The sequence below is a fragment of the Micromonospora sp. NPDC049060 genome, assembly GCF_040649055.1.
Taxonomy (GTDB): domain Bacteria; phylum Actinomycetota; class Actinomycetes; order Mycobacteriales; family Micromonosporaceae; genus Micromonospora; species Micromonospora reichwaldensis.
This window is the reverse complement of sequence record NZ_JBEZEV010000018.1, coordinates 1-57671: the sequence shown is the minus strand read 5'-3', so window position 1 is coordinate 57671 and position 57671 is coordinate 1. Positions and strand designations below refer to the sequence as shown.

At 74.8% G+C, this 57671-nt stretch carries 49 protein-coding genes and 2 pseudogenes (1 of these 51 running past the window's edge); 27 read left to right on the top strand and 24 right to left on the bottom strand.

The annotated features are described in order from the left end of the window. The 7 genes and pseudogenes from AB0B83_RS10705 to AB0B83_RS10675 all read right to left on the bottom strand — a co-directional run. A protein-coding gene (locus AB0B83_RS10705; RefSeq protein WP_357577948.1) for a carboxyl transferase domain-containing protein crosses the window boundary here: on the bottom strand, nt 1–206 show its 5' end (the start). It extends 1396 nt beyond the left edge of the window; the window shows 206 of its 1602 coding nt (coding positions 1–206); its start codon is at nt 204–206; its stop codon lies off the left edge, out of view. Nucleotides 207–320: 114 nt separating this feature from the next. After that, nucleotides 321–1460, bottom strand: coding sequence for an acyl-CoA dehydrogenase family protein (locus tag AB0B83_RS10700; protein WP_357577947.1), 1140 nt, complete (start codon nt 1458–1460; stop codon nt 321–323). After that, complete coding sequence (locus AB0B83_RS10695) at nt 1457–3181, bottom strand: acyclic terpene utilization AtuA family protein (protein WP_357577946.1); 1725 nt, start codon at nt 3179–3181, stop codon at nt 1457–1459. The genes AB0B83_RS10700 and AB0B83_RS10695 overlap by 4 nt, the downstream gene beginning before the upstream one ends. Nucleotides 3182–3324: 143 nt before the next feature. Beyond that, a pseudogene (locus AB0B83_RS10690) lies at nt 3325–4086 on the bottom strand (TIGR03084 family metal-binding protein); the annotation flags it as partial. An 83-nt stretch (nt 4087–4169) separates the two neighbouring features. Beyond that, nucleotides 4170–4772 (bottom strand): TetR/AcrR family transcriptional regulator, encoded by a 603-nt coding sequence (locus tag AB0B83_RS10685; protein WP_357577945.1) that lies wholly within the window; start codon nt 4770–4772, stop codon nt 4170–4172. A 609-nt stretch (nt 4773–5381) separates the two neighbouring features. Then, nucleotides 5382–6125 (bottom strand): metallophosphoesterase family protein, encoded by a 744-nt coding sequence (locus AB0B83_RS10680; protein WP_357577944.1) that lies wholly within the window; start codon nt 6123–6125, stop codon nt 5382–5384. A gap of 85 nt (nt 6126–6210) precedes the next feature. Beyond that, nucleotides 6211–6888 carry a Crp/Fnr family transcriptional regulator gene (locus tag AB0B83_RS10675; protein WP_089003062.1) on the bottom strand — a complete coding sequence of 226 codons (678 nt, stop codon included), beginning with the start codon at nt 6886–6888 and terminating at the stop codon, nt 6211–6213. Between the two features lie 216 nt (nt 6889–7104). Here AB0B83_RS10675 and AB0B83_RS10670 point away from each other — a divergent pair, with 216 nt between their 5' ends. The 6 genes from AB0B83_RS10670 (at nt 7105) to AB0B83_RS10645 (ending at nt 12640) form a co-directional block, all read left to right on the top strand. Then, the gene (locus tag AB0B83_RS10670) at nt 7105–7767 is read left to right on the top strand and encodes an adenosylcobinamide amidohydrolase (protein WP_357577943.1); all 663 of its coding nucleotides are present in this window, start codon (nt 7105–7107) and stop codon (nt 7765–7767) included. 56 nt (nt 7768–7823) lie between these two features. Next, nucleotides 7824–8987 (top strand): CapA family protein, encoded by a 1164-nt coding sequence (locus tag AB0B83_RS10665; RefSeq protein ID WP_357577942.1) that lies wholly within the window; start codon nt 7824–7826, stop codon nt 8985–8987. 61 nt (nt 8988–9048) lie between these two features. Then, nucleotides 9049–9837 carry an endonuclease III gene (nth, locus tag AB0B83_RS10660; protein WP_357577941.1) on the top strand — a complete coding sequence of 263 codons (789 nt, stop codon included), beginning with the start codon at nt 9049–9051 and terminating at the stop codon, nt 9835–9837. A gap of 103 nt (nt 9838–9940) precedes the next feature. Next, complete coding sequence (locus tag AB0B83_RS10655; RefSeq protein ID WP_357577968.1) at nt 9941–10564, top strand: TlpA disulfide reductase family protein; 624 nt, start codon at nt 9941–9943, stop codon at nt 10562–10564. Nucleotides 10565–10705: 141 nt separating this feature from the next. Next, on the top strand, nt 10706–11398 hold the full coding sequence (locus AB0B83_RS10650; RefSeq protein ID WP_311413207.1) for a CoA pyrophosphatase: 693 nt from the start codon (nt 10706–10708) through the stop codon (nt 11396–11398). Nucleotides 11399–11461: 63 nt separating this feature from the next. Beyond that, complete coding sequence (locus AB0B83_RS10645) at nt 11462–12640, top strand: MarP family serine protease (protein WP_357577940.1); 1179 nt, start codon at nt 11462–11464, stop codon at nt 12638–12640. A gap of 4 nt (nt 12641–12644) precedes the next feature. On the opposite strand, the gene AB0B83_RS10640 is transcribed toward AB0B83_RS10645, so the two are convergent. The 3 genes from AB0B83_RS10640 to eccCa form a co-directional block, all read right to left on the bottom strand. Continuing rightward, complete coding sequence (locus tag AB0B83_RS10640) at nt 12645–13415, bottom strand: phosphatase PAP2 family protein (RefSeq protein WP_357577939.1); 771 nt, start codon at nt 13413–13415, stop codon at nt 12645–12647. 125 nt (nt 13416–13540) lie between these two features. Further along, a complete protein-coding gene (gene mycP, locus AB0B83_RS10635; protein ID WP_357577938.1) occupies nt 13541–14947 on the bottom strand; it encodes a type VII secretion-associated serine protease mycosin in 1407 nt (468 codons plus the stop codon). 74 nt (nt 14948–15021) lie between these two features. Further along, a complete protein-coding gene (eccCa, locus tag AB0B83_RS10630; RefSeq protein WP_357577937.1) occupies nt 15022–18990 on the bottom strand; it encodes a type VII secretion protein EccCa in 3969 nt (1322 codons plus the stop codon). Between the two features lie 101 nt (nt 18991–19091). Between eccCa and eccD the strand changes: the two genes are divergently transcribed. Beyond that, nucleotides 19092–20492, top strand: coding sequence for a type VII secretion integral membrane protein EccD (eccD, locus tag AB0B83_RS10625; RefSeq protein ID WP_357577936.1), 1401 nt, complete (start codon nt 19092–19094; stop codon nt 20490–20492). Between the two features lie 35 nt (nt 20493–20527). Here eccD and AB0B83_RS10620 read toward each other — a convergent pair whose 3' ends face one another. Continuing rightward, nucleotides 20528–21034, bottom strand: coding sequence for an inorganic diphosphatase (locus AB0B83_RS10620; protein WP_151455811.1), 507 nt, complete (start codon nt 21032–21034; stop codon nt 20528–20530). Nucleotides 21035–21499: 465 nt separating this feature from the next. Here AB0B83_RS10620 and dacB point away from each other — a divergent pair, with 465 nt between their 5' ends. The 4 genes from dacB to AB0B83_RS10600 all read left to right on the top strand — a co-directional run bounded on the left by dacB (nt 21500) and on the right by AB0B83_RS10600 (nt 26978). Next, nucleotides 21500–22948, top strand: a complete 1449-nt coding sequence (gene dacB, locus AB0B83_RS10615) for a D-alanyl-D-alanine carboxypeptidase/D-alanyl-D-alanine-endopeptidase (RefSeq protein ID WP_357577967.1) — start codon at nt 21500–21502, stop codon at nt 22946–22948. Between the two features lie 156 nt (nt 22949–23104). Next, nucleotides 23105–24175 carry a zinc-dependent metalloprotease gene (locus AB0B83_RS10610; RefSeq protein WP_357577935.1) on the top strand — a complete coding sequence of 357 codons (1071 nt, stop codon included), beginning with the start codon at nt 23105–23107 and terminating at the stop codon, nt 24173–24175. Nucleotides 24176–24185: 10 nt separating this feature from the next. Further along, nucleotides 24186–25178, top strand: coding sequence for a tRNA lysidine(34) synthetase TilS (gene tilS / locus AB0B83_RS10605; protein ID WP_357577934.1), 993 nt, complete (start codon nt 24186–24188; stop codon nt 25176–25178). A gap of 159 nt (nt 25179–25337) precedes the next feature. After that, nucleotides 25338–26978 carry a gamma-glutamyltransferase family protein gene (locus tag AB0B83_RS10600; protein ID WP_357577933.1) on the top strand — a complete coding sequence of 547 codons (1641 nt, stop codon included), beginning with the start codon at nt 25338–25340 and terminating at the stop codon, nt 26976–26978. A gap of 66 nt (nt 26979–27044) precedes the next feature. Here AB0B83_RS10600 and AB0B83_RS10595 read toward each other — a convergent pair whose 3' ends face one another. Then, entirely contained in the window at nt 27045–28001 is a 957-nt protein-coding gene (locus AB0B83_RS10595) for a helix-turn-helix domain-containing protein (protein WP_357577932.1), read from the bottom strand. Nucleotides 28002–28151: 150 nt separating this feature from the next. Between AB0B83_RS10595 and AB0B83_RS10590 the strand changes: the two genes are divergently transcribed. From AB0B83_RS10590 to folE, 4 genes are all read left to right on the top strand, one after another. Further along, nucleotides 28152–28289 carry a hypothetical protein gene (locus AB0B83_RS10590; protein ID WP_357577931.1) on the top strand — a complete coding sequence of 46 codons (138 nt, stop codon included), beginning with the start codon at nt 28152–28154 and terminating at the stop codon, nt 28287–28289. A 102-nt stretch (nt 28290–28391) separates the two neighbouring features. Continuing rightward, on the top strand, nt 28392–28967 hold the full coding sequence (hpt, locus tag AB0B83_RS10585) for a hypoxanthine phosphoribosyltransferase (protein WP_151455493.1): 576 nt from the start codon (nt 28392–28394) through the stop codon (nt 28965–28967). A 494-nt stretch (nt 28968–29461) separates the two neighbouring features. Beyond that, nucleotides 29462–31486 carry an ATP-dependent zinc metalloprotease FtsH gene (gene ftsH / locus AB0B83_RS10580; RefSeq protein ID WP_132238612.1) on the top strand — a complete coding sequence of 675 codons (2025 nt, stop codon included), beginning with the start codon at nt 29462–29464 and terminating at the stop codon, nt 31484–31486. A gap of 38 nt (nt 31487–31524) precedes the next feature. After that, nucleotides 31525–32190 carry a GTP cyclohydrolase I FolE gene (gene folE / locus AB0B83_RS10575; protein ID WP_121401600.1) on the top strand — a complete coding sequence of 222 codons (666 nt, stop codon included), beginning with the start codon at nt 31525–31527 and terminating at the stop codon, nt 32188–32190. Between the two features lie 150 nt (nt 32191–32340). Here the strand turns inward: folE and AB0B83_RS10570 are convergent, their stop codons facing one another. Continuing rightward, nucleotides 32341–33105: a hypothetical protein gene (locus AB0B83_RS10570; protein WP_357577930.1), complete on the bottom strand. Its 765-nt coding sequence runs from the start codon at nt 33103–33105 to the stop codon at nt 32341–32343. Beyond that, entirely contained in the window at nt 33102–35651 is a 2550-nt protein-coding gene (locus AB0B83_RS10565) for an FtsK/SpoIIIE domain-containing protein (RefSeq protein ID WP_357577929.1), read from the bottom strand. The genes AB0B83_RS10570 and AB0B83_RS10565 overlap by 4 nt, the downstream gene beginning before the upstream one ends. A 315-nt stretch (nt 35652–35966) precedes the next feature. Here AB0B83_RS10565 and AB0B83_RS10560 point away from each other — a divergent pair, with 315 nt between their 5' ends. Further along, the gene (locus AB0B83_RS10560; protein ID WP_357577928.1) at nt 35967–36401 is read left to right on the top strand and encodes a hypothetical protein; all 435 of its coding nucleotides are present in this window, start codon (nt 35967–35969) and stop codon (nt 36399–36401) included. Between the two features lie 4 nt (nt 36402–36405). On the opposite strand, the gene AB0B83_RS10555 is transcribed toward AB0B83_RS10560, so the two are convergent. The 7 genes from AB0B83_RS10555 to AB0B83_RS10525 are packed head-to-tail and all read right to left on the bottom strand — an operon-like array spanning nt 36406 to nt 44846. Beyond that, nucleotides 36406–37008, bottom strand: coding sequence for a hypothetical protein (locus tag AB0B83_RS10555; RefSeq protein WP_357577927.1), 603 nt, complete (start codon nt 37006–37008; stop codon nt 36406–36408). A 13-nt stretch (nt 37009–37021) separates the two neighbouring features. After that, nucleotides 37022–38191 (bottom strand): M23 family metallopeptidase, encoded by a 1170-nt coding sequence (locus AB0B83_RS10550; protein ID WP_357577926.1) that lies wholly within the window; start codon nt 38189–38191, stop codon nt 37022–37024. Continuing rightward, entirely contained in the window at nt 38188–38745 is a 558-nt protein-coding gene (locus AB0B83_RS10545; protein ID WP_357577925.1) for a hypothetical protein, read from the bottom strand. The genes AB0B83_RS10550 and AB0B83_RS10545 overlap by 4 nt, the downstream gene beginning before the upstream one ends. Further along, on the bottom strand, nt 38742–40700 hold the full coding sequence (locus AB0B83_RS10540; RefSeq protein ID WP_357577924.1) for an MFS transporter: 1959 nt from the start codon (nt 40698–40700) through the stop codon (nt 38742–38744). Before AB0B83_RS10540 ends, AB0B83_RS10545 begins: the two co-directional genes overlap by 4 nt. 1 nt (nt 40701) lies before the next feature. Beyond that, nucleotides 40702–44106 (bottom strand): ATP-binding protein, encoded by a 3405-nt coding sequence (locus AB0B83_RS10535; RefSeq protein ID WP_357577923.1) that lies wholly within the window; start codon nt 44104–44106, stop codon nt 40702–40704. Nucleotides 44107–44155: 49 nt separating this feature from the next. Then, a complete protein-coding gene (locus tag AB0B83_RS10530) occupies nt 44156–44518 on the bottom strand; it encodes a hypothetical protein (protein ID WP_089003089.1) in 363 nt (120 codons plus the stop codon). A gap of 13 nt (nt 44519–44531) precedes the next feature. Further along, nucleotides 44532–44846, bottom strand: coding sequence for a hypothetical protein (locus AB0B83_RS10525; RefSeq protein ID WP_121401588.1), 315 nt, complete (start codon nt 44844–44846; stop codon nt 44532–44534). Between the two features lie 343 nt (nt 44847–45189). Between AB0B83_RS10525 and folP the strand changes: the two genes are divergently transcribed. The 7 genes from folP (at nt 45190) to AB0B83_RS10490 (ending at nt 49821) form a co-directional block, all read left to right on the top strand. Continuing rightward, entirely contained in the window at nt 45190–46110 is a 921-nt protein-coding gene (gene folP / locus AB0B83_RS10520) for a dihydropteroate synthase (protein ID WP_357577922.1), read from the top strand. Further along, nucleotides 46107–46472, top strand: a complete 366-nt coding sequence (gene folB / locus AB0B83_RS10515; RefSeq protein ID WP_357577921.1) for a dihydroneopterin aldolase — start codon at nt 46107–46109, stop codon at nt 46470–46472. Before folP ends, folB begins: the two co-directional genes overlap by 4 nt. After that, nucleotides 46469–46996, top strand: coding sequence for a 2-amino-4-hydroxy-6-hydroxymethyldihydropteridine diphosphokinase (folK, locus tag AB0B83_RS10510; RefSeq protein WP_311413188.1), 528 nt, complete (start codon nt 46469–46471; stop codon nt 46994–46996). The genes folB and folK overlap by 4 nt, the downstream gene beginning before the upstream one ends. A 19-nt stretch (nt 46997–47015) precedes the next feature. Continuing rightward, entirely contained in the window at nt 47016–47558 is a 543-nt protein-coding gene (locus tag AB0B83_RS10505) for a DUF3180 domain-containing protein (RefSeq protein ID WP_132238636.1), read from the top strand. A gap of 106 nt (nt 47559–47664) precedes the next feature. Then, entirely contained in the window at nt 47665–48894 is a 1230-nt protein-coding gene (locus AB0B83_RS10500; protein WP_357577920.1) for an ABC transporter permease, read from the top strand. Between the two features lie 54 nt (nt 48895–48948). Then, nucleotides 48949–49263, top strand: a complete 315-nt coding sequence (locus tag AB0B83_RS10495) for a hypothetical protein (RefSeq protein ID WP_151456512.1) — start codon at nt 48949–48951, stop codon at nt 49261–49263. Between the two features lie 60 nt (nt 49264–49323). Then, nucleotides 49324–49821, top strand: coding sequence for a hypothetical protein (locus AB0B83_RS10490; RefSeq protein WP_311413186.1), 498 nt, complete (start codon nt 49324–49326; stop codon nt 49819–49821). Nucleotides 49822–49834: 13 nt separating this feature from the next. Here AB0B83_RS10490 and AB0B83_RS10485 read toward each other — a convergent pair whose 3' ends face one another. Continuing rightward, complete coding sequence (locus tag AB0B83_RS10485; RefSeq protein ID WP_357577919.1) at nt 49835–50836, bottom strand: ATP-binding cassette domain-containing protein; 1002 nt, start codon at nt 50834–50836, stop codon at nt 49835–49837. Between the two features lie 2 nt (nt 50837–50838). Here AB0B83_RS10485 and AB0B83_RS10480 point away from each other — a divergent pair, with 2 nt between their 5' ends. From AB0B83_RS10480 to AB0B83_RS10465, 4 genes and pseudogenes are all read left to right on the top strand, one after another. Then, nucleotides 50839–51522 (top strand): ABC transporter permease, encoded by a 684-nt coding sequence (locus tag AB0B83_RS10480; protein ID WP_357577918.1) that lies wholly within the window; start codon nt 50839–50841, stop codon nt 51520–51522. A 55-nt stretch (nt 51523–51577) separates the two neighbouring features. Continuing rightward, on the top strand, nt 51578–52300 hold the full coding sequence (locus AB0B83_RS10475; RefSeq protein WP_357577917.1) for an ABC transporter permease subunit: 723 nt from the start codon (nt 51578–51580) through the stop codon (nt 52298–52300). Between the two features lie 132 nt (nt 52301–52432). Next, nucleotides 52433–53649, top strand: a pseudogene (locus tag AB0B83_RS10470) (glycine betaine ABC transporter substrate-binding protein). Nucleotides 53650–53814: 165 nt separating this feature from the next. After that, nucleotides 53815–55383: a hypothetical protein gene (locus tag AB0B83_RS10465; protein WP_357577916.1), complete on the top strand. Its 1569-nt coding sequence runs from the start codon at nt 53815–53817 to the stop codon at nt 55381–55383. 70 nt (nt 55384–55453) lie between these two features. Here the strand turns inward: AB0B83_RS10465 and AB0B83_RS10460 are convergent, their stop codons facing one another. After that, entirely contained in the window at nt 55454–56623 is a 1170-nt protein-coding gene (locus AB0B83_RS10460) for an NADH-quinone oxidoreductase subunit D (protein ID WP_357577915.1), read from the bottom strand. Beyond that, nucleotides 56620–57564, bottom strand: coding sequence for an SAM-dependent methyltransferase (locus tag AB0B83_RS10455; protein WP_357577914.1), 945 nt, complete (start codon nt 57562–57564; stop codon nt 56620–56622). The genes AB0B83_RS10460 and AB0B83_RS10455 overlap by 4 nt, the downstream gene beginning before the upstream one ends. Nucleotides 57565–57671 lie beyond the last annotated feature (107 nt).

The following is a 57671-nucleotide window of genomic DNA, read 5'->3' as shown; positions in this document are numbered from 1 at the left end:
GGGCTGTCCGGGTCCAGCAGCAGCTCGATCCGCTCCCGGGGGAGCAGCTTGCCCCGCTTGTGGTGCCGGGCCACGTACTTCTCGCCGCCGCCGGCGCGGGCCTGGTCGAGGGCCGTCTCCAGCTCGGCGAGGCGCTCCAGCAGCGCCTCCCGGTTGGCGCGGTACCCCGGCGAGGACGCGTCGACCGCGCTGCGCAGTGTCGTCACAGGGCCTCCTTCGTTCGTGACTGCGGGGCTCGCAAACCCGGCTCACTCCTCGCACTCACAGGGCCTCCTTCGTTCGTGACTGCGGGGCTCGCAAACCCGGCTCACTCCTCGCACTCACAGGCCCATGCCTTTCGCGATGATCTCGTTCATGATCTCGGTGGTGCCGCCGCCGATGCCGAGGATCCGGGCGTCGCGGTAGTGCCGCTCCACCTCGGCGTCGCGCAGGTAGCCGTAGCCGCCGTGCAGTTGGAGCGCCTGGTCGACCACCTCGGCGCAGGCGGCCACCGCGACGTTCTTCGCCATCGCCACCTCGGTCACCACCGGCTCGCCCGCCGCCACCCGGGCCGCCACCTCGTGCACGTACGCGCGGGCCGCCTCGGCGCGGGTGTGCATCTCGGCCAGCCGGTGCCGGATCAGTTGTCGGCTCGCCAGGGGGCGGCCGAACGTGGACCGGTCCCGGCACCAGCGCACCGTCAGCTCGACGGAGCGCTGCGCGATGGCGTATGCCTGGGTGGCCAGCGAGAGCCGCTCCGCGGCGAAGTTCTGCATGATCGCCAGGAAGGCGGTGTCCTCCGCGCCGACCCGGTTCGTCACCGGCACCCGGACGTCGACGAAGGACAGCTCGGCGGTGTCGGAGCAGTGCCAGCCGAGCTTCTCCAGCCGACGTCCGACCGTGAAGCCCGGCGTACCCTTGTCGATCACCAGCAGGGTCAGGGCGCCGGTGCCCGGCGGCAGGGTGCAGACGGCGGTGGTCACGAAGTCGGCCCGGACGCCGCTGGTGATGTAGGTCTTCGACCCGTTGACCACGTAGTGGTCGCCGTCGCGCTGGGCGTGGCTGCGGATGCTCGCCACGTCCGAGCCGCCGTCCGGTTCGGTGATCGCCAACGCGCCGATCATGGTGCCGGCAAGCGTGGGCCGGACGTACCGGTCGATCAGCTCCGCGTCGCCGGAGGCGACGATGTGCGGCAGGGCGATGCCGTGGGTGAACAGCGCCGCGATCAGCCCGGACGAGCCGCCGGAGCGGATGATCTCCTCGGTGACGAGGATCGAGTCGAGCAGGTCCCCGCCGCTACCCCCGACCGCCTCTGGGAAGCCGATGCCGAGCAGGCCGAGCTTGGCGGCGGTGGCGTGCAGTTCCCGCGGAATCTCGCCGGCCCGCTCCCAGTCGTCCAGGTGCGGCAGCACCTCCCGGGTGACGAAGGCCCGGGTCAGCTCCCGCAGTTGCCGGCGCTCCGGCGTGTCCACGATGGTCATCGGTTCTCCCGGGGCGTCGCGCCGCCGGCCGGGGAGTCCGGGCCGGGCGTGAGCTCCGTTGGCAGGTCGACGAGCCGGGAGCGGAGCAGCTCGCCGAGCGCCTTGGCCTGCGGATCGAACCGGGTGGAGGCGGCCACCCCCTGCCCGAGCAGGCCCCGGACGACGAAGTTGACGGCCCGCAGGTTCGGCAGCTCGTACCGCTCCACGGTCAGCGGCGCGGTCTCCGGCAGCAGCTCGCGCAGCCGCGCGGTGGTCAGCCAGCCGCGCAGCCACGACCAGGTGGCGTCGGTGCGGGCCCAGACGCCCAGGTTGGCGTCGCCGCCCTTGTCGCCGGAGCGCGCCCCGACCAGCTCGCCGAGCGGCGCGCGCCGGGTGAGCCGGTCGGCCGGCGGGCCGTCCGCCTCCGGGGCGGTCGCCGGCCCGTCCGCCGGGGCGGCGGTGCGGGACGGCGGTGGGATCGACACCCGCTCGCCGGAGGGGAGCACCGCGACGTGCGGCACCGTGTCCTGCGGCACGGCGTCGGCGGTGAACACCCCGTAGGGCGTCGCGTCGCCCGGCAGCGTGGTCAGCGTGCAGCCGGGGTAGGAGGCCAGGGCCAGTTCCACCGCGGCGGCCGAGAAGGCCCGCCCGGCCCGCGCCTTGTCGCCGTCGCGCAGGTGTACGTGCAGCAGCGCGCTCGCCGCCTCGGTGTCGACCGCGTCGGCGTGGTCGGTACGGGCCAGGGTGAACTCCAGCCCCTCCGTACCGACCGCCGCCTCGACCTGGCTCCGCACCAGGGCCGCCTTGGCGGGGATGTCGAGCCCGCACAGGACGAAGGTCATCGAGTTGCGGAAGCCGCCGAGGTTGTTGACGCCCACCTTGAGGGTGCCCGGCGGGGGCGTACCCCGGACGCCGCTCACCCGTACCCGGTCCGGCCCGTCGGCGGCCAGCTCCACCGTGTCCAGCCGGGTCACCACGTCCGGCCCGAGGTAGGCCGGGCCGCCGACCTCGTAGAGCAGCTGGGCGGTGACCGTCTCCACGGTGACCGCGCCGCCCGTGCCCGGGTGCTTGGTGATCACGCAGGAGCCGTCGGGGTGCAGCTCGGCGACCGGGAAGCCGGGGCACCGCCCGCCGTCGGGCAGCTCCGTGAAGAAGCTGAAGTTGCCCCCCGTCACCTGCGCCCCGCACTCGACCAGGTGACCGGCGACGGTCGCCCCGGCCAGCGCGTCCAGGTCGTCGCGCCCCCAGCCGAACCGGGCGATCGCCGGCCCGACCACCAGGGACGCGTCGGTCACCCGGCCGGTGACCACCACGTCCGCCCCGCCGTCCAGGCAGGCCGCGATGCCGTACGCCCCCAGGTAGGCGTTCGCCGTCAGCGCGTCCGGGCGGGCGAGGGCGTCGCCCTCGACGTACCCGACCCGGACGGTCAGGCCGAGCCGGTCGGCGAGGGACCCGATGGCGGCGGCCAGACCGGCCGGGTTCAGCCCGCCGGCGTTTGTCACGATCCGTATGCCCCGGTCCAGCGCCGTGCCTAGGCAGCCCTCCAGTTGCCGGAGGAAGGTCTTCGCGTAGCCGAGGGAGGAGTCGCGCAGCCGGTCCCGGCCGAGGATCAGCATGGTCAGCTCGGCGAGGTAGTCCCCGGTCAGCACGTCCAGGTCGCCGCCGTCGAGCATCTCCCGCCACGCCGTGAACCGGTCGCCGTAGAAGCCGGAGGCGTTGCCCACCCGCAGTACGTCGCTCACGCCGGCACCCCGCCCGCCACGCCGGTCCGGCCGGCCGCCCCGGCAGCGGGGACCGCGTCGGTCGCGTCGGCCGCGTCGGCCGTGTCCGCCGTGTCGGTCGCGTCGGGTGCGTCGGCCGTGCCGGGTGCGGGGGCCGTCGGCGGGCGGCCGGGACCCGGCGGGCCGGCGAAGGCCTGCGCGACGTCCAGCCAGGCGTCGGCGACCGGGCCGGTCGCCGCCAGCGCCAGGTCCGCGCGGTGCCTCCGCTGGGTGACCAGCAGGCAGAAGTCGAGCGCGGGACCGGTGACCCGGTCGGCGGCGTCGGCCGGCCCGTACGTCCAGGTGTCCCCGTCCGGCGCCGCCAGCTCGACCCGCACCGGCGCCGTCGGCACCGGCCGGCCGTGGGCGGCGAAGCTGTGGCCGAGGGTACGGAAGCCGAGGTGCGCCACGTGCCGCAGTCGGGCCGTGCCGGGGCGGGTGACGCCGAGCGCGTCGGCCACGTCCGTGCCGTGCGCCCAGGTCTCCATGATCCGGGCGGTGGCCATCGAGGCGGCCGACATCCGGGTGCCGAACCAGGGCAGCTTCCCGCCCGCCGGCACGCGTGCCAACGCGTCGGTGAGCGCCGCCCGGCCGGCCCGCCAGCGGGGAAGCAACTCGCTCGGCGGGGCGAGGAACTCCGCCACTCCGACGTCGACGAGCCGGGCCGGGTCGGGGGCAGCGAGCACGACGGCGAGGAACGCCTCGGCGTCGGTGGCGGCGAGCAGTGCGACGTGGTCGGTCCAGGCGAGGTGGGCGATCTGGTGCCCGACGGTCCAGCCCGGGGACGGCGTGGCACGTCCCCAGTCGGTCGGCGGGCGGGTCACCAGGTCGTCGAGCTGCTGGGACTCGTCGGCCAGGTCCGCGAGCAGGTCCTTGAGGTCGACCATGGGGCCTCCGGGGGGCTGGGCGGGCGGCCAGGGCGGGCCGGTCGGGGCGGGGCGGTCAGGGCGGGGCGGTCAGGGCGGGGCGGTCAGGGGGTGAGCAGGGTGGCGAGCTGGCGCTTCCAGGTGTGCAGCAGGGCGGCGCGGCGGGCCGAGTCGTCGTTGAGCAGGTTGGCCACGCCGAGCCCGCGGAGCAGGTCGAGGGTCGCCTGCACCGCCTCGCGTACGCCCGGACGGCGTTCGTCCACGTCGAGCAGCGCGACGGTGAGCCGGTGCATCTCGCGGCCGACCCGGGCTTCGAGCGGCACCAGGGCCTCGCGCAGCTCCCGGTCGGTGCGCGCGGCGACCCACAGTTCGAGGGCGGCGACGAAGAGCGGGCCGGTGAAGGCCGCGCCGAGCAGGTCGATCACCCGGTCGAGCCGCTGCGGGCCGGGCGGCAGCGCCTCGGCCTCGGTGCGCAGCTCCTCCGCCCGCCGCTCCGCGAGGTGAGCGACGGCAGCCGTGACCAGCGCGGCCTTGGTGGGGTAGTGGTGCAACTGGGCGCCGCGCGAGACGCCGGCACGGGCCGCGACGACGGTGGTGGTGGTGCCGGACCAGCCGTGCTCGACCAGGCACTCGACGGTCGCCTCCAGCAGCCGCGCCTGGGTGGCGCGGCTGCGTTCCTGCTGAGGGACGCGGGTCGATGCGGACATGGGGACAGCGTGCCGCCACAGAAACAAACAGTCAAGACTGACTTTTTTAGTTGGAGGGGGCGGCGCGTGCCGGTGCCGAGGCGGCACACCGGTGCTGGCGATGGCGATGGCGGGTGGGGGTGGCGGTGGCGATGGGGGTGGCAGTGGTGGCGGTCAGGGACCGGCACGACCCTGTCGAGCTGCCCCCATGGATGGGGCAGGGCTCATGGGTGTGGGGTGGCGTGCCCGCCCCCGACGGATCGGCTGCGCCTCGACGGATCGGCTGCCCCCGGCGGACCGCTCGCTTCCGGCGGACCGCCCGCTCCCGGGCGTGGCGGTGGGCGTTCCTTCCGCGATCCGGGCCGGGCTCGGTGCCGGCTGGCTTGCACCGGCAGCGGGAGAGCAGAGGTAGACCGGCCGGTCCCGTGGACGGGGCAGCTCGACAGGGGCGTAACGAGTACTGCCCACCCCGGGCGGGTCGCGGTGTGGCGATCATCGGGAGCGACGATCATCGGGGGCGGGGGCAGCGGAGGCAGGCGAGTTTCGGGGCAGGGATCAGCGGAGCGGGCGAGCCTCGGGGCAGGCGAGCGTCAGGGCGGGATCAGCGGGGCGGCGAGCGCCAGCCGGTGCTCAGCGGCCGTCGCGCGGGGCGAAGACCGCGAGGGCTGCGGCGTCGCTGTGTCGGGAGCGCAGGTACTCGTCCGCCCAGTCGGCGGCGTCGGGAAAGCCCGACTCGGCCGCCACCCGGGCGCAGGCCGCGTCCACGTCGAAGGGGGTACGCCGCAGGTCCACGCCGGGACCGAGGAGCGCCCAGAAGGCGCCGGGGCCGCCGTAGGGCATCCCGATGCTGCCCGGGTTGACGATCAGCCGGCGGTCGGCCAGCCGGGTGAACGGCATGTGGGTGTGCCCGCAGACCACCGTTCCGACCTCGGCGGGGACGTCGGCGAGCACCTCCGCCCAGCGTTCCATCCGGGAGTCGACGAGCACGACCTCCTCGTCGTCGCGGGGGGTGGCGTGGCAGAACAACACCGGACCGAGTCCGGCGACCTCCAGGGTGACCGTCAGCGGCAGCGCCGCCAACCGGGCCACCTGGTCGTCGCGCAGCTGCTCCGCCGCCCAGTTGGAGACGTCGACCGGGGACGGGCGCCCGGCCCGGGTCTCCACCAGCTCGCGGTCCGCGTTGCCGCGCACCCAGCAGGCCCGGTCGCCCAGGCCGGCGAGCACGTCCAGCACCTCGACCGGCTGCGGGCCGGCCGCGATGTCGCCGGTGAGCACGATCAGGTCGGCGGCGGCGACGTCCGGCTCGGCCAGCACGGCCTCCAGCGCCGGCAGCGCACCGTGGATGTCGGAGAGAACGGCGACCCGGTTCAGCATCGCTCCACCGTGCCCACCGGCCCGTGCCGGAGTCCAGCGATTCTGCCCCGGGCAGACAGAGCCCGGGGCAGATCAGCCGGGTGCGTCAGACGCGGGCGCGGCGGGCCAGACGCTCCGGGTCGAGGATGATGATGCTCTTGCCGTCCAGGCGCAGCCACCCACGCGAGGCGAAGTCGGCCAGCGCCTTGTTGACGGTCTCCCGGGAGGCGCCGACGAGCTGGGCGATCTCCTCCTGGGTGAGGTCGTGGGTCACCCGCAGCACGCCGCCGTCGCGGGTGCCGAAGCGGCCGGCCATCTGGAGCAGGTTCTTGGCGACGCGGCCGGGCACGTCCGTGAAGATCAGGTCGGCCAGCGAGTCGTTCGTCCGCCGCAGCCGGCGGGCGAGCACGCGGAGCAGCTGCTCGGCGATCTCCGGCCGGTTGTTCAGCCACGGGCGCAGGGCCTGCTTGCGCAGCCGCACCAGCCGGGTGTCGGTCACCGCGGTGGCGGTCGCCGTGCGGGGGCCGGGGTCGAAGAGCGACAGCTCGCCCACCATGTCCGACGGGCCCATCACCGCGATCAGGTTCTGCCGGCCGTCGGCAGCCCGCCGACCGACCTTGATCTTGCCGGACAGCAGGATGTAGAGACTGTCGCCGGGCTCGCCCTCGTTGAAGACGATCTCGCCCTTGCGGACCTCGAGCGTCTCCATCTCCTTGGCGAGCGCCTCGGCAGCCTCCGGGTCGACGCCCTGGAAGATCCCGCTGCGGGCCAGTACCTCGTCCATCGCGCACCTCCGCCTGCGCGTGCCGTCCGTCGGCCGGGTCCGCCGTCCGCTGATCCCTCGCGCGTCGCCAGTCTAGGCGCACGTGAGCAGCAATCAGAGGTGCACCCCTGGAAACTTGATCGTTGGGCGTAACCTGCCGGGCCTGATCAAGCAGTAAAATCGCGCGCCCTCCGGACGCCGATCCCGCCCCCGACACCCGGGTCGTAGGGTCACCACGTGCTGAGTGAACCCGTGCTGACCGCCCGCCAGGAGGGCGGTCGGGACGTTCCGCTGCTGTTCTGGCGCGCCGACCGCCCGCTGCGCGCGGTCAGTTCCGCGCCGCTGGGCGGCGGGATCGGCGTCCGGCACTGGGTCGTCAACGCGACCGTGCCCATGTCGTACGACCGGGACGACCCCGCCGACCACCTGGCCGAACTGGCCGACCGGCTCGACCTCGACGGGCCCGGGGTGGGCCTGCTGACCGGGGTGGACGTCGCCGAGGTGGTCGCCCGGACGGACACCGGCGTGCGGGTCTGGGCGACGGTCGGCCTGGGCACCCCGGTCCGGGCGGCAGAGCCCGCCCCGGCGGCGCTGGCCCAGCGCGTCGGCACCGTCAACATCGTCGTGTACGTCCCGGCCCGGCTCGGCGACGCCGCCCTCGTCAACGCGGTGGCCACCGCCACCGAGGCGAAGGCGCAGGCGATCGCCGAGTTGGGCGTGCCGGGCACCGGCACCCCGACGGACGCGGTCACCGTGCTCTGCCCGGTCGACGGCCCCGAGTCGGCGTACGGCGGACCGCGCTCCACCTGGGGCGCCCCGCTGGCCCGGGCCGTGCACGCCGCCGTGACGGCCGGCGGGGCGGGCACCGTGGTCCCGTGGTCGGACCGACTGGTGGGCTGAGACTCCGTCCGATCGGCCCTCGTTTCGGCGTTGCCCACCCGATAAGGTCGCGCTCGATGTACGCTGCCGCCTCCTCTCCGCGTCGCCGGGCCGCACTCGCCCTCGGCGGACTGCTCGCCGTCCTGCTCACCGCCGGCTGCGGAGGTCCCGGGTCCGGGTCCGACGCGGTCTGGCAGCCCGGCGCGGGCGGCGGCAACACCGGCGCCCCGGTCCGCTCCGGCGAGCCCACGAGCACCACACCGCCCGCCGAGCAGGCGATCTCGCTCTCGGCGACCGGCGACATCATCATGGGCAACGCGCCGAACCGGCTGCCCCCCAACGGCGGGAAGGGCTTCTTCGACTCGGTCGAGAAGGCGCTCGCCGCCGACCTGGTGATGGGCAACCTGGAGGAGCCACTCACCGTCGACACCGGCACCGGCAAGTGCGGCCCGAACTCGACCCGCTGCTTCCAGTTCCGGGCCCCGCCGGAGTACGCCGCGCACCTGCGCGACGCGGGCTTCGACCTGCTCAACCAGGCCAACAACCACGGCTACGACTTCGGGCCGAAGGGCTACGAGAACACCCAGAAGGCACTGGAGAAGTACGACCTCGCGCACACCGGGGCGCCCGACCAGATCACCGTGGTCGACGTCAAGGGGGTCAAGGTCGCGGTCGCCGGCTTCTCGTCGTACGTCTGGTCCAACAGCCTCACCGACATCGCCGCCGCGAAGAAGGTGATCACCAAGGCGGCCGGCATGGCCGACATCGTGGTGGTGCAGGTGCACATGGGCGGCGAGGGCTCCGAGAAGACGCGGGTGCGGCCCGGCACCGAGATGTTCCTCGGCGAGAACCGGGGCGACCCGGTCAAGTTCTCGAAGGCGATGATCGACGCCGGGGCGGACCTGATCGTCGGGCACGGCCCGCACGTGCTGCGCGGCATGGAGTTCTACAAGGGCCGGCTGATCGCGTACAGCCTGGGCAACTTCGCCGGTGGGGGAAACTCGCTGAGCAACGCCGGCCGGCTCGGCTGGGGCGGGGTGCTGAAGGTCTCGCTGAAGCCGGACGGGAGCTGGGCCGGCGGCTCGTTCGTCTCGACGTACATGAACTCCATCGGCAAGCCGACCATGGACAAGGACGACCGCGGGCTGGGCCTGATGAAGCAGCTCACCAAGAGCGACTTCCCGGAGACCGGCGCCGGCTTCGACGACTCCGGCGAGATCAGCGCGCCGCAGGGCGGCTGACCGGGGCGGCGCGGCGCGTGGACCCGGCCGACCGTCGGCCGGGCGACGTAGGCTGGCCGGCGTGACCACGAGTTCCTCCGGCTTCACCGAGACCGACCTCGGGCGCACCCGTCGCGCCCGCCGGATCGGCCGGGCGCTGACCGACACCCACCCTGACGCGCACTGTGAACTGGACCACTCCAACGCCCTGGAGCTGGCCGTCGCGACGATCCTCTCCGCGCAGTGCACGGACAAGAAGGTCAACGAGGTCACCCCGAAGCTCTTCGCCCGCTACCCGAGCGCGGCCGACTACGCGGGGGCGGACCGGGCGGAGCTGGAGGAGCTGATCCGGCCCACCGGCTTCTACCGTAACAAGACCGACTCGCTGATCAAGCTCGGCCAGGCCCTCGTGGAGCGGTACGACGGCCGCGTCCCCGGCAAGCTCGCCGACCTGGTGACGCTGCCCGGCATCGGCCGCAAGACCGCCAACGTCATCCTCGGCAACGCCTTCGACGTCCCCGGGATCACCGTCGACACGCACTTCCAGCGGCTGGTCCAGCGCTGGCGGCTGACCGCCGAGACCGACCCCGTCAAGATCGAGCACGCGATCGGGGCGCTCTTCCCCCGGCGCGACTGGACCATGCTGTCGCACCGCATCATCTTCCACGGCCGGCGGGTCTGCCACGCCCGCAAGCCGGCCTGCGGCGCGTGCACGCTGACGAAGCTGTGCCCGTCGTACGGCACCGGTCCGACCGAGTCGGCGGCGGCCGCGAAGCTGCTCAAGGGCCCCCGGGCCCGGGACCTGGCGGTGGCGGCCGGGGTCGACCCGGAGCTGGTGCCGGTCCAGGCCGTCGTGGCGGAGGCACCGTGAGCGCGAGGAGTGAGCCGGTGTTGCGAGCCCCGCAGTCGCGAACCGAGGTATCGCTGTGAGCGCGAGGAGTGAGCCGGTGTTGCGAGCCCCGCAGTCGCGACCGGTGAAGCGCCGGCTCGCCGCCCTGCTCGTACCCGTGCTGCTGGCCGTCGCGGGGTGCACCGCCGGCGCCGAGGAGAAGGACCCGGGCCCCACCGACCGGCAGAAGGCCGCCGCCAGCCGGCCGTCTCCCTTCCAGGACTGCTCCGCCCTCGGTACGCCGCCCGCGTCCGCCGCACCCGCCGCCCCGTCCGGGGGCGGGGGCCAGGCGCTGCCCGAGCTGACCCTGAACTGCTTCACCGGCGGCGCCCCGGTCGCCCTGCGCGACCTGCGCGGTCCGGCGGTGATCAACGTCTGGGCCTCCTGGTGCCCGCCCTGCCGCAAGGAGCTGCCCGCCTTCCAGCGGCTCAGCCAGCGGGCCGCCGGCCAGCTCCAGGTGGTCGGGGTCAACAACCAGGACGGCCGCGAGGCGGCCCAGGCCATCGGCGAGGACTTCGGCGTCCGCTTCCCGGTGCTGGTCGACCAGGGTGAGCGCCTGAAGCGGGAGCTGAACCGCAAGGCCATCCCCCTGACCGTCTTCGTCGACGGGCAGGGCCGCATCCGGCACATCGACTCCAGCGGCGCCCTCGACGACGCCCGGCTGGCGGACCTGGTCCGCCAGCACCTCGGCGTGACGGTGCCGGCATGAGCCGTCCGGCACGCGCGACGGGGCGCGGGGGTGCGGGCACGGGCCACCGGCGGGGCGCGGGGGTGCGGGCGTGAGCCGCGCTGTGCGTTCGGGGCGCTGGCCCGCGGGCACGGGCCACCGGCGGGGCGCGGGGGTGCGGGCGTGAGCCGGCGTCCGCCGGGCTGGTTCGACCCGCTGCTGACCCGGCTCGGCAGCGCGCGCAGCGAGGACTTCACCCGGCTGGTCACCCCGGAGAGCGGGGGGCGGGAGAGCGCGGTGCTGGTGCTGCTCGGCGAGGAGCCCGGCGCCGGCCCGGACGTGCTGATCCTCCAGCGGGCGGCCACCCTGCGCAACCACGCCGGGCAGCCCGCCTTCCCCGGCGGCGCGGCCGACCCGGAGGACGCCGACGCCCGGGCGACCGCCCTGCGTGAGGCGAACGAGGAGGTCGGCCTCGACCCGACAAGCGTCACCGTCCTGGCGGAGCTGCCGAAGCTCTGGATCCCGGTCAGCGACTTCGTGGTCACCCCGGTGCTCGCCTGGTGGCACGCGCCGCACCCGGTGCACCCCCGGGAGCCGGCCGAGGTGGCGCACGTGGCCCGGCTGCCGGTCGCCGAGCTGGTCGACCCGGCGAACCGGATGCGGGTCCGCCACCCGAGCGGCTGGATCGGCCCGGCCTTCTCGGCGCGCGGGATGCTGGTCTGGGGCTTCACCGCCGGGGTGCTGGCCGCCCTGCTCGACATGGGCGGCTGGGCCCGGCCGTGGCCCCGCGACCGGGTCGTGGACCTGCCGCCGACCGGGGCCACCCCGGCGCCCTCGGCCGGCACCGACGCGGTCGACGAGACCCCGGTGCGCTGACCGGACGGTCACCTTCCGCAAGCGATGGTCATCTCGCGAGCCCGGTGCCCGTACGCTTGACGCGTGTCCGCCGTGGATCTCGTACTGCTGCTGCTCATGCTCGTGTTCGCGATCAGCGGATACCGCCAGGGCTTCGTCATCGGGGTGCTGTCGTTCTCCGGCTTCTTCCTGGGCGCGCTGGTGGGCCTCCAGCTGGGGCCGCTGCTGGCACAGCAGTTCGTCGACAGCGGCACCCGGGTGCTGATCTCCCTGGTGGCGATCTTCGGGCTGGCGGTGGTCGGCCAGGCGCTCGCCGGCTGGATCGGATCGCACCTGCGCAAGACGATCACCAATGACGTCGCCAAGCGGGTCGACGACGTCGGCGGGGCGTTCGTCTCGCTCTTCGCCGTCCTGCTGGTCGCCTGGCTCGTCGCGGTGCCGCTCGGCTCGTCGTCGCTGCCCTGGCTGGCCTCCTCGGTGCGCAACAGCGCGCTGCTCACCGTGGTCGACCGGGTCCTGCCCGACCAGGCGCAGCAGCTCTCCACGGCGCTGCGGGACACCGTCGACACCAACGGCTTCCCCGACGTCTTCGGCGACCTGGCACCCACCCGCGCCCGTCAGGTGTCCCCGCCGGATCCGGCGCTCGCCGGCTCGCAGGTGGTGGTCAACAGCCAGCGTTCGGTGGTCAAGGTGCTCGGCTCCGCCCCGAGCTGCTCGCGCCGGATCGAGGGCTCCGGCTTCGTCTACGCCGACGACCGGGTGATGACCAACGCGCACGTCGTCGCCGGCACCCGGTCCACCGTCGTCGAGCTGAACGGCGAGCGGTACGACAGCAAGGTGGTCGTCTACGACCCCGACCGGGACCTGGCCGTCCTGCACGTGCCCGGGCTGCCCGGCCCGTCGATGCGCTTCGCGGCCGGCAACGCGGGCAGCGGCGCCGACGCGATCGTGCTGGGCTTCCCGCTCGACGGGCCGTACAACGCCCAGTCGGCGCGGATCCGGGACGTCGACCGGATCACCGGGCCGGACATCTACTCCGGCGGCAACGTGACCCGGGAGGTCTACACGATCCGGGCGCTCGTGCAGAGCGGCAACTCCGGTGGCCCGCTGGTCTCGTCGAACGGGCTGGTGCTCGGGGTGATCTTCGCGGCGGCGGCCGACGATCCGAACACCGGCTTCGCGGTGACCGCGGCCGAGGCCCGTCCCGTCGCCCTCGCCGGCGCCGAGCGCACCCGCGCCGTCGGCACCGGCGAGTGCACCTGACCGGTCAGCTCCCCGTACCCGTCGGCCCGTGACCCGTGGGCGGCGCCGGGCGCCCGGGCGGGTCGGCCCGCCAGACGGTGAGGGCGGCGGCGGTCGCGGCCACCACGGCCGCGCCGAGCAGCCAGCCGGCCAGCACGTCGCTGGTCCAGTGCACGCCGAGGGCCACCCGGCTGAATCCGGTCACCAGGGCGAGCAGCAGGGCGGCCGTCCACACCACCCGGCGCCCGGCCGGCCGGGCGTACGGGAGGAACACCACCAGCAGCACCCCGGCGGCGAGGGCGGCGTTGAGCGCGTGCCCGGACGGGAAGGCCAGGCCGGGCGCCTCGGCCACCGGGTCCGGCAGGTCCGGCCGGGGCCGACCGACGAGCAGCTTGAGCAGCGGGCTGAGCAGGCCGCCGACAGTCATGGTGACGGCCACCCAGACCGCCAGCTGCCGGGCACCCCGGCGGGCCAGCCAGAGGACCAGGACGAGGGCGCCGACGCGTAGCGGCATCGGGGCGAACACGTCGGTCCAGAGGGTCATCAGGCGTACCCACGCCGGGTGGTCGGCGGCGTAGCCGACCAGCGCGTCGGTGACCGCCGTGTCCAGCCGGCGCAGCGGGGACCAGTCTCCCAGGACCAGGACGGCCAGCAGCGTGAACGGCACCGCGACCAGGAACGCGGCAGCCGCGGCGAGGGTCAGCCGCAGGCCCCGGGCGTGGTCCGGGTGCAGGCGGCGGCCCCGCCACGAGGAGCGCGGCGGGGCGGCGAGGGTACGTGGGCCGGACGGGCTCATGACAGTGGCCCTACCCGGGACGCGGCCCGCTCAGACCCGTTCGGGGGCGTCCACCCGGTGCCGGTCTGCCCGCGCGGGGCGACGGCGGCTCCTCCCGGCAGGGCGACGACGACCGGACCGGCCGTTCAGGGCGCCGGCGGGCGACGCCACGGCCCGGTGGTGCGCCGGGGCGAGGCCAGCGGGGTCCACTGGCGGAAGCGGCGCACCATCAACGCCGCCCCGGTCAGCAGCGCGACGAAGAACGCGGCCCCGGTCCACAGCTGCTCCGGCGTGGTCTCCTCCTGCGCGCCGGCCGGCTGCGCCGCCCACCGGGACTGCTGGCGGGGCACCGTGAAGCCGCGCGGGTCGCCGCCGACCCCCGCGACGTCGGGCTGCGCCGCCCCCGGGGCCGGGCCGAACCCGACCACGCCCGGCGAGGACTCGTCGTCCAGCGGGTTGCGGCCCACGGGACTCACCTCGGCGTCGAGCGCGGCGACCGGGTCGACCATGCCGTACCCGAAACGGTCGTCCCGGCCGGTGGGGCCGATGTCGCGGGCGGTGGCGAGCAGCCGGTTGACGACGTCGCCGGCGGACATCTCCGGGTAGCGGGCCCGCACCAGGGCGGCGGTGGCGGCGACCAGCGGCGCCGCGAAGCTGGTGCCCTGCACCCGCCAGTAGCCGCCCGGCCGGGCCCCGACCAGGCCGGTAGCGGGGGCGGTGAGCACGGTGGCCCGCCCGGTGATCGAACCGGACCAGAGGTTGTCGCTGTCGCGCTCCGACCCGGCGACCGCGATGACGCCCGGCTCGCGGGCCGGGTACCAGACCTTCGCGTTGGACGAGTTGCCCAGGTTGCCGGTGCAGGCGACCACGACGACGTCCCGGGCGAAGGCGTAGTCGAGCGCCGCCGCCAGGGCGGGGCTGTCGCCGCTGCCGCCGAGCGACAGGTTGATCACGCGGGCGCCGTTGTCGACGGCCCAGCGCACGCCCTTCGCGACGATCAGGGCGTCGTCGTAGCGGTTCTCGGCGTCGAGGACGCGCACCGGGAGGATCCGGGCGTCCGGCGCCAGGCCGACGGCCCCCCGCGCGTCGTCGTTGCGGCCGGCGATCAGCCCGGCCACGGTGGTGCCGTGGCCGACCGGATCGGGGTCGCCGGCGGCACCCCGGGGCGCGACCAGGTCGAGGCCGGGCAGCACCTGGCCGGCCAGGTCGGGATGGGCGGCGTCCACGCCGGAGTCGATCACCGCGACGGTGACCCCCCGCCCGGTCGAGCTGCGCCACGCGGTCTTCGCCTGCAACACGTCGAGCTGCCACTGCTCGTCGCGGACCTGGTCGGGGCGGTTCTTGCTGTCGGGCGCCGCGAGCGCCACCGGGACTACGACGGCCGGCGGGTCGAGGACCGGCCGGGCGGCGGGCTGCGGAGGGGCGGCGTCGGCCGCCGTGACCGGACCCGCGACCGACACGACGGCGGCCGCCAGACCGAGCAACGTACGTCCGGCGATCCGCCGAGCCGCTGGCGGACAGCTGTGCCGCACGGTCGTCACATCCTCAGGCATTCATCGCGACGCAAACATGACGATCGGAGATTACCGGTTCCTCGCCGCCTTGCGGGGCGTTCCCGGGACACCGGTCACGGCGGCGGCAGATGGGCCAACTGGACGAGGCGTACGCCCTCGCGCCGGGTGACCAGCCGGCCGCGCCCCGGGGGCAGCGGACCGGGCCGGACCGGGCCGACCAGCGCCCCCTCCTCCGGGCTGCCCGCCATCACCAGCCCCGAGGTGGACAGTTCGCGCAGGCGCTGAACGAGCGGCTCGTACTGGGCCCGGCCGGCACCGCCCGACCGGCGGGCGAGCACCAGGTGCAGCCCGACGTCCCGGGCGTGCGGCAGGTGCTCCTCCAGGGCGCGCAGCGGGTTGGACGGCCCGCCGGCGACCAGGTCGTAGTCGTCGACCAGCACGAACAGCTCCGGCCCGGACCACCACGACCGCTGCCGCAGCTGCGCGGGCGTGACGTCGGGCCCGGGCACCCGCCCCGCCATGTAGCCGGCGGCGGACTCGACCAGGTCGGTGGTGTGCGCCGCGGCGGAGCCGTAGCCGATCAGGTGCGGCGACGCCGACTCGGTCAGGTCCACCAGGCTGCGGCGGTAGTCGACCAGGATGACCCGGGCCTGCTCCGGGGTGAACCGGGTCATGATCGAGGTGGCCAGCGCGCGCAGGAACGACGACTTGCCGCACTCGGCGTCGCCGAAGACCACGAAGTGCGGCTCGGTGGCGAAGTCCAGCACCACCGGGCGCAGGTCCGCCTCGGCGATCCCCACCGGGATGCCCAGCCCGGTGGCCGCGGCCAGGTCCAGTTCGACGTACGGGAGCACCGGCGGGAGCAGCCGCACCGGGGGCGCGACCGGGCCGGCCCAGCCCCCGGCGGACTGCTTGACCAGATCCGTGGTGTCCCCGCCCGAGGCGGCGAGCTGCGGCAGCGCGGTGAGGAAGTGCAGGCTCTCCGCCGTGACGCCCCGGCCGGGGGTCTTCTCCGGCACGTTCGCCGCCGCCCGGCGGGCCACCAGCGAGTCGGCCGGGTCGCCGAGGCGCAGCTCCAGCCGGGAACCGAAGAGGTCCCGGATCGCCGGCCGGAAGTCCAGCCAACGCACCGCCGTCGCCACCACGTGCACCCCGTACGACAGCCCCCGGGTGGCCAGGTCGGTGATCAGGGGCTCCAGGTCGTCGTACTCGCCGCGCAGCGTGGCCCAGCCGTCCACCACCAGGAACACGTCGCCGAACGGGTCGGCCCCGGGCTGGCCGGTGCCCGCGAGCGCGGCCCGGCGCTGCCGCCAGGCGGCCATCGACTCCACGCCCAGCTCGGCGAAGCGCTGTTCCCGGTCGACAAGCAGGGTCGCGATCTCGCCGACCGTACGCCGGACGGCCGTCGGGTCGGCGCGGCCGGTGACCCCGCCGACGTGCGGCAGGTCGCGCAGCGCGGCCAGCCCGCCGCCCCCGAAGTCGAGGCAGTAGACCTGCACCTCGGTCGGGGTGTGGGTGAGTGCCAGGGCGCAGATCAGCGTGCGCAGCGCGGTCGACTTGCCGCTCTGCGGGCCGCCGACCACCGCGACGTGGCCGGCGGCGCCGTCCAGCGCCAGCCAGAGCGCGTCGCGGCGCTGCTCGAAGGGCCTGTCGACGACCGCGACCGGCACCTGGAGCGCGCCGTGCAGCTCCGGGTTGCCGAAGGTGAGACCGCGCGCCGGGTCCACGCCGACCGGTCCGAGCAGCTCGTCCAGCGCGGGCGCCCGGCCGAGCGGGGGCAGCCAGACCTGGTGGGCGGGCGGCCCCTGCCCGGCGAGCCGGTCGACCATCAGTTCCAGCAGGCTCTCCGTGCCGCCCTCGTCGGCCGTCGCGGGCAGGGCGGGCGGCCCGACCGGCTCCGGCTTGGGCACGAAATGGGTGGAGAAGGCGAGCAGGCGCGGCGCCCCGGTGCCGCCCGCGCCGGGTGCCGCACCGCGCCGGCGCAGCGCCCCCGAGACGTACGCGGCCTTGAACCGCACCAGCGGCTCGGTGCCGAAGCGCAGGTAGCCGTGGCCGGGGGAGCGGGGCAGCTCGTGCGCGTCCGGCACCCCGAGCACAGTGCGGGACTCCAGCGCCGAGAAGGTCCGCAGCCCGATCCGGTACGACAGGTGGGTGTCGAGGCCGCGCAGCCGGCCCTCCTCCAGCCGCTGCGAGGCCAGCAGCAGGTGCACGCCGAGCGACCGGCCCAGCCGGCCGATCTGCACGAACAGGTCGATGAAGTCGGGCTTGGCCGAGAGCAGCTCGGAGAACTCGTCGCAGATCAGCAGTAGCGACGGCAGCGGGGCGAGCGGGGTGCCGGCGGCGCGCGCCCGCTCGTAGTCGCGCAGGCTCGCGAAGTTGCCGGCCCGGCGCAGCAGCTCCTGGCGGCGGACCAGCTCGCCGTTGATGGCGTCGACCATCCGGTCGACAAGCGGCAGCGCGTCGGCCAGGTTGGTGATCACCGCGGCGGTGTGCGGCAGCCGGTCGAACGAGGCGAAGGTCGCGCCGCCCTTGAAGTCGATCAGTACGAAGTTGAGCTGCTCCGAGCTGTGCGTGGCGGCCAGCCCGAGCACCAGCGTGCGCAGCAGCTCGGACTTGCCGGAGCCGGTCGCCCCGATCAGCAGGCCGTGCGGCCCCATCCCGTCCTGCGCCGACTCCTTCAGGTCCAGCTCGATGGCGCCGCCGTCGGTGCCCACCCCGATCGGCACCCGCAGCCGCTCCCGGGCGGACCGGGGCGCCCACCCCTGCTCGGCGGTGAAGCTCTCCGGGTCGCCGAGGCCGAGCAGCTCGGGCAGGCCCAGCTCCGCGCCCGGCGGGGCGTCGGGGCCGCGTGCCGCCGTGGCCAGCCGCAGCGGGGCCAGCCGCCGGGCGACGGCCTCCGCGTCGACGAGGTCCAGCCGGTCCGCCGTACCGACCTCGGCGTGCCCGTCGGCGGAGTGGGAGTGCAGCCGGCCCCCGCGCAGCTCCAGCAGCAGCGCGAACCGGTCCAGCAGGCGCGGCGGCGGGGTGTCCAGGTCGATGATCGTGACCGCGTCGATGCCGCCGTCGCCGGTCAGGTCGGTGGCGCCGGTCAGGTCGCCCCCGTCGAGCACCACCACCACGTGCGGGCCGTCGGTGGCCGGGCCGGCGGGGCTGAACCGGGACCGGCTGGCCAGCACCTCGTCCAGCAGCCCCTCCAGCTCGGCCCCGGCGCTGGTGACCAGCCGGACCGGGCCGAGCGCGTCGGTGCGGGTGGGGTGGTGGGCGTGCGGCAGCCACTTGACCCACTCCCAGGCGGCCCGCCGCTCCGGCCCGGCGCAGACGGCGACGAGCAGCTCGTCCGGGGCGTGGAAGACCGCGAGCTGGGCGAGCACCGCCCGGGCCAGCGCCTGGGCGGCGGGTCCGTCGCCGTCGTCGGCCGGGCCGGCGGCCCGTACGAAGACGCGGGCGAAGCTGCGCAGCGAGAGCGCCACCGGCAGGTCGGGCACCACGGAGTATGCGTCCAGGAACCGGCGCAGCGAGCCGGCGGTCATCGGTTCCAGCTCCTCCAGCGGGCGGGTGACCGGGGGAACCAGCGGGGTGGCGAGGGTCTGCGGGCCGACGGCGACCCGGACCACCGCGAAGTCCGGGTCGGTGGGGCGGCGTTCCCAGACCCGGTGGCTGTCGACGGTCGACCAGAGCCGGCCGGGATCCGGGTGCCGGTAGTAGAGCCCGGCGCGCTGCTGCCCGGCGGTCTGCCGGACCCGGCGCCGCAGCACGGTCAGGTGCCGCAGGTAGTCCCGCCGGGCGGCCATCATCTCCGACTTCTTCGGCGTGCCGGAGGCGCTGCCCCACGAGGTCACCAGCATGGCCAGCGAGGAGAGCCCGAACATCCCGCCGACCACGTACGAGTAGGCGCCCCCGCCGCGGCCGAACATCATCGCCATCGCCACGGTGCCGCCGAGCATGGGCAGCACCATGAGCAGCTGCTGCCAGCGCCCGCCAGCGACGGCGGGGATCTCCGGCGGCGCGTCCACCGGCAGCTCACCCACCGGGATCTCCGGCGCCGGTCGGCGGGGCGGCCGCTTGATGACGACAGTGGACACTCGACCTCCTGACAGCGCTCGGTAACCCGAGCCTGGCTCATGGTAGGTAAAGTCCTGTCGTCCGCGCAGCCACCAACCCCGCCGAACATGGAGATCAGTCGATGACGATCGGGCTGGCCCGGGTCACCATCAGCGCCCCCCAGCGGCGGGTCGACGTCGCACTGCCCGAGCAGGTGCCCCTGGCCGAGCTGCTGCCCGAGGTGCTGCGGCACGCCGGCGAGGGGCTCGCCGACGACGGCGAGCGGCACGGCGGCTGGGTGCTGCGGCGCACCGACGGCGCGGTGCTGACCACCGCCCAGGCCCTGCTGCCGCAGGGGGTCCGCGACGGCGAGGTGCTGCACCTGGTGCCGGCCCGCGCGCAGTGGCCCGAGCTGGAGTACGACGACGTGGTCGAGGCGATCGCCGACGGCGCCCGGCGGCGCGGCGGGGCGTGGTCACCCGCCGCCACCCGGGCCGCCGCCCTCGCCGGGGCCGCCGTGCCGCTGGCCGTCGGGCTGCTCGCCGTGGCGGCCGGCGGTCCGGCGTACGGGTCGGCCTGGCCGGCCGCCGCCGTGGTGGCGCTCCTGCTCACCCTCGCCGGGGTGGTGGCGTCCCGTGCCCACGCGGACGGGCCTGCCGGCGCGACCCTGGGCGGCTACGCCCTGCCCTTCGCGGCGGCGGCCGGCGCCCTGGCGGTCAGCTCCGGCGATCCGGTCGGGCCGGTCCCGGGGCTGCGCTGGGTCGGCGCGCCCGAGCTGCTCGCCGGGTCGGTGGCGCTGCTGCTGGTGTCGGTGCTCGGGCTGGTCGGCGTCGCCACCCGGCTGCGGGTCTTCGTGGCGGGCGCCACCGCCGGGTTCGTGGGCGCCCTGGCGGCCCTCGGCGGACTGCTGCTCAGCCCGGCCGGCACGGCGGCCATCCTGCTCTGCGTGCTGGTCTTCGCCGTGGGGGCGGTGCCGCTGCTGGCCATCCGGCTCGGGAAGGTGCCGCTGCCCCCGATCACCCTGCCCACCGGCGAGCCGGGCGACGCCGACCGGGTCCGCGACCTGCCGGACCGGGACCGGGTCTACGCGGCGGTGGCCCGCACCGAGGAGATGCTCACGGGGATGCTGCTCGGGCACGCCGTGCTGGCGGTCGCCGCCGCGGTGGTGCTGGGCCTCTCCGGCGGGACGGCCGGCCGGCTGCTGGTGGCGGTGGCCGCGGCCGTGCTGCTGCTCCGCTCCCGGCTGTTCGTGTCCCTGCGCCACCGGGTGCCGACCGTCGCCGCCGGCCTCGCCGGGTACGCCGTGCTGGGCGCCGTGCTCGTCGACCGCTTCGGCCCGACCGGCCGGCTCGCGCTGGTCGTGGGCGGGCTGGCGCTGGCCCTCGTGGCGGTGGTCGCCGGCACCACGTACGCCCGCCGCCCGGTCTCCCCGTACGTCGGCCGGATCGCGGATTTGACCGACACCGCCCTGGTGGTGTCGTTGGTGCCCGTCGCCTGCGCGGTGCTCGACCTGTACGAACGGGCCCGGGGGCTGCTCGGCTGAGCGGCCCCCGGGCCCGTTCGGTGGTCAGTGCCGGGTCAGTGCGTGGACTCGCCGCGCGCCTCGGCGTCCCGGGCGCGCTGGTACGACGCCACGATCTCCGCCTCGGCCTCGATCCGCCCCACCCACGTGGCGCCCTCGACCGACTTGCCGGGCTCCAGGTCCTTGTAGACCTCGAAGAAGTGCTGGATCTCCAGCCGGTCGAACTCGCCGAGGTGGTGGATGTCGCGCAGGTGCTCCTGGCGCGGGTCCTCGTAGGGCACGCAGAGGACCTTGTCGTCGCCGCCCTTCTCGTCCGTCATCCGGAACATGCCGATGGTGCGGCACCGGATCAGGCAGCCCGGGAAGGTGGGCTCGGGGACCAGCACGAGCGCGTCCAGCGGGTCGCCGTCCTCGCCCAGTGTCCCCTCGATGAAGCCGTAGTCGGCCGGGTACTGCGTGGAGGTGAAGAGGGTGCGGTCCAGCCGGATCCGGCCGGTCGCGTGGTCGACCTCGTACTTGTTGCGGTGACCCTTGGGGATCTCAACCGTCACGTCGAAATCCATCTGCACGCTCCCTCGTTTGCCCACGCTGGCCAACGGAAACCAGCGGCACGCCGCTCCCGCACGGGTGAATGCCCACCCGCGGGCTCCGGCCGCCGCATAGTGTTCGGACCGAAGTAGTGTCACCCAAGCAGATTTTCGCGGGGCGAGGAGGGGGCCGTGGGGAGGGAAGATTCACACTACCGTCCGGATGCCGACGCTGGACGGGGTACCGGAGGATCTGCTTCCGGCGAGGCGACCGGGCGGTTCCCGGTGCCCGACCCCTACCTTCCCCACCCGCCCGCGTCCCCGGGCGACCCTGCCCTGACGTCGGTCCCGCCCCCGGGCGACGACGCCCCGGCCGATGCCGACGCCGCGACCGGTCCTGACGGTCCGACGGCTCCGGGCACCCCGGCCGGCCCCGGCGGTCCATCCGGCCCCGGCGGCCCGGGCGACCCCGCCGCGCCGGCCTCCCGCCGCCGCCGGACCCTGCCCGTCGTGCTGGCCGCGGTGCTCGTGCTGGTGCTGGCCGCCGTCGGGATCGCCGTGGTCCGTCCGGGACCGGTGGCGGACTGGCTGGGCACCGAGCCCGCCGACCGGGGGGCCGCCGAGGCGGCGGCGGAACCGGCGCCCGTGGCGGTGCTGGCCGGCGCGGACGCGAACGCCCCGATGCCCACCCCCGAGGGCGTACGCGCCGCGCTCGCCCCGCTCGTCGGCGTGCCCGCCCTCGGCGACCGGGTCCACGTCTCGGTGGCCGACGTGACCACCGGCCAGCCGCTCTTCGGCCGGGGCGAGGACGACGGCACGGTGCCCGCCTCGGTGACCAAGCTGGTCACCGGCGTCACGGTGCTCGCCGCGCGCGGTCCGGCGTACCGCATCCCGACCCGGGCGGTGGCCGGCGCGACACCGGGCGAGGTGGTGATCGTCGGCGGCGGGGACCCCACGCTGGCGGTCGACAAGAACGGCTTCTACCCGGGCGCGGCCCGGCTGGACGACCTCGCCGGTCAGGTGCGCGACGCCCTCGGCGGCACGAAGCCGACGAAGGTGACTGTCGACTCGTCGCTCTACTCCGGTCCGCTCTTCGAGCCGGGCTGGGACGACGACATCCCCACCGGCGGCTACGGCGGGGCGATCACGGCGCTGATGACCGACGGGGCCCGCAGCGACGTGAGCCGCGCGAAGAAGGACGAGGCGGCCGGCAACCACTGGGCCGAGCGGGTGTCCCAGCCCGACCTCGCGGCCGGCAGGGCCTTCGCCAGGCTGCTGGGCGTGCCGGCCGGCGCGGTCGCCCGCGGCACCGCCCCCGCCGGCTCCACCCCCGCTGCCGACGCGGGCACCACCCCCGCAGCGGCCCAGGGACCCGGCGCGGAGCTGGGCAGGGTGGAGTCGCTGCCGATGGTCCGGCTGGTCGACATCATGATCAGCGACAGCGACAACATCGTCGCCGAGGCGCTGGCCCGGCAGGTCGCGTTGGCCCGCAACCAGCCCGCCTCGTTCGCCGGCGCCGGGGCGGCGATGGACGCCGTGGCCGGGGAGCTCGGCCTGCCGGCCGACGAACTCACCCTCGCCGACGGCAGCGGCCTGTCGCGCAGCAACCGGATCAGCCCCTCGCTGCTCACCGACCTGATCGCACTCGCCGGCGACGGCAGCCGCCCCGAGCTGGCCGCGATCTTCGGCGGCCTGCCCGTCGCCGACTGGTCCGGCACCCTCGCCGACCGCTACGAGACGGCGGCGACGAAGGCCGGTGCCGGGGTGGTCCGGGCCAAGACCGGGACGTTGACCAAGGTGCACGCCGTCGCCGGCCTGGTCAGCACTGCCGACGGGCGGCTGCTCACCTTCGCCGTGCTCACCGACGCGGTGCCGCCCGACGGGCTGACGGCCGCCCGGGGGGCGCTGGACCAGATCGGCGCCGCCCTGGCCGGCTGCGGCTGCCGCTGACCGCCGCTGGCGCGGGACGGGCGACGCGTGCCGGCCTGAGCGGGACCGGCGTCACGTAGTGCCGGGGCCGGACGGGGACCGCGTCGGGCGGGACGGGCGTCGATCGCCGGGCGCGAGCCCGGGCCGGGGTGTCGCGGCGCGGGTACGGTGGGGTGCATGGCGCAGTTCGTGGACTGGGATCTGGCCGCCGCGACCGCGGGGGCGCTGAGCAAGTCGGGCCCCCGGGTTTCGTACACCGAGGCCACCGACGTGGTCAGTGACCTGCGGCGGTTGACCGACGAGGCGGCGGGGCACGTCGCTGACTACACGGGCCTCCGCTCGCAGGTGTCGCACCCGCCCGTGCGGGTGGTGGACCGGCGGGACTGGGCGGCGACCAACATCGCCGGGCTGCGCGAGGTGATCACCCCCCTGGTCGGCCGGCTCACCAAGGACAAGCAGCCGGGCGCGCTGACCGAGGCGATCGGCTCCCGGGTCACCGGCGTGCAGGCCGGCACCGTGCTGGCCTACCTCTCCGGCCGGGTCCTCGGCCAGTACGAGGTCTTCTCCGCCGACCCGGGGCAGTTGCTGCTGGTCGCGCCGAACATCGTCGAGGTGGAGCGCAAGCTCGGGGCCGACCCGCGCGACTTCCGGCTCTGGGTCTGCCTGCACGAGGTGACCCACCGCACCCAGTTCACCGCCGTGCCGTGGATGCGGGCGTACTTCCTCAGCGAGGTGCAGGCCTTCGTGGACGCGTCGTCCAGCGGCGGCGAGCACCTGCTGGAGCGGCTGCGCCGGGGCGTGGCCACGCTCTCGGACGCGGTGAAGGACCCGGAGAGCCGCACCAGCGTGCTGGACATCGTCCAGACCCCGGGGCAGCGGGCCGTGCTGGACCGGCTCACCGCGCTGATGACCCTGCTGGAGGGGCACGCCGAGTTCGTCATGGACGGCGTCGGCCCGCAGGTCGTCCCGAGCGTGGATCGGATCCGGGCGGCGTTCAACCGGCGCCGGGAGGCCGGCAACCCGCTGGAGAAGGCCATCCGCCGGCTGCTCGGCATCGAGGTCAAGATGCGCCAGTACGCCGAGGGCCGCAAGTTCGTGCACGGCGTCGTGGACCGGGTCGGCATGGCGGGCTTCAACAAGATCTTCGACTCGCCGCTCACCCTGCCCCGGCTGGAGGAGCTGGGAGACCCGGAGGCCTGGGTGGCACGGGTGCACGGGCCGGTCGGCCCGGCCCCGACCGCCGGCTGACCGTACGCCCGTGGCCGCGCTCGCCCCGCCGGTGGCCGCGATCCGGGTCGCGGTCCGCCGGGCGCTGGCCGACCTGCCGCCCGGAGGGCCGGTGCTGGTCGCCTGCTCGGGCGGCGCGGACTCGCTCGCGCTGGCCGCCGCCACCGCGTTCGTGGCGCCCCGGCTGGGTCGCGCCGCCGGCCTGGTGACGGTCGACCACGGCCTCCAGGAGGGCTCGGCGCAACGGGCCGCGGCGGTGGTGACCTGGGCCCGCGAGGTCGGGCTGGCCCCGGTCGAGTCGGTGCGGGTGGAGGTGGCCGGGCGACCGGGCGGGCCCGAGGCGGCCGCCCGCGAGGCGCGCTACCTGGCGCTCGCCGAGGTGGCCGGCCGGCTCGGGGCGACGGCCCTGCTCACCGGGCACACCCGCGACGACCAGGCGGAGACCGTGCTGCTCGCGCTCGCCCGGGGCGCCGGCCCGCGCGGGCTGGCCGGGATGCCCGCCCGGCGGGACCTCGACGGGGTGCCGCTGCTGCGCCCGCTGCTGGAGGTCGGCCGGGAGCAGACCCGCACGGCGTGCGCGGTGCTCGGGCTGAACCCCTGGGAGGACCCGCACAACGCCGACCCGTCGTACGCCCGGGCCCGGGTCCGGGCCGACCTGCTGCCCGCCCTGGTCCGCGCGCTCGGGCCGGGGGTGCTGGACAACCTGGCCCGGACCGCCCGGCTGGTGGCGGCGGACAACGCCGTCCTCGACGACCTGGCCGACGCCGCGCTGGCCGACGTCCGCCATCCCGACGGCGGGCTCGCGGTGCGGGCGCTGGCCGAGCTCACGCCGGCGGTACGCGGCCGGGTGCTGCACGCCTGGGCGCGGGAGTTGGGCGCCCCGCCCGCCGCCCTGTCGCACCGGCACGTGACCGCGCTGGACACCCTGGTCACCGGCTGGCGGGGGCAGGGGGCGGCGCACCTGCCGGGCGGGCTGCGGGTGCTGCGCCGCAACGGCCGGCTCGCCGCCATCGGCCCCCGCTGATCCGCTCCGTCGGACGGTGACTCCGTCGACCCGGCGCCGGCCGTCAATCCGGCGCCGGCCGTGGGCCCGGGGGCCGGTCCGTCGGCGTGGCGCCGGTCCGTCGGCCCGGGGCCCGGTTCCGGGGCCGCGGGATCCGCCGGGAGGCGGTAGACATGGCGCATGGCGTACCCCCGACAGCCGCTCTTCGCGCCGCACGGCGCGGTGGCGACGAGCCAGCCGCTGGCCGCGGCGGCCGGCCTGGCCGTGCTGCGACGCGGCGGCAACGCCGTCGACGCGGCCCTCGCCACCGCGATCACCCTGACCGTGGTGCAGCCCCCGTCCAACGACATCGGCGGCGACCTGTTCGCGATCGTCTGGGACGGCGAGCGGCTGCACGGCCTCAACGCCTCCGGCCGGTCCCCCGCGGCCCTGACCCGCGAGCTGGTGCTGGCCGCGACCGGGGGGTCCGGCGCGGCCCCGGTCGACGCCCTGGGCGGCGCGCAGCGGGCCGGGCCGGCGATGCCCGCCCGGGGCTGGCTGCCGGTGACCGTCCCCGGCGCCCCGGCCGGCTGGCGCGACCTGCACGACCGGTTCGGCTCGCTGCCCTTCGCGGATCTCTTCGCCGACGCGATCGGCTACGCCGAGCACGGCCACCCGGTCTCACCCGGCGTGTCGGGGATCTGGTCGCGCGCGCTCGCCGCGCCCGGCCCGACCGGCGCGGAGTTCGCCGAGTTCGACCGCGTGTTCGCGGCCGGCGGCCGGGCGCCCCGGGGCGGGGAGCGCTGGCGCAACCCGGACGCGGCGCGGACCCTGCGGCTGATCGCCGACACCGGGGCGGAGGACTTCTACCGGGGCGGGATCGCGGAGGCGCTGGCCAAGCACGCGGCCCGCACCGGCGGCCTGCTCACCGGCGACGACCTGGCCCGACACGCCTCGACGTGGGTGACTCCCGTGTCCGCCCGCTACCGGGGCCACGAGGTCTGGGAGCTGCCGCCCAACGGGCAGGGCCTGGCGGCGCTGCTGGCGCTGCACATCCTCGACGGGGGCGACCTCGCCGGGCTGCCGCTCGCCGAGCGGCTGCACCGGCAGATCGAGGCGATGAAGCTCGGCTTCGCCGACGCGCACGCCCACGTCGCGGACCCGGAGCGGGTGCCGGTGCCGACGGAGGCGCTGCTCTCGCCGGCGTACGCGGCGGCCCGCCGCGCGCTGATCACCGAGCGGGCCGGGGAGCCGACGGCCGGCGATCCGGAGCGCGGCGGCACGGTCTATCTCTGCACCGCCGACGCCGGCGGCATGATGGTCAGCCTGATCCAGTCGACCTACCTGGCGTTCGGCTCCCGCGTGATGCTGCCCGGGCACGGCTTCGCCCTGCAGAACCGAGGGCTCGGGTTCCGGCTCGACCCCGCCCACCCCAACGTGGTGGGGCCGGCGAAGCGGCCCTACCACACGATCATTCCCGGCTTCCTGACCCGGGACGGGCGGCCGGTGGGCCCGTTCGGGGTGATGGGCGGGCACATGCAACCGCAGGGGCACGTGCAGCTGGTCTCGGCGACCCTGGACGGCGGGCTCGACCCGCAGGCCGCGCTGGACGCGCCGCGCTGGTACTGGCACGCCGGCCGGTCGGTGCTGGTCGAGTCGGAGCTGGTCGCCACCGCCGAGGGGCGGGCCGCGGTCGACGAGTTGCGGGCCCGGGGGCACGAGATCGCCGTCGCGGAGGAGCCGGGGGTCTTCGGGCACGGGCAGGCGATCTGGCGGCTGCCCGACGGTGGCTACGCGGTCGGCTCGGAGCCCCGTGTGGGCGGGGGGATGCTCGGCTGGTGACCGGAGTCCCGGGCGTGCCGTCGGCCCCGCTCCCGGTGCCGCGGTCCGATGTCGTGGGGCCGGGGCTCAGGCCTCCACGCGTTCGCGGAACGTGGTCCGGTAGGTGTGCGGGGTGGCGCCGACCCGGCGGGCGAAGTGGTGCCGCAGCGCCGCCGAGTCGCCGAAGCCGGCCCGGTCGGCGACGGCCTCGACGCTGAGCCCGGTCTCCTCCAGCAGCCGCCGGGCCAGCAGCACCCGCTGGTTGGTCAGCCAGTCGTGCGGCGTGGTGCCGGTCTCGGCGCGGAACCGCCGGGCGAACGTGCGCGTCGACATCTCCGCCCGCGCGGCCAGCTCGTCGACGGTGACCGGGCGGTCCAGGTGCCCCATCAGCCATTCCAGCACCGGCTCCAGCGTCGGCGCCTCGGGGGTCTCGGGGATGGGCGCCTCGATGTACTGCGCCTGCCCGCCGTCGCGGTGCGGGGGCACCACCATCCGGCGGGCCAGCCGGGTGGCCGTCGCCGAGCCGTGCTCCTGGCGGATCAGGTGCAGGCAGGCGTCGATGCCGGCGGCCGTGCCGGCGCTGGTGAGCAGCCGGCCGTCCTGCACGTAGAGCGAGTTGCAGCGGACCCTGGCGGTCGGGTGGCGGCGTTGCAGCTCGTCGACGTACCGCCAGTGGGTGGTGCACTCCCGGCCGTCGAGCAGGCCGGCCTCGCCCAGCACGAACGCGCCGGAGCAGACACTGAACACGTACGCCCCCCGGTCGGCGGCGCGGCGCAGCGCGGCGAGCACCGTGCCGGGCACGACGGTGCCGTGGTGGGCCGGGACGGCGACCAGGTCGGCCTCCTCCATCGGGCCGAGGTCGGCGTGCGGGGTCAGGTGGAAGCCCGACGAGGTGCGGACCGGGGCCCCGTCGGGGCTGCACACGTGGAAGCGGTGGTCGGGGAACCCGTCGGCGGTGCGGTCGGTCCCGAAGACCTCGGCGAGGACCCCGAGCTCGAACGTGGCGACCTGGTCCAGGGCGAGGACGGCGACCGATCTGAGCATGTGACGAGGGTAACCGCACGGTTGGCAGGAAATCGAGGGGGAGTGGCATTCCTGCCACTGTCCGGGTGACGGTGGCCGGCGGAGACTGGTTGCAGTCCGGTGCGCACCGGCGGCGAAAACGACAGCAACCATGCGAAAGCGAGCGCCGCCATGGAGATCCTGCTCTTCCTCTTCTTCCTCGTCCTCCTCGCCCTGGCCTCGGCCGCCGGCCTCACCGCCGACAGCCGGGACTCGGCCGACTGGAAGCCGTCCGACGACGGTCGCCGCTGGCGGTCGCGTGCCTGCTGAGGTGGTTCGCGGCCTTCGTCAGGATTCATCCGGGGTGGGACCGCGCCCAGAAGGGGCGGCCCCGCCGACGGAGGCCATCCGGCGTACGGCAGGCTAGGAGCCATGGCTGACGGCTCCTGGTACGACGCCGACATCGACCACGTGATCATCTCCGAGGCGCAGATCCGCGAGAAGACCGCGGAACTCGCCAAGCAGGTCTCGGCGGACTACGCCGACGTCGATGACGGGCTCCTGCTGGTCTGCGTCCTCAAGGGCGCGGTGATGTTCATGGCCGACTTCGCCCGGGCGCTGGGCCGCAGCGGGCCGCCCGCCGAGCTGGACTTCATGGCCATCTCCTCCTACGGCCAGGGCACCACCTCCTCCGGGGTGGTCCGCATCCTCAAGGACCTCGACCGGGACATCGCCGGCCGGCACGTGGTCGTGGTCGAGGACATCGTCGACTCCGGCCTGACCCTGTCCTGGCTGCTGCGCTACCTGGAGTCCCGCTCGGCCGCGAGCGTCGAGGTGGTCGCGCTGTTCCGCAAGCCGGACGCGGTCAAGGTGCCGGTGCCGGTGAAGTACGTCGGCTTCGACATCCCGACCGAGTTCGTCGTCGGCTACGGCCTCGACTTCGGCGAGCGCTACCGCGAGCTGCCCTACGTCGGGGTGCTCAAGCCCGAGGTGTACGCCCGGACCTGAGCCCTCGCCGGGCCCGGTCCATCGGCACCGGTCGAGCGGACGTTCAGCGGGCTCTCAGCGATTCGGACTACGGTAGAGGCCGGTGGCGTGGAGGCACCCTCCACGCCCGACCCCTCGAACCGCGGGACCGGGCGGACGGGAGGCCGGGCGCGGAGCTCCCGTCACGCCGGCTGGACCCGGTTCGCCCTACGCGTAATTGTTGGGCTCGCAAGCGCGCTCCACGCGCGCACGATGATCGGATCGTGCGCGATCGCGGGGTTCGCAAGCTCGCTCGGTGCGCGCACAGCTGTTCCCTTTGTGCGCGACTGCGGGGCTCGCAAGCTCACTCCTCGCGTGCACGGTGTACCGTCGAATGACCGCGGCGCGGCAGTTCCGTGCCTCGGGGTCGAGCCGGCCCGCACGGCGGCTACGGCCGCCGCCACAGGGCGGCGACACCATCAGACGGTCAGGACGTCGATCAGGAGGATGCGGGCGCCTCGGCGCTCGACAACAGCATGGAACGTACGCGTTTCTTCCGCCGACCGGTGGTCTGGATCATCCTGGTCATCCTCGGCGCCGTTGTGCTCAGTCAACTGTTCACCGCTGGTCCCAGCTACCACCGGGTGGACACTTCCATTGCGCTCGACCAGCTCAACAAGGGCGGCATCGACAAGGTCGTCTTCCAGGACAAGGAGCAGACGCTCCGGCTCGACCTGAAGGACAAGGCCAAGTTCGGTGACACCGACACCGACCGGATCGAGGCGCAGTTCCCCTACGAGGTCGGCGACGAGGTCTGGAACGAGGTCCTCGAGGCCAAGGCGAACAACCGGGTCACCGGCCCGGCCAACGTCGAGGTGTCGTCCGACAGCATCTGGGTGAGCCTGCTGGTCAACCTGCTCCCGATCGCCCTGCTGGTGCTCCTGCTGCTCTTCTTCATGTCGCAGATGCAGGGCGGCGGCTCCCGGGTGCTCAACTTCGGCAAGTCCAAGGCGAAGATGATCACCAAGGACACGCCGAAGACCACGTTCGCGGACGTGGCCGGCGCCGAGGAGGCCGTCGAGGAGCTGCACGAGATCAAGGACTTCCTGCAGAACCCGGCGAAGTACCAGGCCCTGGGCGCCAAGATCCCGAAGGGCGTCCTGCTCTTCGGCCCGCCCGGTACCGGTAAGACGCTGCTGGCCCGCGCCGTCGCCGGCGAGGCCGGGGTGCCCTTCTACTCGATCTCCGGCTCGGACTTCGTGGAGATGTTCGTCGGTGTCGGCGCCAGCCGGGTCCGCGACCTCTTCGAGCAGGCCAAGGCGAACGCCCCGGCCATCGTCTTCGTCGACGAGATCGACGCCGTCGGCCGCCACCGCGGCGCCGGCATGGGCGGCGGTCACGACGAGCGCGAGCAGACCCTCAACCAGCTGCTCGTCGAGATGGACGGCTTCGACACCAAGGGCGGGGTCATCCTGATCGCCGCCACCAACCGGCCGGACATCCTCGACCCGGCGCTGCTGCGCCCGGGCCGCTTCGACCGGCAGATCCCGGTGGACGCCCCCGACATGGAGGGCCGCAAGGCGATCCTGCGGGTGCACGCCAAGGGCAAGCCGTTCACCCCCGACGTCGACCTCGACGCGGTGGCCCGGCGCACCCCGGGCTTCAGCGGTGCCGACCTGGCCAACGTGATCAACGAGTCCGCGCTGCTCACCGCCCGCAAGGACCAGCGGGCGATCAGCAACGACTCCCTGGAGGAGTCGATCGACCGGGTGATCGCCGGTCCGCAGCGCCGGACCCGGGTGATGAGCGACCAGGAGAAGAAGATCACCGCGTACCACGAGGGTGGGCACGCGCTGGTCGCCTGGGCGCTGCCGCACGCCGCGCCGGTGCACAAGGTGACGATCCTGTCCCGCGGTCGGTCACTGGGCCACACCCTGGTCCTGCCCACCGAGGACAAGTACACCCAGACCCGCGCCGAGATGGTCGACACCCTGGCGTACGCGCTGGGTGGCCGGGCCGCCGAGGAGCTGGTCTTCCACGAGCCGACCACCGGTGCCGGCAACGACATCGAGAAGGCCACCCAGCTGGCCCGCGCGATGATCACGCAGTACGGCATGAGCTCCAAGCTCGGCGCGATCAAGTACGGCACCAGCGGCGACGAGCCGTTCCTCGGCCGCAACATGGGCCACGAGCGGGACTACTCCGACGTCGTCGCCGCCGAGATCGACGGCGAGATGCGGGCGCTGATCGAGCTGGCCCACGACGAGGCCTGGGAGATCCTGGTGGAATACCGGGACGTCCTGGACAACATCGTGCTGGAGCTGATGGAGAAGGAGACCCTCTCCACCGCCGACATGGCCCGGATCTGCGCCCGGGTGGCCAAGCGGCCGCCGATGGCGCCGTACAACGGCTTCGGCAAGCGCCAGCCCTCCACCGAGCCGCCCGTGCTCACGCCGGCGGAGAAGGACGCGCTCAAGGTGCAGGCCCAGGCCGACGGCGCCCAGGCGACGGTGGGCGGCGGCACCTCGAACAACTCCAACAACTCGGACGGTACGCACTGAGCACGGACCCGACGGCCAGTTCCCGGGAGCACCGGGGACTGGCCGTCTCCGCGACCGAGCCGGACGGCGACGACACCCTCGACTACGTCGCCGCGCGCCTGATCAGCGGCAAGCTCACCGGTCGGCCCGTCGAGGAGACCATGGACCTCGGGCGGATCGAGAAGGCCGTCCGCGAGATCCTCATCGCCGTCGGGGAGGACCCGGACCGCGACGGGCTCCAGCAGACGCCGGCCCGGGTCGCCCGGGCGTACGCCGAACTCTTCGCCGGCCTCCGGGTCGACCCGGCCCAGGTGCTCAGCACCACCTTCGAGGCCAACCACGAGGAGTTGGTGCTCGTCCGGGACATCGACGTGATGAGCCTGTGCGAGCACCACCTGCTGCCGTTCCGGGGCAGCGCCCACATCGGCTACATCCCGGGGCCGGACGGCCGGATCACCGGCCTGTCGAAGCTGGCCCGGCTGGTCGAGGTCTTCGCCCGCCGGCCGCAGGTCCAGGAGCGGCTCACCTCCCAGATCGCCGACCTGCTGATGGAGCGGCTCGCGCCGCGCGGCGTGGTGGTGGTGCTCGAATGCGAGCACATGTGCATGGCGATGCGCGGCATCCAGAAGTCGGGTGCCAAGACCATCACCTCGGCCGTACGGGGCACCCTCCAGCGTGACGCCAAGTCGCGCGCCGAGGCGATGGCGCTGATCATCCCCCGCTGACCGCGACAGACCGGCCGGCCGAAACCCACGCCCGGGTCGGCCGGCCGTCGCGCGTCAGCCCGCCGACGTGGGTCTGGCAGGCGGGTACCTGGGAGGCGCGGTCGGTGACACGGGGCCTGGGAGGTGTGGGCCCGGGAGGTGGGGCACCGCTCAGCCGGCCAGCATCGCGAGCAACAGGCCCGCGCTGACCAGCACCGCCGGGACCAGGCACACCAGGGCGCCGAGCCGGGCCGTGCGCTCCACCCGGCCGCCCGCCGGCGGCGGAAAGAGCCGCCCGACGCCGATCCAGCCCGCCACGAACGCAACCGCCGGCATCGGCAGCCCGCAGACCAGCGCGGCCACGCTCGCCGCCCCGGTGCCGGTCGCCACGAACAACACCAGCTGGATCGCCGGCACCAGCAGCGCCAGCGGCCCGTACACCAGCAGGTTCCGCAGGTGCGGCGGCCAGGCGGCCAGGCGGGGCAGCCCACGCGCGGCGAGCGTCGCGTCCGCGGCGTCCGCCCGGCCCCGGGCGGTGCGCAGAGCGGCCAGCACCGCCGCCGGCCCGCCCGCCATCGCCCGGGTCGCCTCGGTCAGCTCCGGCGGCGTCGGGACCAGCGAGATCGGGGGTACGCCCCGCTCGTGCAGCCGGGCCTCCTGCGACGCCAGCCGGGTGCGTACGGCGGTCAGCTCCTCGCGGGCGGCCTGCACCGACCGGGCCTGCTCGCCGGCGGCGGTGGCCGCGTCGCGGCGTACCCCGTCGAGCTGGCGGGCGGCGGCGAGGTACTCGGTCCACGCGGCCCGCACCGGGTCGACGCCCCCGACGTTCTCCGCCTGCCCGGCAGTGTCGGCGCGTTCCGACGTCGGGTCGGCGCCGGAACGCTGCCGCCCCGGCGCGGCGTGCCCCGTCGTGGTCCCTGCCCCGCCTCGGGTCATCCGGGCTCCCCCTCCTCGCCGAACGGGACCAGCACGGTGCCCTGCTCGCCGGGACCGTCCCAGAGCACCGCCCGGCCGGGGCGGGGCCGCCACTGCACCTGCCGCCCGAAGACCGACGTCAGCTGCGCACCCGGCAGGTCCACCACGGCCACGGCGGCGAGCTTGTCCACCTCGCCCTCGGGTTCGAGCAGCGCCGCGAACGACGGCACCGTCCGCCAGCGGCCCAGCAGGTGCCGGCCGGCGGGCGGCCCCTCCCGCAGCAGCGCGCGCAGCCGCTCCGGGGGCAGCTGCTCCGGGGTCGGCACGTCCAGCCCGAAGACCACCAGGTAGGCCGGCACGGCGTCGTCCACGGCGGCGAGCAGGCCGGCCAGGTCCACCATGTCCACCGGATGCCGCCCGGCCAGCTCGGTCGCCAACGCCTCGGCCACCGGCCGGCACTCCTCGTCCGGCGCGGCGAGCACGAAGCGGGCGGCCCCCGGCGCGTGGTGCACCGCCACGCTGCGCGCCGCGGTGACCAGCAGCCGGGCCGCCTCCGGGCCGGGACCGAGCACGGCCAGGTTCCGCCCCGGGGCCGGCCCGAGCGACACCGCGACGGTGCTCCGGGGCACGTCCACCGCCCGGCCCAGCAGGGCGGCGGGACCGGGCGCCTGCCCGGCGAGCGCGGCCCGGTGCCGGGGATCGTTGCGCAGCAGCGGGCGGGCGTAGCCGGCGAAGACCACCGGCGGGGTGGCCCCCTCCGGGCGGGCCGACCAGAGCCGCTGCCGCAGCGCCTCCACCGTGTCGGGGTGGTCCTGCGGATCCGGGAACCGGACCATCCGCTCGTGCCCCCGGATCGCGCCCCGGGGCCCGCCGAGCCCGCCGGCGGTGTTCACCACCGCGCTGCCCACCGGCAGCCCGGCGGCAGAGTCGTTCGTCGGCTCCAGCACGGCGCCCCCACCGGGCAGCGCCACCCGCACCGGGAACTGCCCCAGCACCGAATCCCGGTCCGTACGCGAGCCCAACCCCAGGTCGCCCTCGCCGGCCAGCACCAGGTGCACCCCGTACGCGCGCCCGGTGCGGGCCAGCGCGTCCAGCCGGGCGGCGGCGTCGGCGGCCAGCCGGTCCCGCTCGGCGAAGAGCAACGGGAGATTGTCGAGCACACACACGATCCGGGGCATGGCCCGGTGCTGTCGCAGCTCGGCGAAGCGCTGCCCGCCGGCCCGGGCGCCCGCCTCCTCGCGCCGGCGCACCTCCGCCACGAGCTCGTCCAGCAGGCTCAGCACGTACTCCCGGTCGGCGGCCATCGCGGCGGCCCGCACCTGCGGGATCCACGACCGGTCCCGCTCGGTCTGGAGGAACTCCACGAAGGACTCGGCGTCGGCGAGATCCGCCAGGTAGAGAGCCAGCTCGTCGGGGCCGTACCTGGCGGTCAGGCCGAGCAGCGCGGTGGTGAGGAACGTGGAGCGACCCGTCCCCGAGCGGCCGCTGATCAGCCAGTGCGGCGTCAGCTCCGTGAAGCCGAGCGACACGGGACGGCCACCGGCGTCCCCGACGGTCGTGGTCAGCCCGCCCACCCCGCTCGCCGTCCACAGCTCCTCGTCGGCCGCCGGCAGCAGGTCGGTCAGCGCCAGCCGGGAACCCGCCTCCACCTGCGCGGCCAGCCGGTGGCAGACCGCGTCGACGAGTTCGGCCGGCGGATCCGCCTCGATGAAGACAGGCGAGTTCAGCCCGCCCGGCGGCTCGGCGCCCGGGCCGGCGAACGAACCGCCCGGCGGATCACCCAGCAGCGCGTACGCGGTCCGGACCGCCAACGTCGTCGCCCGCGGCAGCGGCTCCCGGTCGCCCGCCGGGGGCCAGCCCGCCACCAGGAGGTGCAGCCCTGCGGACCGGCCCGGCTCGGCCAGGGCCTCGATCCGGGCCAGGTCGGTGGGGCCGGTCGACTCGGGCAGCGCGGCGATCACCAGCAGCAGCGTCCGGTCGTGCCGGCGTCGCCCGCTCGCCCCCGGCGCCACCCACTGCTCCGCCTCGGTGAGCACGGCCCGCAGCCCGGCCACGTCCACCGCCGGGGGCGGTAGCAGGCCCGCGTCCGCGAGCGGCGCGAACGGCGCGAGGGCCGAGCCGGTGGCGTCCACCGCGCGGACCAGCAGCGCCCCGGCCGGGGTCGCCGCCAACAGCCGCAGCAGTACGCCCCGCAGCAGCCCCGCCACCCGGGGATCCCGGGCGTCCACGTCCACCGAGAGGTGACCCGTGCCGAGCAACGGCACCAACGCGGGGAACCGGGCGTCGTCCAGCGGCGCCGCCGTACCGATCCGGACGAAGGGAGGCGGCCCCTCACCGGCTGGTGTGGCCGGTGCCACCATCTCCAGGGGAGCGCCCGCCCAGCCGGGAGCCAGCACCGCCGCCGCCGAACGGAGGCGGTCGGCGAGTTCGTACTGGCGGCGCTGGTCGGCGGGAACGGGCCGGGTGTCGTCAAGGACGCTCGCGGCGGCGGTGGCAGTGGCGGCAGCCCGCCGGTGCAGTGCGGCGGCGCGGTTGGTGCGTGCCTTCGGACCGGCCACCGCGTCCACCCCCTCCGCCCGAGGTCGACAACCCCTCCCCGCGCAGAGACCGTAACCCAGTCGGGCCGACTCGTCCGGGATGCGCGGCGGCACTGCGCCGGGGATGTCGTGGATCTCACCGATGGGGAGTGGTGCGTCACGATCCGCTGGATCTGGGGCATTGGGTCTACCGCGTCCAGCCGCTAGCCTCAGAGGGTGGAATCAGTGCAGCCCCCCGCCGGTTCCCAGGTCTCCCGCGTACCGGCGCAACGGCCCCCCTCCGACCACTTGGCACCGCCCTCGCCGGCCCCGGTGCCGGAGCGGCCACGGCGGCGGCTGCGCACCGTGGTCACCGTGGTCGCGAGCGTCGTCGCGGCACTCTGCCTCGGCGGAGTGGCCGCCGGATTCGTGCTCTACAACAGGGCCGCCGCCCCCGATCGCGGGTCGCCGGACGTTGCTGTCGTCAGTTACTTGCAGGCCGCGCTTGTTTCGCGTGACCAGAACCGAGCGCGACTCTTCACCTGCACCGGCCCACTACAGCCGATCGAGGATCTGCGGACCCAGGTCGAGCGACGCGAACGGGAACTCGGTACAAGCTTCTCGATCAATATCGAGAACATTGTAGTGGCCATGAACGGCTCATCAGCGGCCACGGTAACGGCCGTCATTCGTCGTAGCGCCACCGTAGACGGGGTGCAACAGAGCCTGACCGACCCTTGGCGCTTCGAGGCGCAGGACAGAGACGGGTGGCGGGTCTGCGCCGGAGCGCCGGAGAGGTGAGTCCTCACTCAATCCAAAGCAGGTGCACAGGAACCTCCAGTGTGGTGGGTGACTGGCCCCGCCAGGCCCAGCGGTACCACTCCACCTCCGGCGCAACCCGGACGCAGATGTCGCCTTCCGCGCCGGAGTAGGTCTCGGTGACGGCTCGCAGGTCCCGGTGTTCGACGGAATCCACCACGTGCACCACCCGGCGACCCGTGACGGCGTGCGACTCGAAGACCGGGGTCGGGGCGCGGTGCGGCGGGGCGTCCAGCGAGACCAGGCGGACGCCCGTCTCGCGACCCGCCGACGCGTCCGGTCGCCGGGCTCCCACCGTCTCCACCCACACCCGCTCGACCGGGACCAGCGGCGCGAAGACCTCCACCTGGTCGGACTCCGCCCGGTACCACTCGTGTTCGGGGATGACCGGCACGTAGGTCCGGCTGCCCTGCACCACCCGGTCGTCGGCGCGGAGGTCACCGCGCCAGCCGAGTCCGGGCAGGCCGACCAGCACGCGCTGCCCGCGGAGCTCGACGCGCCCGGTGGCCGGCACGATCTCGATCGGGCGGGGCGGTCGGGGCGCCCAGTCCGGATGGTCGGCGAACGGGTCGGGAAGCGGGTCGCTCATGACGGCGAGCGTCTCATCCCGCGCCCTTGAGCGGCGCGCCACGTGAGCGCATGAAAGGCACCGGATCGATGGCGCCGCGGCTGCTCCGGTCCTCATCCTCGTGCACCTCGAAGTGCAGGTGCGGGCCGGAGGAGTTGCCGCTGCTGCCCACCTCGCCGATGACCGTACCGGCCTCGACGAGTTGGCCGACCTTGACTCGGGGCTTGCTGACCATGTGGCAGTAGCGGGTGATGAATCCACCGGCATGCAGGACGTCGACGAACCAGCCACAGCCGCCCTTGTTCGGCCAGCCGTCGACGTTACAGGTGCGCCGGCCGCTCTTGTCCGGGTCGCACCGGGAGATCAGGACGCGTCCGGTGGCCGCTACCCGGATATCGGTGCCCTTCGGCGCGGCGATGTCGACCCCGTTGTGTCGGGGCCGGCTCGCGGTGCGGAAGCCCGAGCCGACGCCGCCGGGGATGGGAGCCGTCCAGCCGGAGGCAGCGATCTGTCCTCCGGCGGCGCGGTCGCAGGCCTTCCTACCGTCGATCAGCGCGATCCGGGCAGCTCCGCCGGCCAGCGCGTTGACGATCTGGCTGGCCACGTCCTCGTGTTTGGCGTACGCGTCCGGAAAGGCGCTGATCTGCACGGCCTGCGCGGCCCGGGTGAGCGGCATCGTCTCCCAGCCCTGCACCTTGACCAGCTTCTCGTAGAACTTCCGGGAGGCGTATTCAGGCGTCATCCGCTGTGCCACGGTGCCCCAGCCGGCTCGCTGCTGAAAGAGACCGACCGAGTCGTGGTCGGCGCCAATTCCTTCGTTCGGCAGATTCCCGGACTCGGCGACGGTCCGGTTAGCCAGGTTGAGAAGTCTGGATTCCTGCATGGCGGTCGCCACAGCGATTACCCACCCGCGGGGCGGCACCTTCATCTCCTGCCCCACCTTGATGATCCTCGCGGCATTGCGGAGCTGACGCTCGCCGTACTGGGATATCCGAGGCATGTCGCCCACTACGTTTACCTGGGATTCCTCCTTACAGTCCTGACTGGCGAACGTCATACCGCTGCCCGCCTCGCCGCCCAGTTCCGTGAGGAAGAAGGCCCCCGCACCGCCGGTGCAGCAGAGCAGGGCGAGCGTTGCCGTCAACGCGGCGGCCAGTGCGCCGAGTCGGAGCTGTCGACCGCGCGGTCGCGTCCCGTCGCTCATTTCTGCTCCCAGTCCACGGCATCAACCAGCCACCGCCCGTCGGGCGCCACCAGTTCGAGGCGGAGCTGACCCGTGTCGAGCGGAACCAGCACCTCGACGAAGTTCTCGGCCCGGGGCCGGAGAGTGACGTCGCCGTCGACCTGACCGGTCGGCACCCCGGACGGGTCGGCGCCGGCCAACTTGTCGGTCAGCACCGGGGTGGAGAGGGGACGTAGGCCCTCCTGCCACTGCTCCGCCGTGTTGCCCGGCTTGCCGAGCCAGGCGGCGACGAAGCGTTCGGCGGTCTGCTCCGGCGTCAGTTTGCCGGGGCGGGTGACGGGGGAGGGGGGAGCGCCCGTGGAGAAGGCCCCGTCGTCGCCGGCGGTCGGGTCGACCGTGGTGATCGGTTGGCTGGGGCGGTTGCTGAGCCCGGAGGTGGGGTCACCGGGCCCGGAGACCAGCCGCGCCGCACCGATGATCCCGAACACGAGTACGGCGATGCCGATCGCGACGCCGAACCGGGACCGGAGGACCCGGGTCACCAGGAATTCGATCGCCCGCCGCACCGCGCTCACCGCGCCTCTGAGCGGATCCGGGGAGTGGGCCGGTCAGGCTCGCGTTCCTTAGACCCGGGACGGTAGATGACGAACGCGGGGTTCTCGTCCGGCACGTCCGGCTCCGTCCAGGTGGCCGGCTGCCGCCGCCGGGGTCGAGGGGCGGCCGGGCGGGAGGGCTCCCTCTCCTCGGAGGGCGTCCCTTTCTCGGCGGCCGACTCGCGGCCGTCGGGCCGCTGCCGCTCCTTCCCACCGGGGTTGCCGGTAGGCCCGCCGCGGGTGGCGGCATGCGCCGGATCCTCCCGCCGGGCCTCGGGCCGGAGGGTGGATCGCTCCGCCACGACGGCCCGACGCCGGCCCAGCGCCGGCTCGGCCGTGCCGCCGGGTTCAGCGACGTCGAGCCGGGCGGCGGTGCGCATGTCCCGGAAGAATCGCCGGTGCCACGAGCCGGCCGAGCTGACCGCCTCGCTGCTGTCCTTGCCACCGAGCTGGGTGATCCGTCGGTAGGGACGCAGCAGCAGCCAGCCGACCACCCCGCAGAGCCAGACCAGCACCACTTGGAGCCAGCCAGGCAGGGTCGGTGTGCTCATGATGAGGTCGACCGCGAAGAGATAGATGGCGGCGCCGGTGCCGAAGATGGCGATGTTGAAGACGGCGGCGACCACCGCATTCGCCAACCGTCGCAACCCGGCGCTGGCCGGGCGCATCAGGCCTACCGTGCCCAGGATCGGCGCGGCGATCACCGCCCAGCGGAAGATCAGGAAGCCCAGCAGCACGAGCAGCGAGGCGGTCAGGTCGAACATCGCGAAGAGAACCGCGGCCAGTACGGCGATGAATCCGGCGCCCACCCGGTCCATGTCCCGGACGCCCTGGAGGTACTCGTACGCCTCCGGGTCTTCCTCCTTGATCTGCTCAGCAACCTTCATCCACTGCTGCTGCTTCGCCTCGATGGTGGCTTGACGTGTCGCCGGATTGGCGCGGATCGACTGCGCCTCGCCCCAGGTCAACGACCGGGCGTCGTACAGGGCCTGACCGTATTTCTTAGCGGTCTCGCTGTCCGCTGACCCAAGGACCCCCCGTAGCCAATTCCGGTACAGCATGGACTCGGTAGCGGTGTCGCTGGCTCGGACGGCGGGCTTACGGTTGTCCTTGCACCGTTCCGGGTTGGGATCGATGCACCGGCCGGGACCAGGCTCCTTCATCTGTGGTCCCACGGCGTCGTGGACCACGCCCAGGGTGGTGACGAGGGTGCCGTCGGCGATGTTGGCCGACTTGACTGGCCAGGCGGCCAGGGCGGTCACCGCCACCATCACCAGCAGGGCCCAGCCCGCCGTGGTCATCGCGTTGCTCATGTCCGACTGGCGGGAGCGCCAGAGCAGGTACAGGCCGACCACGCACAGGGTGACGATGCCGAAGACACTGAACACCTTCTGGTAGACGGCCTTGGTCGCCTGGTCCACCAGCGGATCGGCCCAGCCCCACATCGAGCGCGGATCCCAGGCGCGTTCGCGCAGGGCGTTGGAAGCGCCGATCACCGCAGTGGCAATCATGAATTCGCCGTTTGCGACAGTGGTCGTGAACTTGTAATCCGGGTGGAGGACTGTGGAGGCGCAACCGATGTCGTACGTCGTGTAGCTGTACCCGGCGTATCCATAGAGGCTGTATCTGCCGGTGACGCCGGCAGTTGCTTCGGGCGGCGAGCTGGCAAACCAGCCGGCCAGACCTGCATCGGGAGCGCCAGGCGTTGGTGGCTCAAGACACTCTGCCCGGGCTGCTGACACGTCCTTCAGTTTGGCGACGCAGGCGCGGAAGTCGGCCTGCCACTCCGGCGTGGTGCAGAGCTCGGCCTTCGCCTGGGCGGTCAGCGGTGCGGGGGCGGCCGCCATGGCGCCGACGGCCGGCCAGCCGATCGTGGCCCCGGCGAGTACGCCGAGCGCGAGCAGGAACGCCGCCAAACGTGCCCGGGCCCGCGCCATGTCACGCCTCCATGTTCGGCAGGATGGCCGGCAGCACTCCGGCCGCCGCGGCGATCGCGGCGGGGGTGGTGTCGAGGTGGTCCAGCAGCCCGTCGACGTACGAGACGTCGACCCGGACCTTCTGCACCCGGCCGTCGACGTCCCGCATGACGAATTCCCGGAAGCCGAGCCGGCTCGAACTGGTGGCGTCGGCGGTGGAGAGGGAGGCCAGGGTGGCCTCGTAGCCGTCGTTGACCGGCACCCGCAGCAGGCGGAGCGCTTCGGAGGCGATCTCCGCGTCCTCGGCGATCCGGCCGACGAAGACTGTCGAGACCAGGTTCTGCACGTCGAGGCCGAGGATGTCCCGCGGGTTCTGCGAGGCGACCAGCGCGGCGAGGTTCCACTTGCGGGAGTCGCGCGCGAGCCGGACCAGGAACGACCGTCCGGAGCGCCATCCCTCCATGAAGTGCGCCTCGTCCAGGCCGACGAGCTTCCGCGACGACATCGAGCCGCCGTAGCAGCGGCGTACGGCGAGCCGGTGTGCGGTGTGCAGCATCGGCAGGGCCAGCGCCTCCTCGGCGGACCAGTACTCCCGCTCGATCTTCAGGTCGGGCAGTCGCAGCCCGGCCATGGTGATCACGGTGAGGGCGGCGTCCGCGCCGAGCAGCCCCTCCGGCGGCCGGCCGAAGAAGAGCATGGCCAGCGGCATCTCGGCGGTGTCGAGCAGCAGGTTGGCCAGTTCCTTGCCGGCGTCGTCGTCGAGCTGGCTGAGGCAGGCGACCACGTCGTCCAGGGTGGAGGTCTCCTCCGCCGGCACCTGGCGTACGGCGTGCCGGAAGAGGGTGGCGGTGGACGCCTCCCGGGCGACCTGTGGGGGCACCAGCATCATGCAGATGTCCTGCACCAGCATCCGCCGCTCGGCGCGGGCGTTGGAGACCGCGATCTCGAACTCCCGGTCGCCTGAGGCCCCGGTGCCGAACTCGCTGCGCAGCGGCGTCGGGATGAGCGAGTACGGGGCCAGGGTGCCGTGCTCGGAGCCGGTCAGGTTCAGCACCCGCGCGTACGGCCGCAGCTCCGGCATGGCGCAGAGCCGGGCGAGCGGGCCGGACGGGTCGAGCAGCGTCACCTGGACGCCGCGTCGGGCCGCGAGGTAGCCGAGCGCGCCGAGCAGGGTGGACTTGCCGCCGCCCGGTTCGGCGACGAAGACGGCGAGCCCGGAGCGTTCGCGTACTTCCATCGGGAAGTGCAGGTCGAGGAAGACGGGCCGGCGGCAGGTGCCGGCGGTGCGCCCGATGAGGTCGCCGCGCCGGTCGCCGACGGTGGAGGCGGCCTGGGGGAGCGCGGCGGCGAGCAGGTTGACAGGCATCCGCCGGACGTAGCCGGTGTTGGCGATCGGCTCGCCGGGGATGAACTCGCGGGCCAGCCAGTCCTGGTTCTTTGGGTGTTGCAGCGAGATCCGCAGCTCGCGGGAGTAGAGCTGGATCAGCCGGCGGGCCCGCTCCAGGCACTCCTCGCGGTTGCGGCCGCCGACGGCGATCCGGTGCCAGCCGTGCGCGCGGGCGGAGTCGACCGGCAGCCCGGTGGTCATCTCGTCGCCGATGACCAGGGCGCGCTTGGCCAGCCGCTCCAGCTCGGGCGGGGCGTCGATGCCGTGCTCCGCGTAGTCGAGCTGCTGGGAGCGGATCATCCGGAGCCGGTGCTCCAGGTTACGGAAGGAGTCGCCGGAGCCGAGGATGTCGACGCGGGTGGAGAGCTCCATCGGCCATGGCAGCCGCTCGTGGAAGTGCAGCCAGGGCTCGTGCCGCTCGGGGATCTCCAGGGGCTCCATCCGGCCGACCGCGAGCACGGCGACGTGTCGTTCCTCGCCGGTCATCCGGTTGACCAGCTTGACGGTCGAGCCGTACGGGGTGCGGTAGCGCTCGACCTGCTCGGTGAGGGCGAGCAGGTCGCCACGTTCCCACTGCCCGTCGGTGAGCGGGGAGAGCTGACCGGGCGGCGCCATGCAGAGCGCCACCGAGCGGTAGAGCAGCCATTCCAGTTCCTGTGCCGTGACCCGCCGGCCGCGCATGCCGAACGCGCCCAGCACCTCGTCGAACTGCTCGACGGTGCGGCCGAGCTTGCGGCGCTCGCCCTCGGCGACGCCCCGGCCGAAGGTGCGCAGCAGCCGCTCGGTGAGCGAGTCGCCGAGGGCGCGCCGGGCGAAGGTGACGCCGAGGTAGGTCTGCCCCTCGGCGTGGTTGACCGAGAGCAGGTGCCGTTGCGCGGCCACGAGGTGGTCGCCCCAGCCGGCGGTGCCGGGCACGTCGGGCAGCGGCGCGGCGGTGTGCGCGTCGATGGTGCGGGCCCACTCGTCGGCCGGGAAGGGGCGCGTGGTGCGCCGCAGGTGCAGGCGGAAGCCGGCGAGCCCGGCGTACTGCTCGGAGATCGCCGAGAGCAGCGCCTCCCGTTCGGCGTCCGGCCGGAACGCCCAGCGCACCTCGGGCAGCCAGTACCAGGCGGTGACGGTGTTGGGGGTGAAGGTCAGGTGGCCCGCGATCTCGGTGATGGCCAGCTCGACCGCCGGGTCCCGGTCCCCGAACTTGATCTTCGGCGGCTTGACCCGGGTGGGCTTGGTGGGCTTGACGGGCTGGCCGCGCCGGCCGGCGGAGCGCTGGCGCGGCGGCGCCACCTCGCGGCCGGCCCGCTCCGGCGGGCGCTCCCCGGTGCGGTGGGACGTCGGCTCGGACGCCGGGTCCGGCGCGGGCGGGTCGAGCGGCGCCGCGTGCTGGCGGGGCGCCGGCGGCGCCGCCGCGACGGCCGGCACGTCCTCCGCCTCCGCCGGTGGGCGGAGCGTGGGCAGCCGGTCCCCGGACTGGTGCGGCACCCGGGACCTGGCCGGTCGGGCGGGTGGCTCATAAGCGTCGGCCGGGGGCTGGTCGGCGGCCGGTGTCGCCCCCGGGGCCGTCCGGTGGGCCGCCTGGCCGGTCCGAGGGGTCGCGTCGGCCGGGTGGCCGGTCCGGTGGGCGTCGGCTCCGTGACCCGCGCGTGGGGGCGGCGGAAGGGGGGCGGGGGCCGGCGGGAGCGCCGCCGGCGCGGCGGCGGGCGGCTGCTGGCCGATGGCGGGTTGCTCCCGCCCGCCGGCCCGCTGCGGGGGCGCCGTCGGCCGGGTCGCGCCGGGGCGCGTACCGCCGAACAGGTCGAGGAAGGGCGAGTCGATGTCGGCGCTGTCGGCGGGTTGCGGCTCGGCCGGCGGCGGCGTCCGACGTGGCGCCGGACGGGGGGCCTGGAAGACGCCCACGCCACCGTGCCCGGGTGTCGTCACCAGGGCCGGGTCGAGGGTGACCTCGTCCGTCTCGGGATCATCAGGGTAGTTGAACGACCGCGCACGGTTACCGTGCGGGACGGCCGGACGCCCTGCCGGGGAACCCGGCGTGGAACTGCGATTCATGCGACCGCCTCATCCGCGTCGTTCGACTGCCTGGTCGGGGTGCGACCGGTCATGCCAGTTCCTCCCGGATCCTGATCCGACTGCCGACCAGGCGGGGGTCCCGCTGCTCCGCGGCCGGCTCCCGGGTCCGTCGCCAGTCGGTCAGCGCGGTGCGGATCACCATGCGCGCGGGCCGGTCCGGATCGACGTACCGGAAGATGAACGAGGTGCTCACGATGGCGAGCGCGATCTCCCAGGCGGGGAAGAGCTCGACCTGCAACGTGAACAGCCAGTGGATGAACATGTAGAGGGGAACGAGCAGCATGAACAGCCCGTACTGGGCGTACGGCAGGTGGACGGGAAGGGTGTAGCCGGGCGGCCCGAGGTAGACCAGGCGAGCCCGGTAGATGTCGTCGTCGGTGCGCAGCCGCATCTCGTGCCCGCGCCTATTCGAAGATCAGGTCGATCAGGTAGTCGCCGATGAAGAAGAGTGTGGCGGCTCCGGCGATGAAGGCGAGCCCGACGATCGCGATCGCCGAGCTGGTGAGGACCTTGGAGATCTCACCCCGGCTGGCGCGCCCGATGAAGATGACGCCCAGCACGGCCAGCAGGATCGGAGCGATCTTGCTGGCGAAGAACGTGACGACACCCTCGGTGTCGATGCCCTTGGGCGCAGGCTCGGCGAGTGGAGTCGACGCCAGGGCGGAGAGCGTGTGGGCGGCGGCGGACGTCGCCGTCTCCATCAGCTCGATGGCGATCACTGGAACCTCCCCAAGTCGCGGCCGGCGGCGCCGCGGTGGTGCAGTAGACATGCCTGGCGGGAACAGTGCTCCCTGTGCGCAGCGTCGGCGACCCTGCGTTCGTTACCCACCACGGAGGGTGGTGGGCTTTGGGCGGATTCTCCCGCTTCGGCCCTCCCTCCAGGCTTCGCCATCTCGATGCCGGGCAGTTCCAAAGCGTACGGGCACCCACTGTTTGCGACAAGCCGCGAAGAGTCTGCCCGATCCGACCGGGACGACCGATCGTACACCCGTTCGAATGCGCATGTCACCGCCCTCGACCCGGTCCGCCCGGGGTGCTCCGGCCGACCGGTACCGTCTAGCCGTGACCGATCTGGTACGGGCCTCGGCCCCGGTGGTGATGGGCGTCCTCAACGTCACGCCCGACTCCTTCTCCGACGGCGGACGGTACGCCGACCTCGACGCCGCCGTCGGACACGGCGTGCGGCTGCGGGCCGACGGCGCCCACCTGGTGGACGTCGGCGGCGAGTCCACCCGGCCGGGCTCCGACCGGGTCGACGCGGAGACCGAGACGGCCCGGGTGGTGCCCGTGATCCGTGAGCTGACCGCCGCCGGCGTGCCGGTCAGCATCGACACCACCCGCGCACGGGTCGCCGAGGCGGCCCTCGCCGCCGGCGCGGCCGTGGTCAACGACGTCTCCGGCGGCCTCGCCGACCCCGACATGGCCCGGGTGGTCCGCGACGCCGGCTGCCCATGGGTGCTCATGCACTGGCGGGGCCACTCCCGGGAGATGGGTGAGCTGGCCCGCTACGCCGACGTGGTCGCCGACGTACGCGCCGAGCTGGGCCGCCGCGTCGACGAGGCGCTGCGGGCCGGGGTCGGCGCCGACCGCATCGTCGTCGACCCGGGGCTCGGCTTCGCCAAGACGGCCGCGCACAACTGGGAACTGAGCACCCGCCTGTCCGAGCTGCTGGACCTCGGCTTCCCGCTGCTCTTCGCGTCCAGCCGCAAGTCGTACCTGGGCCGGCTGCTGGCCGGGCCCGACGGCACCCTCCGCCCCACGGACGCCCGCGACGTGGCCACCGTCGCCACCAGCCTGCTCGCGGTGGCGGCCGGCGCCTGGGGCGTACGCGTGCACGACGTCCGGGCCACCGTGGACGCCCTCGCCGTCTGGCAGGCCACGGGCGCGCCCCGCCTGGCGCCCGCCGCCACCGGTGGGGCCCGGGCGGCCCACGCCGGCGCCGGCCGGGCGGACCGCACCGCCGACCACGGAGGAGACCGATGACCGACCGGATCCAGCTGACCGGCCTGCGGGCGCACGGCCGGCACGGGGTGTACGACTTCGAGCGCGCCCAGGGCCAGGACTTCGTGGTGGACGCCGTCCTGGAGATGGACCTGGCCCCGGCGGCCCGCTCCGACGAGGTGGGCGACACCGTCCACTACGGCGAACTGGCGGAGCGGCTGGTCGCGGTGGTGACCGGCGAGCCGGTCAACCTGATCGAGACGCTCGCCGACCGGCTGCTGGCCGTCTGCCTGGCCGATCCCCGGGTCGAGGCCGCCACGGTCACCGTGCACAAGCCGGAGGCGCCCGTCCCGCACGCCTTCACCGACGTGGCCGTCACGATGACGCGGCGGCAGGACCGGTGACCCGCGCCCTGCTCTCGCTGGGCAGCAACCTCGGCGACCGGCTCGCCCACCTGCGCTCCGCCGTCTCGACGTTCGGCGACAGCGTGCTCCTGGTCTCCGGCGTCTACGAGACTCCACCGTGGGGGGACGCCGACCAGCCCGCGTACCTGAACGCCGCGCTGCTCGCCGAGGACCCGGCCGCGACCCCGTACGACTGGCTGGAGCGCGCCCGGGCGGCGGAGCGCGCCGCCGGGCGCACCCGCGACCCGCAGCGGCGGTTCGGGCCGCGCACCCTGGACGTGGACGTCATCGCCGTGTGGGCCGACGGCGACGAGCCGGTGCTCAGCGACGACCCGGAGCTGACCCTGCCGCACCCCCGGGCCCACCTGCGGGCCTTCGTGCTGCGGCCGTGGATCGACCTCCAGCCGTACGGGCGGCTGCCCGGGCACGGCTGGCTGACCGACCTGCTCAACACTCCTCCGGTGGCCGACGACGCGCTGGATCTGCGCCCCCGGCCGGATCTGGCGATAGAGTCGACGGCATGACCCAGTGGAGCCGGCCGGCATGACGCAGGCGCAGTCCCCGCGACCGGGCGGGACGGGCCCCGAGCGGTCCCGGATGGGCCCCACCCGGATCTCCACCCTGGTGGTGGCCGCCCTCGGCGCCGCCGCGGTGGCCTGGTTGCTGATCAGCACCCTCTACTACGACTACCTGCCGGAGCTGCCCTGGCTGCCGGTGGTCACGCTCGCCGCGCTGGCCGTGCTGGAGGCGTACGCCGCCGTGAACACCCGGGGGCGCATCGAGCGCCGGCCGGGCCGCGAGCCGGTCAATCCGCTGCTGGTGGCCCGGTTCGTGGTGCTCGCCAAGGCCTCCGCGCTGGCCGGTGCCATCTTCACCGGGTTCTACGCCGGGCTGACCGGCTGGCTCTTCGTGGAGCGCACCGACGCCGCGATGGGCGACCGGCCGATCGCCGGCGCCGGCCTGCTCGCCGGGTTGGCGCTGACGGGGGCGGCGCTCTGGCTGGAGCGCTCCTGCCGGGTTCCCGAGCAGGAGGACGACGAGGACCGCGAGCCCGGCGGCCGGGAGGGCCGCCCCGGCCCACGCTGATCCCGGGGGGTTACGCCCGGCCTCCCGCGCGGGTACGGTGCCTGCGACCGGAGAGCAACGCCGCCCCGGTCCGCCCGCGCGTCGGACCTGGCTGGACGGCGGCCACGTGGGAGGCGGCGTCATGCGGTACGACGAACCGGGGCGTGAGCCGTCCCCCGAGCCCTCGTCCGGCATCCCCGCCTCCGTCCTGGAGAACGTCTTCGACGATCCGGCGCACGGTGAGCCCGGCCGCGACCGGTTCGCGGTGCACGTGGTCTGGGAGCTGCTGCTCCTGGCCGCGTCGGTCGTCCTGGCGTACCTGCTCTGGCGGGAGGAACCGGCCGCGCTGCGGGGCGACGGGCTGAGTTCCCTGCTCCTCGACGCGGTCGTGCTCGGGTTGCTGGCGCTGGCCGCCGGGCTGACCCTGCGTACGGCCGCCGTGAACCTGGCCGTCGGCCCCGTGGCGGTGGCCGCCGCGCTGCACGTCGCCGAGCAGGGCGACCGGGGCGTCAGCGCCGCCGCCGGCCCGGCCCTGCTGGTCGCCGCGCTGGGCGGGCTCGCCCTGGCGCTCGTCGTGGTGGTGCTGCACGTGCCCGGCTGGGCCGCGTCCCTGGCCGCCGCCGCCGGGGTGGTCGTGTACATCCAGCAGCGCTCCGCGTCGGTCCTGCCGCAGGGCGACTACGACCCGGAGCGCGGTGCCCTGCACCTCTTCGTCGGGTTCGCGGCCGTCGCGGTGCTCGGCGGTCTGTTCGGCTCGGTGCGGGCCGTCCGCCGGGTGGTCGGCCGGTTCCGCCCGGTCGTGGATCCCGCCCGCCGCCGGGGCGCGGTGGCGGCGGTGGTCACCTCCGGCGCGCTCGTCGGCTCCACGGTGCTGGCCGCGCTCGCCGGCATGCTGACGGCCAGCCGGAACACCGCCCCGGTCGCGCCGGACCCGGGGCTGGACTGGACGGTGCTCGCGGTCGGCCTGGCGCTGCTCGCCGGCACCAGCGCCTACGGGCGGCGGGGCGGCGTCTTCGGCACCCTGCTGGCGGTCTGCCTGGTCACGGTCTTCTCCGCGTACGCGCAGGCGCGGGGCTGGACGGTGAGCCGGTGGGCGGTCGGCGCGGCGGCGCTCGGCGTCGGGCTGCTGGCCACCCGGCTGGTCGAGGCGTACGGGCGGCCGGCGACCGGCGCGGCGGCGGAACCGGTCCCCGCCGGGGACGGCCGGATCGGCGCGGGCTGGACGGCGCCCCCGGCGGACCCGGTCGGCGACTGGCCGCCCGCCGTGCCGAGGCGGTCCCCCGAGAGCCCGGTGGACCCGTGGAGCGATCCCGGCTGGGAGAGCGGCCCGCGCCGGTGGGACGCCGACGAGCGGTGAGCCGGCGCCGCGTCCACCGGGCCGGGAGTGATCTCGCCGGTTAGGCTCGGCGGCATGACCGACACACCATCGTCCTCCGCCGGCCCGTCGTTCGAGGAACTCGACGCGCTGTCCACCGAGGAGCTGCGGGAGCGGGCGTTCGCGGTCGCCCGGGAGCGCCACGACGTGCGCTTCTTCTGGTCCGTGCTGCGGCACCTGCCGAACGCGGACGAGGCCGCCGTCCTCGACGGCGCGCCCAACTCGGTCGGGCCGACGATCGACGAGGCCGCGGCGCTGTGGCGGGAGCTGACCGGGCACGGCTACGAGGAGTCGGCGCCACTGCTGCGGGCCGCGTTCATCGACTACCTGATGAAGCACCCGCGACAGTGACGGCGACCGCCGGCCCCGGGCAGGTTTGCCCGCCGTGGTCCGCCGGGAACTGAGCCGATCATGGCGCTCACCAACCCGTCACGCACCGGCGGTCGCTACGGGACGGCGGCGGGCACGGGCGCGCTCGCGGCGCTCCTCCTGGTCGCGGTCTGCGGCAGCCCGGCGTACGTCGGCTGGGCCGCCGGCACCGACCCGAACTCCGCCGGCGGCTGGTACCTGCAACTGCTCTCCTGGCCGGCGTGGCTCTTCAACGGCGACGGGGCGACCGGCAACCTGCTCGTGGCGAACCTGCGGGCCGTCCTGCTGGTCATCCTCGCGGCGCTCTTCCTCTACCTGCTGCCCACCTCGCAGGTGGCCAGGGTGCAGGGGTCGGGGACGCAGTTCTTCTCCGGCTGGGCCGCGTACGTCCTGGCCGGCGGCTTCGCCTCCCTGATCGCCGCCTTCCTCGGCCCGGAACCGTCGCTGCTCACGGCGATCCAGGCGGGCGGCGCCGGCGCGACCTACGGCTTCCTGTCCGGGTGGATCATCGGCGCGGCCAGCCTCGGCGGGCGCGCCTGACCGGGCTGTTGCCTCACCGCTCGGGCGCGCCCAGTTCGAGCAGCCGCGCCCGGCTGAGCACGCCGACGGGCCGGTCCCCGTCGGTCACCACGACCCGGTCCGCGGCCGAGGTCAGCAGCACCCCCAGCGCGTCGTACGCCGAGCCGCCGAGCGGGATCGTCGGCAGCTCGGCCACCCCGGTCTCCGGCAGCGGTTCGACGGCCTCGCCGGTGACCGGGGTGACCGCCAGCCGGCGGATGCCCCGGTCGGCGCCCACGAACTGCCGCACGAAGGGCGTGGCGGGCGCGCCGAGCACGGCGGCCGGGGTGTCGAACTGCTCCAGGCGCCCGCCCTCGGAGAGCACCGCGATCCGGTCGCCCAGCCGGACCGCCTCGTCCAGGTCGTGGGTGACCAGCACGATGGTCTTGCGCACCTCGGCCTGCAACCGGAGGAACTCCTCCTGCAACCGGGTCCGGGCGATCGGGTCGACGGCCGAGAACGGCTCGTCCATCAGCAGCACCACCGGGTCGGCGGCGAGGGCCCGGGCGACCCCGACCCGCTGCCGCTGACCGCCCGAGAGCTCGTGCGGGTAGCGGCGGCCGAACGTGGCCGGATCGAGCCCGACCAGTTCCAGCAGCTCGTCGACCCGGCTGCGGGTGCGCTGGCGGGGCCAGCCGAGCAGCCGGGGCACGGTGGCGACGTTGGCGCTGACCGTCTGGTGCGGAAAGAGCCCGACGTTCTGGATCACGTAGCCGATCCGGCGGCGCAGCCGGACCGGGTCGACCCGGGTGACGTCCTCGCCGCCGAGCAGGATCCGGCCGCCGGTCGGCTCGATGAGGCGGTTGACCATCCGGAGCACCGTGGACTTGCCGCAGCCCGACGGTCCGATCAGCACTGCCAGCTCGCCGGCCCTGATGTCCAGGCTCAGCTCGCGTACGGCCTCGGTGCCGTCCGGGTAGCGCTTGCGGATGCCCTCGAGCGTGATCGACGCCGCGCGCGGTTCGGCGGGGGTGGTGCCCTCCGGGGTAACGTCCACACATGTCCTTCCGCCTGAGCTACCGGGCCGACCCGGGTAACCCGTGGTTCTCCTGGCAGTACGTGCGGGACAACTCTGACACGATCCTCGCCGCCGTGCGTGAGCACACCTCGCTGACCGCTCGCGCGGTGCTGATCGCCGCCCTGATCGCGCTGCCGCTGGCGGTGGCCGCCTACTGGTACCGCTCGCTCGCCGGGCCGGTCCTGGCCCTCACCGGGGTGCTCTACACGGTGCCGTCGCTGGCGCTCTTCGCGTTCGTCGCCCCCTACCTGGGCATCGGCGCGGCGACGGCGCTCAGCGTGGTGGTCCTCTACGCGCTGCTGGTGATCGTCCGCAACGCCGTCGCCGGGCTCAACCAGGTGCCCCCCGAGGTCCGCGAGGCGGCCGAGGGGATGGGGTACGGCCGCTGGGGCCGGCTGTTCCGGGTCGAGTTGCCGCTGGCCCTGCCGGGCATCCTCACCGGGCTGCGGCTGGCGACCGTCTCCACGGTGGCCCTGGTGACCGTGGGTGTGGTGATCGGGCGCGGCGGCCTGGGGCAGCTCATCTTCGCCGGCTTCCAGAACAACTTCTACAAGGCGCAGATCATGACGGGGACGCTGCTCTGCGTCCTGCTCGCCCTGGTGCTCGACCTGGTCCTGGCGGGTGCGGGCCGGCTGCTGACGCCGTGGCTGAAGCGGGCCCGGTGAGCGCGAGGAACGTAGCGCAGCGGAGTCCCGCAGTCGCGAACGAAAGGTTGGCTCGGTGAATCCGGTCGAGGCGGCGCTGGTCTGGCTCAACGACCCGCTGAACTGGACGAACCCGGGCGGCGTCCTGGAACGGCTCGGCGAGCACCTGTCGATGTCGGCGGCGGCGGTGGCGCTCGGCTGCCTGGTCGCCTGGCCGATCGGGCTCTGGCTCGGGCACACCGGCCGGGGCGGCGGCCTGGTGGTGCTGGTGTCCAACGTGTCGCTCGCCATCCCCACGCTCGCCCTGCTCACCATCCTGCCGCTGACCTTCCTCGGTTTCGGCCGGCCGTCGGTGGTGGTCGCGCTGGCCGTCTTCGCCGTGCCGCCGCTGCTGGCCAACGCGTACACGGGGGTGCGGCAGGCCGATCCGGAGGCCCGGGACGCGGCGCGCGGGATGGGCTTCTCGGGGTGGCAGGTGCTGCGCCGCGTCGAGCTGCCGCTGGCGGTGCCCTACCTGGCGGCCGGGTTCCGCACGGCGGCGGTACAGGTGGTGGCGACCGCCGCGCTGGCGTCCTTCGTCAACGGCGGCGGCCTGGGCCAGATCATCCGGGCGGGCTTCGGCCTGGACATCGCCGCCGGCGGCGGCCAGATCATCGCCGGCGGCGTGCTGGTGGCCGGGCTCGCCATGCTGCTGGAACTGGTGCTGGCCCTGGTCGAGCGACTGGTCACGCCGCGCCCGCTGCGGGCGGGCCGGCGTCGGGCGCGTCGCCGGGCGGCGCAGGCGGTGGCCGGCGGCTGAGCGTCGTCCGCCCACCCCCGGCCTCCCGCGCCGGGCGGGTCGCGTGGCCGTACCCGGCCATCGACGCCCGGGACCGGAACGCCTGGACGCCACGAACCGGAACGCCTCGACGCCACGGACCGGAACATCCCGATGACGGGGTTGGCGCGGCTGACTTCCGGTGACGATCCGGTGACAAACCTCGCCTCGGGTTGTCGGTCCCGCGTGGAAGATGTTGGGGTGGGAAACCGGGCGGCCGCAACGCGAGCCGTCCGTGGGACACAGCGGGCGGCCGGACGGAGATCGCCCGTCGGACACGCGGCCGGCCCGGCAGGGTCGCGCCGGGACACGGAAGGCGGGCACTGATGCGCGCTCGTACACGCCTGGCCGTCGGTGCGGTGGGAGCCCTCGCCGCGGCGGGGCTGCTGACCGGCTGCGGTGACGCCGGCTCCTCCGGCACGGACGCCCCGGAGCAGGCGGCCTCGGGCGCCGGCTGCGCGCCGGTCGCCGGTGACCAGCTCGTCGTCCTCGACGACGACAAGAAGCTCCAGAACACCGACAACGTCATTCCGGCGGTCAACGCCGACGCGGCCAACCCGCAGTTGATCGCGGCGCTGGACAAGGTCTCGGCCGCGCTCGACACGCCGAAGCTGATCCAGCTGAACAAGGCCGTCGACGTGGACCGCAAGACGGCGCAGAAGGCGGCCGAGGAGTTCGCGGCGGCCAACGGCATCACGGCGGGCATCGCCAAGGGGCCCGGCGGGAAGATCGTGGTCGCGGCGGCCAACTTCACCGAGAACGAGATCCTGGCCGAGCTCTACAAGATCGCGTTGACCGCCGCGGGCTACGACGTCAAGGTGCAGCAGGTCGGCAACCGCGAGCTCTACGAGCCGGCCCTGGAGAAGGGCGAGATCCAGGTCGTCCCGGAGTACGCGGCGACCATGGCCGAGTTCCTCAACACCAAGGCCAACGGCAAGGACGCCCCGCCGGTGTCGTCGCCGGAGCTGGAGAAGACCGTCGCGGCGCTCAAGGCGGCCGGCGACAAGGCGGGCCTCGTATTCGGCACGCCCGCCGCCGCGCAGGACCAGAACGCCTTCGCCGTGACGAAGGCGTTCGCCGACAAGTACGGCGTCAGCACGCTCTCCGAGCTGGCCGCCAAGTGCTCGGGCCAGGCCACGGTGCTGGCCGGGCCGCCGGAGTGCCCGCAGCGGCCGAAGTGCCAGGCGGGGCTCGTCCAGGTCTACGACTTCAAGGCCGGCTCGTTCAGCTCGCTGGACCAGGGCGGCCCGCAGACCAAGAACGCGCTGAAGACCGGGGCCGCGAGCGTGGGCCTGGTGTTCTCCTCGGACGGCGCACTGGCCGTCGGCTGATGCCCGACCGGCCGCCGGTGGCCCCGTGCCACCGGCGGCCGACGGGCCGACGGGCGGGCGGCGCAGTCGGCCGGTCGACGGCGGGCGGGGCGATCGGCGGCGAAGATGCCGGATGCCCCGTTCACCCTTTCCTGGGCGGGGCAGCTCTCGGTAGGCTCCGGACCCATGCCAGCCCCGGTCGCCCCCGCCGACAAGCGCAGTCCGTCACTGCTCACCGTCCTCTTCTGGATCGGTGTCGCCCTGGCGCCGGTGGCGGCGTTGATCCTGCTCGTCGCCGACGGCAACGGCCCGCTGCGGTTCGCCGCCGTGCTGGCCATCCTGGCCGTCGTCCTGATCGGCCTGTCGATCGCGCTGCGCGCCGACGGCGCGGGCCCGGCCCGCACCGACGAGCTGCTGGACGAGATCGAGGAACTCCGCCGCGAGTTGCGCGGGGAGATCGTGGCCGCCGCTCAACGCGGCAACCAGGCGCTCGATCACGCCCAGCGGGCACAGGAAGAGGTCGCCGCGCTGCGTCGGCGGCTGGACGCGAGCAGCGTCGCGCTGGCCGGCGTCGACGCCCCGGCCGGCGCCGGCCGGGCCCGGGCGTCCGTCGACGAGGCGGTCGCCGGCCGCAGGCAGGTGCCGGATCAGGACGACGCGGCGTCCCGCCGGGGACGCGCGGACCGGCACGACGAGGAGCCCGCCGGCAGGCCGCAGCCGACTCCGCGTGCCGCCCGGGCCGTGCCCGGCCCGGCCGCCGGGTACGACACGGACGGGCCGGCAGCGGGCGCGGCCGGTGGGTACGGCCCGGTCCGGCCGGCCGCCGGCGGAACGGCCGGGGTGTACGGGGCGGCCCGGCCTGCGGAGCCGACGCGCCAGCCCTCGGCCCGTTCGCTCGGGGTGGTGCGGCACACCGAGACCGTGCACGTCACCACCCGGCACACCATCGTGGACGGCGCCGCGCCCGTCTCCGGTGAGCGAGGGGCCCGCTACGGCGGCGGGTACGCGGGACGCTGGTCGCCGGAGCAGGAGGAGGAGCGGCCGTGGCCGGGTGAGCCGGACGACCGTGCCGAGCCCGGCGAGCGGGAGTGGTCCGCCGAGCCCGGCGGCCGGCAGCGGTCCGGCGGGCGCGACGAGCGGGAGTGGCCGGGGCGGCACGACGAGCGCGGACAGCAGCGGGACGAACCGGGTCGGGGCGTCGCGGGGGCACCGGGCTGGGACGCGCCGGCCGAAGCGCGCGGGCGTGGCCGGGCGTACCCGCCGGACGAGGCGGGGGCGGAGAGCGGGGAGTACTGGTCGCAGTTGCGCGCCGGGGACCGGTGGGCCGCCGTGCGCGACGACGACCGGGGCCGGGAGTTGCGGGTCGGGGAGCGGCGTGCCGAGGTGCACGCGGACGCCACCGGCACCGAGTACCGGGTCGCGGACCGCTGGGCGTCGGTCCGGCGGGACGAGCCGCGCCGGGGTCCGGACCGGGCGGACGACGGGTGGCGCGGCGGCTGGCCGGAGCCGGACGGCGCCCCGGCCCTGCCGGCCGGCGGCGTGCCGGTGCCCGACGAGTGGCGTGCGCCCCGTCAGCGGGGACAACAGCCCGAGGCGCGGCACGACGCCGGTCAGCCCGAGGCGCACCGCACCCGTCGGGCGGAGCCCGAGCCGCAGCGGTACGGCCGGCGGCAGCAGGAGGAGCCCTACGGCTACCCGCCGCAGGACGACGAGCCCCGCCCGGGCGGAGCCCGCAACGCCGACCGCTGGCGCTGACCTCGACCGGCCGCCCCGACCGGCAGCCGCCGCGCCGCCCGCCGGGACCGGGCGGGCGTGGGCGGCCGGGTCACTTGTCGATGTCGCCGACCACGAAGAACATCGAGCCGAGGATGGCGATCAGGTCCGGCACCAGGCAGCCGGGGAGCAGGGTGGCCAGCGCCTGCACGTTCGCGTACGACGCGGTGCGCAGCTTCAGCCGCCACGGCGTCTTCTCGCCCCGGGAGACCAGGTAGTAGCCGTTGATGCCGAGCGGGTTCTCGGTCCAGGCGTAGGTGTGCCCCTCGGGGGCCTTGAGCACTTTCGGCAGCCGGGTGTTGACCGGCCCGGTGAGCCGGTCCACCCGGTCCAGGCACTGCTCGGCGAGGTCGAGTGAGGCGTACACCTGGTCGAGCAGCACCTCGAAGCGGGCGTGGCAGTCCCCGGCGGTCTTCGTCACGACCGGCACGTCCAGCTGGTCGTAGGCCAGGTAGGGCTCGTCGCGGCGCAGGTCCAGGTCGAGGCCGGAGGCCCGGGCGACGGGCCCGGACGCGCCGAACGCGGCGGCGTCCGCCGCGGAGAGCACTCCGACGCCGACCGTGCGGGCCAGGAAGATGTCGTTGCGCCGGATGAGGTTGTCCAGGTCCGGCATCCGCCGGCGGACCTCGGCGATGGCGGCCCGTGCCCGGCCGGTCCAGCCGGCGGGGATCTCCTCCTTGAGGCCGCCGACCCGGTTGAACATGTAGTGGATCCGGCCGCCGGAGACCTCCTCCATGACCGCCTGGATGGTCTCCCGCTCGCGGAACGCGTAGAACATCGGCGTGATCGCGCCGATCTCCAGCGGGTAGGAGCCGAGGAACATCAGGTGGTTGAGCACCCGGTTCAGCTCCGCGAGGGCCATCCGCAGCCAGGTGGCCCGCTCAGGCACCTCCATGCCCATCAGCCGCTCGACGGCGAGCACGACGCCCAGCTCGTTGGAGAAGGCCGAGAGCCAGTCGTGCCGGTTGGCCAGCACGATGATCTGCCGGTAGTCGCGGACCTCGAAGAGCTTCTCGGCGCCCCGGTGCATGTAGCCGACGATCGGCTCGCAGGCCACCACCCGCTCGCCGTCGAGCACCAGCCTGAGCCGGAGCACGCCGTGCGTGGAGGGGTGCTGCGGCCCGATGTTGAGCACCATGTCGGTGCCGAGCTGATCGCCGCCGGCCCCGGTGCCGACGGTCAGCTCGCGGAGGTCGCCGGCGTCCGTGGTCATGACCGTCATCGTGCCATGAACGGCCCGGGGTCGACGCCGACCGGTTGCCGCAGCCACCAGTGCCCGCCCAACCCGGCCGGGTCGGTCAGCTCGGCCACCGCCGACGCGGCGGCGAGCGCCCGCACGTACCCGGCCGGGTCGCTGGCGGCCAGGCTGAGCGGGGGGCGCCCGCCGTCGGCCCCGAGCGCCCGCAGCGCCTCCCGCTGCGACCCCAGGTCGTACGCGCACCGCGCGACCCGGGCGCCGGCGGAGGCGACCGAGTCGACGGCGACGTGCGCGGTGACGTCGCGGCTCCCGTCCGGCACCGGGGGCACCTGCCGCCCGCCCCGGTACCCGGTCAACGTCCCGTCCACGGGCCGGCCGTCCCGCAGGTGCCCGTAGTCCACGGCCAACGCCAGCCCCCGGTCGACGTGGCTCACGGCGTCCGCCCATGCCTCGTCGCGCGTCCGGCCGATCTCGGCTCTGACTGCTGTCAGGGGTTCCGGACGGTCGCTCCGGGCGATCAGGCTCGGTCCCTCCGCCGATCGGGCCGCCTGGAACCCCGACCCGGTCGGATCGGTCCCGTCGCTTCCGGCTGCCGGCACCGGCCACCACCGGGCCAGCCAGTCCGCGTCGGCGGGGTCGACCGGGGCACCGAGGGTCTCCGCGCCGGTGGCCGGGTCGACCAGCAGGTAACGCCAGCCCTCGGCGGTGTGCACCGTCACGTCGAGCGGCACGTTGTCCAGCCACTCGGTGGCCACCAGCAGCCCGGTGATCCCGTCGGGGATCTCGTCGAGCCAGTCGATCCCGTCGGGCAGGTCGGCCGGTCGGGGGGCCTTCTCGACCGCGGTGAGTCGTACCCGGGAGGCGAGTGGAACCGACGCGGAGGGCGCGGAACCGGCGGCCGACGGGTCGGCCGAGGCCGAGGGCCGGGCGGCGGCCGGGGGAGTCGGGTGGTAGAGCTCCCACATCCCGGCCGCGTCGTCGGCGTGGTCGACGGCAAGGACGTGGCCCCGCTGGTGGCCGGCAACACCGTCAACGGCCCGCTGGACTGCACCGGCAACTCCCCGGCACCGAC

Bases quoted from the DNA above. Each gene is read 5' to 3' on its own strand.
- AB0B83_RS10700 (WP_357577947.1), bottom strand. From the start codon at position 1,460: ATGACCATCGTGGACACGCCGGAGCGCCGGCAACTGCGGGAGCTGACC.
- AB0B83_RS10685 (WP_357577945.1), bottom strand. From the start codon at position 4,772: ATGTCCGCATCGACCCGCGTCCCTCAGCAGGAACGCAGCCGCGCCACC.
- AB0B83_RS10680 (WP_357577944.1), bottom strand. From the start codon at position 6,125: ATGCTGAACCGGGTCGCCGTTCTCTCCGACATCCACGGTGCGCTGCCG.
- AB0B83_RS10675 (WP_089003062.1), bottom strand. From the start codon at position 6,888: ATGGACGAGGTACTGGCCCGCAGCGGGATCTTCCAGGGCGTCGACCCG.
- AB0B83_RS10665 (WP_357577942.1), top strand. From the start codon at position 7,824: ATGTACGCTGCCGCCTCCTCTCCGCGTCGCCGGGCCGCACTCGCCCTC.
- AB0B83_RS10640 (WP_357577939.1), bottom strand. From the start codon at position 13,415: ATGAGCCCGTCCGGCCCACGTACCCTCGCCGCCCCGCCGCGCTCCTCG.
- mycP (WP_357577938.1), bottom strand. From the start codon at position 14,947: ATGCCTGAGGATGTGACGACCGTGCGGCACAGCTGTCCGCCAGCGGCT.
- eccD (WP_357577936.1), top strand. From the start codon at position 19,092: ATGACGATCGGGCTGGCCCGGGTCACCATCAGCGCCCCCCAGCGGCGG.
- AB0B83_RS10620 (WP_151455811.1), bottom strand. From the start codon at position 21,034: ATGGATTTCGACGTGACGGTTGAGATCCCCAAGGGTCACCGCAACAAG.
- AB0B83_RS10610 (WP_357577935.1), top strand. From the start codon at position 23,105: ATGGCGCAGTTCGTGGACTGGGATCTGGCCGCCGCGACCGCGGGGGCG.
- AB0B83_RS10600 (WP_357577933.1), top strand. From the start codon at position 25,338: ATGGCGTACCCCCGACAGCCGCTCTTCGCGCCGCACGGCGCGGTGGCG.
- AB0B83_RS10595 (WP_357577932.1), bottom strand. From the start codon at position 28,001: ATGCTCAGATCGGTCGCCGTCCTCGCCCTGGACCAGGTCGCCACGTTC.
- AB0B83_RS10590 (WP_357577931.1), top strand. From the start codon at position 28,152: ATGGAGATCCTGCTCTTCCTCTTCTTCCTCGTCCTCCTCGCCCTGGCC.
- hpt (WP_151455493.1), top strand. From the start codon at position 28,392: ATGGCTGACGGCTCCTGGTACGACGCCGACATCGACCACGTGATCATC.
- ftsH (WP_132238612.1), top strand. From the start codon at position 29,462: ATGGAACGTACGCGTTTCTTCCGCCGACCGGTGGTCTGGATCATCCTG.
- AB0B83_RS10570 (WP_357577930.1), bottom strand. From the start codon at position 33,105: ATGACCCGAGGCGGGGCAGGGACCACGACGGGGCACGCCGCGCCGGGG.
- AB0B83_RS10555 (WP_357577927.1), bottom strand. From the start codon at position 37,008: ATGAGCGACCCGCTTCCCGACCCGTTCGCCGACCATCCGGACTGGGCG.
- AB0B83_RS10550 (WP_357577926.1), bottom strand. From the start codon at position 38,191: ATGAGCGACGGGACGCGACCGCGCGGTCGACAGCTCCGACTCGGCGCA.
- AB0B83_RS10540 (WP_357577924.1), bottom strand. From the start codon at position 40,700: ATGGCGCGGGCCCGGGCACGTTTGGCGGCGTTCCTGCTCGCGCTCGGC.
- AB0B83_RS10535 (WP_357577923.1), bottom strand. From the start codon at position 44,106: ATGAATCGCAGTTCCACGCCGGGTTCCCCGGCAGGGCGTCCGGCCGTC.
- AB0B83_RS10530 (WP_089003089.1), bottom strand. From the start codon at position 44,518: ATGCGGCTGCGCACCGACGACGACATCTACCGGGCTCGCCTGGTCTAC.
- folB (WP_357577921.1), top strand. From the start codon at position 46,107: ATGACCGACCGGATCCAGCTGACCGGCCTGCGGGCGCACGGCCGGCAC.
- AB0B83_RS10505 (WP_132238636.1), top strand. From the start codon at position 47,016: ATGACGCAGGCGCAGTCCCCGCGACCGGGCGGGACGGGCCCCGAGCGG.
- AB0B83_RS10495 (WP_151456512.1), top strand. From the start codon at position 48,949: ATGACCGACACACCATCGTCCTCCGCCGGCCCGTCGTTCGAGGAACTC.
- AB0B83_RS10490 (WP_311413186.1), top strand. From the start codon at position 49,324: ATGGCGCTCACCAACCCGTCACGCACCGGCGGTCGCTACGGGACGGCG.
- AB0B83_RS10480 (WP_357577918.1), top strand. From the start codon at position 50,839: ATGTCCTTCCGCCTGAGCTACCGGGCCGACCCGGGTAACCCGTGGTTC.
- AB0B83_RS10465 (WP_357577916.1), top strand. From the start codon at position 53,815: ATGCCAGCCCCGGTCGCCCCCGCCGACAAGCGCAGTCCGTCACTGCTC.
- AB0B83_RS10460 (WP_357577915.1), bottom strand. From the start codon at position 56,623: ATGACGGTCATGACCACGGACGCCGGCGACCTCCGCGAGCTGACCGTC.
- AB0B83_RS10455 (WP_357577914.1), bottom strand. From the start codon at position 57,564: ATGTGGGAGCTCTACCACCCGACTCCCCCGGCCGCCGCCCGGCCCTCG.